The sequence below is a fragment of the Geomonas silvestris genome, assembly GCF_014193515.1.
Taxonomy (GTDB): domain Bacteria; phylum Desulfobacterota; class Desulfuromonadia; order Geobacterales; family Geobacteraceae; genus Geomonas; species Geomonas silvestris.
The window spans coordinates 1-56761 of the sequence record NZ_BLXX01000017.1; the positions used below are offsets into that span (position 1 = coordinate 1).

General features: G+C 60.5%; 49 protein-coding genes, 1 tRNA gene and 2 pseudogenes. 29 read left to right on the forward strand and 23 right to left on the reverse strand.

The window, feature by feature from the left end; translation table 11 throughout:
• Positions 1-240: 240 nt before the first annotated feature.
• Positions 241-846 (reverse strand): helix-turn-helix domain-containing protein, encoded by a 606-nt coding sequence (locus GMST_RS19690; protein WP_246399929.1) that lies wholly within the window; start codon positions 844-846, stop codon positions 241-243.
• 191 nt (positions 847-1037) lie between these two features.
• On the opposite strand from GMST_RS19690, the gene GMST_RS19695 reads away from it, so the two are divergent.
• From GMST_RS19695 to GMST_RS19720, 6 genes are all read left to right on the forward strand, one after another.
• Entirely contained in the window at positions 1038-1322 is a 285-nt protein-coding gene (locus tag GMST_RS19695; protein ID WP_183356422.1) for a DUF1759 domain-containing protein, read from the forward strand.
• 310 nt (positions 1323-1632) lie between these two features.
• Complete coding sequence (def, locus tag GMST_RS19700; protein ID WP_183356423.1) at positions 1633-2148, forward strand: peptide deformylase; 516 nt, start codon at positions 1633-1635, stop codon at positions 2146-2148.
• A complete protein-coding gene (gene fmt / locus GMST_RS19705) occupies positions 2148-3101 on the forward strand; it encodes a methionyl-tRNA formyltransferase (protein WP_183356424.1) in 954 nt (317 codons plus the stop codon). The genes def and fmt overlap by 1 nt, the downstream gene beginning before the upstream one ends.
• 52 nt (positions 3102-3153) lie before the next feature.
• Positions 3154-3873 (forward strand): DUF116 domain-containing protein, encoded by a 720-nt coding sequence (locus GMST_RS19710; RefSeq protein ID WP_183356467.1) that lies wholly within the window; start codon positions 3154-3156, stop codon positions 3871-3873.
• The gene (locus GMST_RS19715; RefSeq protein ID WP_183356425.1) at positions 3873-4838 is read left to right on the forward strand and encodes a polysaccharide deacetylase family protein; all 966 of its coding nucleotides are present in this window, start codon (positions 3873-3875) and stop codon (positions 4836-4838) included. The genes GMST_RS19710 and GMST_RS19715 overlap by 1 nt, the downstream gene beginning before the upstream one ends.
• Before the next feature lie 138 nt (positions 4839-4976).
• A complete protein-coding gene (locus GMST_RS19720) occupies positions 4977-5816 on the forward strand; it encodes an NlpC/P60 family protein (RefSeq protein WP_183356426.1) in 840 nt (279 codons plus the stop codon).
• Here the strand turns inward: GMST_RS19720 and GMST_RS19725 are convergent.
• The 3 genes from GMST_RS19725 to merA all read right to left on the reverse strand — a co-directional run bounded on the left by GMST_RS19725 (position 5806) and on the right by merA (position 9299).
• Positions 5806-6861: an HD-GYP domain-containing protein gene (locus GMST_RS19725; RefSeq protein ID WP_183356427.1), complete on the reverse strand. Its 1056-nt coding sequence runs from the start codon at positions 6859-6861 to the stop codon at positions 5806-5808. The two genes, GMST_RS19720 and GMST_RS19725, sit on opposite strands and share 11 nt — an antisense overlap.
• 161 nt (positions 6862-7022) lie before the next feature.
• Positions 7023-7688 (reverse strand): hypothetical protein, encoded by a 666-nt coding sequence (locus tag GMST_RS19730; protein ID WP_183356428.1) that lies wholly within the window; start codon positions 7686-7688, stop codon positions 7023-7025.
• A 204-nt stretch (positions 7689-7892) separates the two neighbouring features.
• A complete protein-coding gene (merA, locus tag GMST_RS19735) occupies positions 7893-9299 on the reverse strand; it encodes a mercury(II) reductase (RefSeq protein WP_183356429.1) in 1407 nt (468 codons plus the stop codon).
• Between the two features lie 604 nt (positions 9300-9903).
• On the opposite strand from merA, the gene glyQ reads away from it, so the two are divergent.
• From glyQ to GMST_RS19760, 5 genes are all read left to right on the forward strand, one after another.
• On the forward strand, positions 9904-10779 hold the full coding sequence (gene glyQ / locus GMST_RS19740; RefSeq protein WP_183356468.1) for a glycine--tRNA ligase subunit alpha: 876 nt from the start codon (positions 9904-9906) through the stop codon (positions 10777-10779).
• Positions 10779-12842, forward strand: a complete 2064-nt coding sequence (glyS, locus tag GMST_RS19745; protein ID WP_183356430.1) for a glycine--tRNA ligase subunit beta — start codon at positions 10779-10781, stop codon at positions 12840-12842. Before glyQ ends, glyS begins: the two co-directional genes overlap by 1 nt.
• Before the next feature lie 196 nt (positions 12843-13038).
• Complete coding sequence (gene ppdK / locus GMST_RS19750) at positions 13039-15696, forward strand: pyruvate, phosphate dikinase (protein WP_183356431.1); 2658 nt, start codon at positions 13039-13041, stop codon at positions 15694-15696.
• Between the two features lie 289 nt (positions 15697-15985).
• A complete protein-coding gene (locus tag GMST_RS19755) occupies positions 15986-16186 on the forward strand; it encodes a cold-shock protein (protein WP_183356432.1) in 201 nt (66 codons plus the stop codon).
• Between the two features lie 106 nt (positions 16187-16292).
• Positions 16293-16745 carry a YaaR family protein gene (locus tag GMST_RS19760; protein ID WP_183356433.1) on the forward strand — a complete coding sequence of 151 codons (453 nt, stop codon included), beginning with the start codon at positions 16293-16295 and terminating at the stop codon, positions 16743-16745.
• A 269-nt stretch (positions 16746-17014) separates the two neighbouring features.
• On the opposite strand, the gene GMST_RS19765 is transcribed toward GMST_RS19760, so the two are convergent.
• From GMST_RS19765 to GMST_RS19790, 6 genes are all read right to left on the reverse strand, one after another.
• Complete coding sequence (locus tag GMST_RS19765) at positions 17015-17671, reverse strand: fumarylacetoacetate hydrolase family protein (RefSeq protein ID WP_183356434.1); 657 nt, start codon at positions 17669-17671, stop codon at positions 17015-17017.
• A gap of 163 nt (positions 17672-17834) precedes the next feature.
• Positions 17835-18803, reverse strand: coding sequence for a tRNA modification radical SAM protein MnmL/YtqA (mnmL, locus tag GMST_RS19770; protein ID WP_183356435.1), 969 nt, complete (start codon positions 18801-18803; stop codon positions 17835-17837).
• 10 nt (positions 18804-18813) lie between these two features.
• Entirely contained in the window at positions 18814-19470 is a 657-nt protein-coding gene (gene thiE / locus GMST_RS19775; RefSeq protein ID WP_183356436.1) for a thiamine phosphate synthase, read from the reverse strand.
• Positions 19467-20249, reverse strand: a complete 783-nt coding sequence (locus tag GMST_RS19780) for a thiazole synthase (protein ID WP_183356437.1) — start codon at positions 20247-20249, stop codon at positions 19467-19469. Before GMST_RS19780 ends, thiE begins: the two co-directional genes overlap by 4 nt.
• A 55-nt stretch (positions 20250-20304) precedes the next feature.
• Complete coding sequence (gene thiS, locus GMST_RS19785) at positions 20305-20502, reverse strand: sulfur carrier protein ThiS (RefSeq protein ID WP_183356438.1); 198 nt, start codon at positions 20500-20502, stop codon at positions 20305-20307.
• A gap of 157 nt (positions 20503-20659) precedes the next feature.
• Positions 20660-22276, reverse strand: a complete 1617-nt coding sequence (locus GMST_RS19790; RefSeq protein ID WP_183356439.1) for a HAMP domain-containing sensor histidine kinase — start codon at positions 22274-22276, stop codon at positions 20660-20662.
• Positions 22277-22613: 337 nt separating this feature from the next.
• Here GMST_RS19790 and GMST_RS19795 point away from each other — a divergent pair, with 337 nt between their 5' ends.
• On the forward strand, positions 22614-23396 hold the full coding sequence (locus GMST_RS19795) for an IclR family transcriptional regulator (RefSeq protein WP_183356440.1): 783 nt from the start codon (positions 22614-22616) through the stop codon (positions 23394-23396).
• A gap of 91 nt (positions 23397-23487) precedes the next feature.
• On the opposite strand, the gene coaE is transcribed toward GMST_RS19795, so the two are convergent.
• Entirely contained in the window at positions 23488-24087 is a 600-nt protein-coding gene (gene coaE / locus GMST_RS19800) for a dephospho-CoA kinase (RefSeq protein ID WP_183356441.1), read from the reverse strand.
• Positions 24088-24123: 36 nt separating this feature from the next.
• Positions 24124-25764 (reverse strand): flagellar assembly protein A, encoded by a 1641-nt coding sequence (locus GMST_RS19805; RefSeq protein ID WP_183356442.1) that lies wholly within the window; start codon positions 25762-25764, stop codon positions 24124-24126.
• 379 nt (positions 25765-26143) lie between these two features.
• Between GMST_RS19805 and GMST_RS19810 the strand changes: the two genes are divergently transcribed.
• From GMST_RS19810 to GMST_RS19820, 3 genes are all read left to right on the forward strand, one after another.
• Positions 26144-28162 carry an FAD-dependent oxidoreductase gene (locus GMST_RS19810; protein ID WP_183356443.1) on the forward strand — a complete coding sequence of 673 codons (2019 nt, stop codon included), beginning with the start codon at positions 26144-26146 and terminating at the stop codon, positions 28160-28162.
• A gap of 57 nt (positions 28163-28219) precedes the next feature.
• On the forward strand, positions 28220-30703 hold the full coding sequence (locus GMST_RS19815; RefSeq protein ID WP_183356444.1) for a molybdopterin-dependent oxidoreductase: 2484 nt from the start codon (positions 28220-28222) through the stop codon (positions 30701-30703).
• Between the two features lie 223 nt (positions 30704-30926).
• A complete protein-coding gene (locus GMST_RS19820; protein ID WP_246399932.1) occupies positions 30927-31163 on the forward strand; it encodes a hypothetical protein in 237 nt (78 codons plus the stop codon).
• 269 nt (positions 31164-31432) lie between these two features.
• On the opposite strand, the gene rpsT is transcribed toward GMST_RS19820, so the two are convergent.
• The 4 genes from rpsT to GMST_RS19840 all read right to left on the reverse strand — a co-directional run bounded on the left by rpsT (position 31433) and on the right by GMST_RS19840 (position 35789).
• On the reverse strand, positions 31433-31696 hold the full coding sequence (gene rpsT / locus GMST_RS19825) for a 30S ribosomal protein S20 (RefSeq protein WP_183356445.1): 264 nt from the start codon (positions 31694-31696) through the stop codon (positions 31433-31435).
• A gap of 461 nt (positions 31697-32157) precedes the next feature.
• Positions 32158-33549, reverse strand: coding sequence for a multiheme c-type cytochrome (locus tag GMST_RS19830; protein ID WP_183356446.1), 1392 nt, complete (start codon positions 33547-33549; stop codon positions 32158-32160).
• Between the two features lie 148 nt (positions 33550-33697).
• Complete coding sequence (locus GMST_RS19835; RefSeq protein ID WP_183356447.1) at positions 33698-34024, reverse strand: hypothetical protein; 327 nt, start codon at positions 34022-34024, stop codon at positions 33698-33700.
• Between the two features lie 112 nt (positions 34025-34136).
• Positions 34137-35789, reverse strand: coding sequence for a DUF3373 domain-containing protein (locus GMST_RS19840; RefSeq protein ID WP_183356448.1), 1653 nt, complete (start codon positions 35787-35789; stop codon positions 34137-34139).
• A gap of 297 nt (positions 35790-36086) precedes the next feature.
• On the opposite strand from GMST_RS19840, the gene miaB reads away from it, so the two are divergent.
• The 8 genes from miaB to GMST_RS19880 all read left to right on the forward strand — a co-directional run bounded on the left by miaB (position 36087) and on the right by GMST_RS19880 (position 44559).
• Entirely contained in the window at positions 36087-37406 is a 1320-nt protein-coding gene (gene miaB / locus GMST_RS19845) for a tRNA (N6-isopentenyl adenosine(37)-C2)-methylthiotransferase MiaB (RefSeq protein ID WP_183356449.1), read from the forward strand.
• A gap of 175 nt (positions 37407-37581) precedes the next feature.
• Entirely contained in the window at positions 37582-38082 is a 501-nt protein-coding gene (locus GMST_RS19850; protein ID WP_183356450.1) for a bifunctional nuclease family protein, read from the forward strand.
• A 454-nt stretch (positions 38083-38536) separates the two neighbouring features.
• The gene (locus tag GMST_RS19855; protein WP_183356451.1) at positions 38537-39607 is read left to right on the forward strand and encodes a M42 family metallopeptidase; all 1071 of its coding nucleotides are present in this window, start codon (positions 38537-38539) and stop codon (positions 39605-39607) included.
• Positions 39608-40031: 424 nt separating this feature from the next.
• The gene (guaB, locus tag GMST_RS19860) at positions 40032-41501 is read left to right on the forward strand and encodes an IMP dehydrogenase (RefSeq protein WP_183356452.1); all 1470 of its coding nucleotides are present in this window, start codon (positions 40032-40034) and stop codon (positions 41499-41501) included.
• 221 nt (positions 41502-41722) lie between these two features.
• Positions 41723-43273 carry a glutamine-hydrolyzing GMP synthase gene (gene guaA, locus GMST_RS19865; RefSeq protein ID WP_183356453.1) on the forward strand — a complete coding sequence of 517 codons (1551 nt, stop codon included), beginning with the start codon at positions 41723-41725 and terminating at the stop codon, positions 43271-43273.
• 99 nt (positions 43274-43372) lie between these two features.
• Complete coding sequence (locus GMST_RS19870) at positions 43373-44062, forward strand: HAD family hydrolase (protein ID WP_183356454.1); 690 nt, start codon at positions 43373-43375, stop codon at positions 44060-44062.
• A 60-nt stretch (positions 44063-44122) separates the two neighbouring features.
• Positions 44123-44425: a flagellar biosynthesis anti-sigma factor FlgM gene (gene flgM, locus GMST_RS19875; RefSeq protein WP_183356455.1), complete on the forward strand. Its 303-nt coding sequence runs from the start codon at positions 44123-44125 to the stop codon at positions 44423-44425.
• A 59-nt stretch (positions 44426-44484) separates the two neighbouring features.
• Positions 44485-44559 (forward strand) — tRNA-Gly (locus GMST_RS19880).
• Positions 44560-44575: 16 nt separating this feature from the next.
• Here the strand turns inward: GMST_RS19880 and GMST_RS19885 are convergent.
• From GMST_RS19885 to GMST_RS19900, 4 genes are all read right to left on the reverse strand, one after another.
• A complete protein-coding gene (locus GMST_RS19885) occupies positions 44576-45874 on the reverse strand; it encodes an Arm DNA-binding domain-containing protein (protein WP_183356456.1) in 1299 nt (432 codons plus the stop codon).
• Positions 45875-45951: 77 nt separating this feature from the next.
• Entirely contained in the window at positions 45952-46287 is a 336-nt protein-coding gene (locus tag GMST_RS19890) for a helix-turn-helix domain-containing protein (protein WP_183356457.1), read from the reverse strand.
• Between the two features lie 147 nt (positions 46288-46434).
• A complete protein-coding gene (locus GMST_RS19895; protein WP_183356458.1) occupies positions 46435-47712 on the reverse strand; it encodes a plasmid replication initiation factor in 1278 nt (425 codons plus the stop codon).
• A 68-nt stretch (positions 47713-47780) separates the two neighbouring features.
• The gene (locus tag GMST_RS19900; protein ID WP_183356459.1) at positions 47781-48743 is read right to left on the reverse strand and encodes a hypothetical protein; all 963 of its coding nucleotides are present in this window, start codon (positions 48741-48743) and stop codon (positions 47781-47783) included.
• Between the two features lie 114 nt (positions 48744-48857).
• On the opposite strand from GMST_RS19900, the gene GMST_RS19905 reads away from it, so the two are divergent.
• From GMST_RS19905 to GMST_RS19920, 4 genes are all read left to right on the forward strand, one after another.
• Complete coding sequence (locus tag GMST_RS19905; RefSeq protein ID WP_183356460.1) at positions 48858-49151, forward strand: hypothetical protein; 294 nt, start codon at positions 48858-48860, stop codon at positions 49149-49151.
• A 64-nt stretch (positions 49152-49215) separates the two neighbouring features.
• Positions 49216-49716 carry a hypothetical protein gene (locus GMST_RS19910; RefSeq protein ID WP_183356461.1) on the forward strand — a complete coding sequence of 167 codons (501 nt, stop codon included), beginning with the start codon at positions 49216-49218 and terminating at the stop codon, positions 49714-49716.
• A gap of 721 nt (positions 49717-50437) precedes the next feature.
• Positions 50438-51991 carry an anti-phage dCTP deaminase gene (locus tag GMST_RS19915; RefSeq protein ID WP_183356462.1) on the forward strand — a complete coding sequence of 518 codons (1554 nt, stop codon included), beginning with the start codon at positions 50438-50440 and terminating at the stop codon, positions 51989-51991.
• Positions 51992-52474: 483 nt separating this feature from the next.
• Positions 52475-53263: a hypothetical protein gene (locus tag GMST_RS19920; protein ID WP_183356463.1), complete on the forward strand. Its 789-nt coding sequence runs from the start codon at positions 52475-52477 to the stop codon at positions 53261-53263.
• Positions 53264-53338: 75 nt separating this feature from the next.
• Here the strand turns inward: GMST_RS19920 and GMST_RS19925 are convergent, their stop codons facing one another.
• Together GMST_RS19925 and GMST_RS19930 are read right to left on the reverse strand one after the other, a co-directional pair.
• Positions 53339-54421 carry a tyrosine-type recombinase/integrase gene (locus GMST_RS19925; RefSeq protein ID WP_183356464.1) on the reverse strand — a complete coding sequence of 361 codons (1083 nt, stop codon included), beginning with the start codon at positions 54419-54421 and terminating at the stop codon, positions 53339-53341.
• Between the two features lie 218 nt (positions 54422-54639).
• Positions 54640-54954, reverse strand: a complete 315-nt coding sequence (locus GMST_RS19930; RefSeq protein WP_183356465.1) for a helix-turn-helix domain-containing protein — start codon at positions 54952-54954, stop codon at positions 54640-54642.
• Positions 54955-55310: 356 nt separating this feature from the next.
• On the opposite strand from GMST_RS19930, the gene GMST_RS19935 reads away from it, so the two are divergent.
• Together GMST_RS19935 and GMST_RS22330 are read left to right on the forward strand one after the other, a co-directional pair.
• On the forward strand, positions 55311-55613 hold the full coding sequence (locus tag GMST_RS19935; RefSeq protein ID WP_183356466.1) for a nucleotide pyrophosphohydrolase: 303 nt from the start codon (positions 55311-55313) through the stop codon (positions 55611-55613).
• Positions 55614-55871: 258 nt separating this feature from the next.
• Positions 55872-56531, forward strand: a pseudogene (locus tag GMST_RS22330) (DUF4011 domain-containing protein); the annotation flags it as partial.
• A gap of 106 nt (positions 56532-56637) precedes the next feature.
• Here GMST_RS22330 and GMST_RS19940 read toward each other — a convergent pair.
• Positions 56638-56761 (reverse strand): annotated as a pseudogene (locus GMST_RS19940) (IS1595 family transposase); the annotation flags it as partial.

The window sequence follows — 56761 nt, forward strand, 5'->3', positions numbered from 1 at the left end:
GTGAAAAGATCAAAAAGAGCCGTTGGCTTCAGCATTCAGCCAAGCCACTGGAAGGCCATCCTTCGAGAGGACGGGAAACCTACGCTTTCCCCTTGACATTACTCATCATGGATGTCCCCCCTTTTGCAAAGTGGGGGACGTGAGGGCGCTGGGATGTGCTAAAGGGGAACTTCATCCGCGCTTCACTTGGTATCCGAAATTTGGCGGAAGCGGGGAGGGTCGGCCCTGCTTTGGAGGTAACTAGATCAGCACCTTGCGCCAGACCTCTACCACGGTGCCGATGGTGCGGGTGCCCTCGTCGGGGCGAAACGGCGCGTAGGCCGGGTTGTCCGGAGCCAGGAAAACCTCGCCGTCCTTGAGCCGGAACCTTCTGAGGATCGGATCGCCCCAACGGTTGTTCACCAGGATGATGTCCCCGCTCTTTCTCTCCAACTCGGGATTGAAGATCACCAAGTCGCCGTCTTTTATGGTCGGTGCCATGAAGTCGCCATAGCAGACGATGGCATAGCATCCTGCCGGGAGGTTCGGAACCGAGATGAAATCCCCCCGGTGATTTCGGGGCAGCGGCAGCTCCTCCGGGATCACCTCGAGCAAGGGCGCCTGAGCTCCCGCAGGGGCGGCAGTCGCCGCCGCCTGGAAGGTGTCGCCGGCCCCCTGCATAAGCCAGTCGCGGTTGATGCCGAAGGTATGGGTGAGTGCGATCAGCAGGGTGTCCGACGGGACTTTGCGACCGGTTTCGATGCCGCTTAAGAAGCCCTGCACGATGCCCAGCGAACCGGCAAAATCCTTCTGGGTCAGACCCAAGGCGAGCCGCGCCTTGCGGATCCGCTCTCCCAAATCTGGCATGTATTCCTGAGATATCATGTTATCACCTGGAGATAAAATGGTATTGCTCTTGACATGATGCTGCGAACTGGTATAGTGCAGCAATATCGGGAAGCTGTCGTAAATATAACGCGACGTCAATGTAACAGCTTTATTCTTCTTGTGCAATAAAAAATTTCTGAGAGATAGCTACCGGAGAGAAGGGGGTGGGTATGGCAGGGACACATCACCGTCTGTATGAAATAACGCAGCAGGTGCAGGGGGACCCGCTGGGCAACGCACTGATGGACGAGGTGCTCACCACCTGCTTCGATTTCACCCTCGGCAACCGCCAGGCCCTGGAGCGACTGATGCGCGCCCTGACCCGCTTCAACCAGCACCTGGCAAGCTATGATGCCCCCATTGCCTCGGGTCTTTTCCAGGGAACGCCGCAGGAAGTCTCGCGCTGGGCCGAACAGTTGATGGACGAGATCCTGGAGCACGGCGCCCACTCCTGAACTATTATCCTAAGGCGCGCGGACGCCCGGTCCTCCGGATGCCGCGCGCCCCTTTCCCGCAGCCCCCTCCTCACTGCAGTACCTCCCGGCAGTCGTGGCTCCCCGTCTCAAGACGTATTCCCTGCCTCTGTCTCGCCTCGGTTGCATCTATCTCTCTCCCCGAGAAACTCGCCGGCAACTGCTCTTTTCCATGCCGCGGATCGCGACCGCCTTCCGGTGCGGGGTGGTCCCGGTTCATGAGTAATAGGATTGCTTTTTTCCCGACAAATTGTATATAGTGGCCCGATAGCCTTAACCAAAGGATGGAGCTATGGTACGAACCATTTTGACTTACCCGAACCCGGAGCTTAAGAAGCGTTCCAACCCGGTGACGGTCATTACCGACAAGACCCGCGAACTGGTACGCGACATGGCCGACACCATGTACGACGCCCCCGGTGTCGGGCTCGCCGCCCCCCAGATCGGGGTGCACCAGCGCATCGTCGTGATCGACGTCTCGGAGAAGAACGAGGCGCCCAACCTGATCGTCGCCATCAACCCGGAGATCGTGCACGGCGAAGGCGAGGAGTACGAGGAAGAGGGGTGCCTGTCGGTCCCCAAGTACTCCGCGAACGTACGCCGGCACGCCCGCGTGGTGGTGAAGGCTCTGAACCTCGAGGGTGAGGAACAGACCTTCAAGGCCGACGGCCTGCTCGCCATCGCCTTCCAGCACGAGATCGACCACCTGGACGGCATCCTCTTCATCGACCACCTCTCTCCGCTGAAACGCGGTATTTTTCGCAAGCGCTACCTGAGAGCCCAGGAAGACGCCCGGGAGCTTCATTGATGACAGGACTGCGCATCGTTTTCATGGGCACCCCCCAGTTCGCCTGCCCGACCCTGAAAACACTCATCGACCGCGGTGAAAACGTGGTGGCGGTGGTCACCCAGCCGGACCGCCCCAAGGGGCGCGGTCAGCAGACCCTGCCGCCGCCGGTCAAGGAACTCGCGGTAGCCCACGGCATCCCGGTACTGCAGCCGGTCAAGGTGCGCCACCCGGAGGCCATCGAGGAGATCCGGGCGCTCAAACCCGACCTGATCGTGGTGGTCGCCTTCGGGCAGATCCTCCCCAAGGCGCTTTTGGACATCCCCGGCAAGGGGTGCATCAACGTGCACGCCTCGCTGCTGCCGCGCTACCGCGGCGCTGCACCGCTTAACTGGTGCATCATCAACGGCGAGACCGAGAGCGGCGTCACCACCATGCTCATGGACGTGGGGCTCGACACCGGAGACATGCTCCTCAAGGCAGTCACCCCGATCGACCCGGACGAGGACACCTCGAGCCTGCATGACTGCCTCTCGGTGCTCGGCGCCGAGCTTCTGGCCCAGACCATCGACCTGGCCGCCAAGGACATGCTCGAGCCGGAGAAGCAGGACGACGCGCTCACCTGCTACGCTCCCATGATGAAGAAGGAAGACGGGCTGATCGACTGGACCCGGGAAGCCGCCGCCATCAAGAACCAGGTGCGCGGCATGACCCCCTGGCCGGGTGCCTTCAGCTACCTGGACGACAAACTCCTCAAGGTGTACCGGGTGCAAAGCGCCCAGGGCGCAGGCCGGCCCGGCGAGGTGCTCGCTGCGAGCCGCGACGGCATCGAGGTCGCCTGCGGTACCGGAAGTATCGTCATTTACGAATTGCAGCTGGAAGGCAAGAAACGTCTTCCGGCCGCCGAGTTCCTGGCCGGGTGCAAGCTCGAGCCGGGAACCCTGATTGGCAAGAAGGGGCTCCCCGTTGGTTAATAAGAAAGACAAAGCACAGCAGCCTCCCAAGAAGCGGCTCTTCGTCGCCCTGATGGGCTTCACCTGCTTCTTGGTCGTCGGCATCATCTACCTGAGCTGGTGGATCCCCACCAAGGGACTCGCCAACATCCACCCGGACCTGCCGCGCCTGATCGGCATGATCTTCGGCATCCTCTCCGGGGTGGCCCTGCTCGGTACCCTGCTCCTGGTGCTCACCACCGCCTTTGGCAAGGACATCCTCTTCACCAAGTTCATGCGCGGGGTGGTCATCAAGTTCCTCCTGCCGCTCATCGAGCTTTTGGGGCGCCTGTTCGGGCTCTCCAAGGACACCATCCGCCAGTCTTTCGTGGCGATGAACAACAGCCTGGTCGCCTCCCAGCGCCTCAAGATCAAGCCGGACCGGATCCTGATCCTGCTGCCGCACTGCCTGCAGCTTGCGGCCTGCGAGATCAAGGTGACCGGCGAGATCGACAAGTGCCTGCGCTGCGGCCGTTGCGACATCATGGGTCTTGCCGATCTGGCCCAGAAGTACTCGGTGGACATCTCGGTTGCCACCGGCGGCACCCTGGCGCGCAAGGTCATCGTCGAGAAGCGCCCCAAGCTGGTGCTGGCGGTCGCCTGCGAGCGCGACCTCACCTCCGGCATCAAGGACTGCTACCCGCTGCCGGTCATCGGCGTCTTGAACGACCGCCCCTTCGGCCCCTGCTTCAACACCAAGGTGGACGTGGAGAAGATCGACGAGGCGCTGCGCTCGGTACTGGTCAACTCGTAATGTTCCCGGTTCGCTCGGCGCTCGTCCCGCTCTGCAGCGCTCTCCTCGCCCTGGTCCTCCTCATCCCGCTTGTCTTGGCTCCGGCCCAGGCCCGCGCCGCGGCGGAGTCGCAGATCACCGAGTACCGGGTGGTGCGCTCCCTGGTGCGCGACACGGCGGGGCGGCAGCGCCTGGCGATTCGCAGCTTCCGCTGCGACGGGATCCCCCACCTGCTGGTAGTCGACCCGCTAAGCTTCGCCACCTTCGATCTCCCCGCGAGTGAGCTCTCCACCGAGGTCCCGGCCGCCGAAAATGCGCTTGCCGCGACCCCCTTCGGGCGCGCCCTTAAAAGCTCGACCGCCGCACCCTTTCCCCTGCAAAACGACGGCGCCACCCGGGCCGAGGCACCGCTTGGCGGGGTCTGCCTCACCGTCGACCTCTGCCCCTCGAAGCGTTCCTTCGAACGCGAGCTCTTCGACACGCTGGTTGACGGGGCCGCACCGGTTCCGGTGGCCGTCGCGGTGACCGGCGCCTGGCTTTTGAGCCATCCCGAGGAGCTCGCCTACCTGAAGCGCGAGTCCGCCGCCGGGAAGCTCGTCATCACCTGGATGAACCACTCCTTGCACCACCCCTACGACCCGCAGGCGCCGCTGGCCCGCACCTTCCTGCTCACCCCGGGCACCGACTTCGACGCCGAGGTGCTGGAGGTGGAGAAGCTCTTGCTGGCGCGCGGGTTGGTGCCGTCCCCTTTCTTCCGTTTTCCCGGGCTGGTTTCCGACGCCGCCACGGTAAAGCGCCTGCGCGAGCTCTCCTTGATCCCGATCGGCGCCGACGCCTGGCTCGCCAAGGGGGAGCACCCGAAAAAGGGGAGCTTCATCCTGGTGCACGGCAACGGCAACGAGCCCAAGGGGATCAAGCTCATCCTCCCCATGCTGCGCCGGGGCGAACTGAACCTGATGCCGCTTTCCGCAGCCTTCGGGGGATAGGGGTCGATCACTCGCCCCTAGAGCCGGCAGGTCCGCAACGTTTCGCCTGCCACCCTTTCCAGCTCCCATTGGCTCTCCCTCTCCCGGAGGGTGTGGTCTCCTCGCCAATGTCACCGTAGTCTCACAGGTACCACGCCTATGAAAAAGCTCCTGTTGCTCCTTATCTTCTCCCTCTTCCCCGTCACCTCGTATGCCGCTGCAGATCTCCCCAGCCACCTGGTGGCCCAGGTTCCCACGCCGGTACTGAACACCCTCGCGTTCTCCGCCTCCTTCTCGCACGGGCGGCTCGACCCCTGCCGCGGGGATCGCCCGATCGAATTCGTGGCGCTCCCGGGCACGCTCTTCACGGTGCAGGGGGTGAGCCATGACCACGGCGTCACCATCTACCGGGTCACCACCAAGGATTACCCCTATCCCTCCAAGACCGGCTACTTCGTGGACAGCAGATTTGTCCGCGCCGCCGACAGCTCGACGCCTGAGCGTGCCGCGAAACTCCCGGGACGTGCCGAGATCCAGGAGGGGCTCCTTGCCTCGCTCGGTAAGACCTACGTATGGGGAGGTAACGTCCGGGAAGGGGTGGACCTTGTGGAAAAACTCTATCCGCAGGGGGACCGGCTGGCGGGGGTGGACTGCTCGGGGCTGCTCTATCAGGCAACCGACGGCTTTACGCCGCGCAACACCTCGGCCCTGATCAGCTATGGAAACGCGCTGCCGGTTGCCGGGCTCACGGCCCGGGAGGTCGCCCGGAAACTGGAGCCGCTCGACCTCATCGTCTGGAAAGGACACGTGATGATCGTGCTCGACGGCGAGAGCATCATCCAGAGCACCATGGGATGCCCCGGTGTGGGCGGGGTGGGGATCTCCCCCACCGTCGAGACGCTGGAGAAGCTCATGAAAACGAGAAAACCCCGGGACAGCTATCCCCAGGGTTCGGCAGGCTCCAAGTCGTTCGTGGTGCGCAGGTGGTTCAGGCAGTAAAGCCGGGGGGGACGGTCTTGGCGCGGGAAAGGGAGATGGAGAGTTCCTTCTCGGCTGCCACCAGGTCGCTCTTGCCGGTGAGTTCCTCGGTCGTGGGGAGCGGCCCGTCCGGGACTACCGACAGGAAAACCTCGACGATCACGGGGTCCAGCGAGTTACCCGCGAGGGCGCGGACCATTTCGCGTGCCTCGGCGCAGGGGTAGCCTTTGCGGTAGGGGCGGTCCATGGTGAGCGCATCGTAGATGTCGGCCACCGAGACGATGCGCACCTCGAGCGGTATCGCCTCGCCGGCGAGCCCGGTCGGGTAGCCGGTGCCGTCGTAGCGCTCATGGTGATGGTGGATGATGTTGGTGGCCATGTCGGAGAGGTGCGCCTTCTCCGCCAGGTCGGCACCCCAGTAGGTGTGCATCTTCATGGTCTCGAACTCGACGTCGGTGAGCTGGTTCGAGCTGTTCAGGATGAACTCGGAGACCCCGATCTTGCCGCAGTCGTGCAGCCAGCTGCCGTATTTGATCTGGCGCTGGGCCTCCTTGGGGATCCCCATAGCCTCCGCGATCATCAGCGCGTACACCGCCACCCGGTCGCAGTGCCCCTTGGTGCTCGGGTCCTTCAGTTCGATGGTCTGGGCCAGCGAGCGCAGCACCGATTCGTCCTCGCGCCGCAGGGTCCGGTTCAGCCGGTAGCGCCGCAACCCCTCCTTCACTGCCCCCAGAATCTCCTCATCCTGCCAGGGTTTCAACAAGTAGCGGAACACCTCGGAACTGTTTATGGCGGCCAGCGCCGTGGGAAGGTCGATGTAGGCGGAGATGAGCACCTTCACCGTGTCCGGCGAGACGTTTCGCAGGTGGGTGAGGAAATCCAGCCCCGACATCCCCGGCATCTGGTTGTCCGAGACCACCACCGCAATCTCATACTGCTTGAAGAGTTCCAGCGCCTCCTCCGCGTTGCTCGCCGTCAGGATGCTGATTCCCCGGGAGAGGAACAGGTCCTTGGACATCTGGAGCGTGAGCCTGCTGTCGTCTACAAACAGTATTTCTGCTGCCATGATCTTCCCCTTGCAGTTTCTGCGAAGCGGGCGGCGTTCCTACGGAGAAACGCGGCCTGTCCGACGCTCGCCATACTATGGTCTCATGAATCAATTGTCAATCCAAAGATGGCTGGAAAGGGGGGCGGGAAAGATAATGAAAGGCTAAATCCTGCGCGTGTTTAGGATGTTTCCGTATTTTCTGAATGGCTCATTGAGACGGCCTCACGGCGGGCCAGCTCTTCCTGGAGCGCCTCCAGCTGGCGCGGAGCGACTCCCTTCGACTGCGCCAGTCGGCGTACCTCGGTGTCGGGGATGGCGGGGAGCAGCAGGGTGAACCAGATCGCCGGAGTCTTGCGGTTCCCCAGTGCGGCGAGGCGGATCTTCGGGCGCACGCCCCAGCGCTCGTGGCGCAGCATCGCGGAGATCGACTCGGCGCTGGCCTGGGGGGAGCGGAGGTGGGCGAGCAGGTTTCCCTCCGCAAGGCGCGGGTTGCTGAGGACCGCCTGTACCAGGCGCAGCTCGCCGTCGGCCAGCAGGGCCTCGAGAACCGTCGAGCTGCAGCGGCGGGCGAGGGTTATCTTGATTCCCAGCTCGGTGTCGGGGAGCCGCTTCTGGATCGCCTGCTGGGCGGCCGCCTTGTGGTCCGCGCTGGCCAAGGGGTGGCGCTGCACCTCGACCAGTTCCATGAGGTGGAGCTGGCCCAGCAGTTCCTGCACGAGGGGTGGCGGGGTGGCGGGGTGGGCGGCGAGGGCGATCTTCACGCGCCGGCTCGTTGCGGCCTGGGGTGAGTGGGCAATGCTGCGCAGCAGCGCCTCGGGGAGTTTCGCCCGGCGCAGCACGGCCAAGAGGTGCGCCTCGCGCAGCTCGGGGTTCTTCAGGGCGGCCCGGACCAGGTCGGTGTCCCCTTCGCGCAGGAGGGTGGCCAGCTCTTCCCCTTTGGCGGAAAGCGCCTGAAGCAGCGTCGCGGCCCGAGCGGAGTCGAGTGCAGCGGCACGTTCAGTAGTGCGGGGCTGGGGTGTGTCGATGGTGCTACCCTTCCTTTCTGCTTGCTACTCGGCGCAGCAGGAGAGCCGCTGGATGTCCTGGCGGAAGCTCTGCGCGCAGAGCTTGAGCCCCTCGCCCATGGAGGGGTAGACGTGCAGGGTCTCCGCGAGCTGGGCTACGGTCAGGTTGAAGCGGATGGCCAGCGCCGCCTCGTTGATGATATCGGCCCCGCGGTGCAGGCAGAGGTGCACCCCGAGGATACGACCGCTCCCCTTTTCGGCGACGATCTTGATGGCGCCGCGCAACTCGCCGGTTATGTGCGATTTCGGGATCGCCGAGGCCGGGATGGTGTGGCTGATCACCTCGAAGCCGGCCTTGCGCGCCGCCGCCTCGCCGTAGCCTACCATGGCCACTTCGGGGTCGGTGAAGATGGCCATGGGGATCGAGCCGTAATCTATCACGCAGCGGCAGCCGGTATCGAGCATGTTGTCCACCGCGGCGATCCCTTCGCGGGCGCCCACCGTGGCGATCTGCAGCCCCCCGGTGACGTCGCCGGCCGCCCAGATGCCGGGCGCGCTGGTGCGCATCTCGCCGTCCACCAGGATATAGCCGCGCGGGTCGGTCTCCACCCCCGCCTTCTCGAGCCCGATCCCCGCGGAGGCCGGGGCGGTACCTACCGCCACCAGGAGCTGTTCGGACTGGAACACCCGCGGCTCGCCGTTTACCTGGGTGTCCACGTAGGTCACGCCGTTTCGGTAGGCGACCGAGCAGACTGTGGCGTTCACCACGACCCCGATCCCTTCCGCCTCGAGCGCCCCGCGCAGCGCCTGGACCGGCTCCTCCTCCACCGCGGGAAGCAGCCGGTCGCCGTGCTCGATCACCGTCACCTCCACCCCTAGGCGGCGGAACATCTGGCCGAGTTCCAGGGCGATCACCCCGCCCCCCATGATGGTGAGGGACCTGGGTGGGGTCTTCATGAGGAGCGCACTCTTACTGGTGAGAAAGGGGGTGTCGTCGAGGCCGGGAATGGGCGGGATGCGCGGAGCGCCGCCGGTGGCGATCAGGATCCGGTCCCCCTTGAGGATCTGGTCACCGACCTCGATGGTGTCCGGTGCCAGGAAACGGGCGTTACCCTTGATAAGGCGCAGATTCGGGACGTTGTCCAGGACGTCCAGGTACTTGGTCTGGCGCAGTTCCTGGACCACGTCGAGCTTGTGGGCGTCGAGCCGCGGGAAGTCGAGGCCGGCCGCGTCGGTTCCCAGCCCGAGGGAGGCGCCCAGTTGGGCCAGGTGGCGAAAGAGCGCCGCGTGGATCAGCGTCTTGCTGGGGACGCATCCCCAGTTGATGCAGGTCCCTCCCAAGACACTCTTCTCGATCATGATCGGGCGCGCCCCTTGCGCTTGCGCCCTGAGCGCCGCGGCGAAGGCGGTCGATCCCGATCCGAGGATGATGATTTCAGGCCCCTCACTCATGGAAATGCCTCCCTAGACCAGTGTACCGTGAACTCCTTCATTGGTAAACCGGAGAAAGCCGCTCTCTTTGCTCTTGTCGGCGGCCGCTGCCGCGAAGCCGCAACTGGCGCTAGCCTACACTTGGTGCGGTGCGAGGAAGAGGCGAGGTGAGGCTGCGGTGGGAGGTTGAGGGTGGAGCCTTCACGAGGGGGTTCATTGGAAGCCCGGCTGTGTCAGGTGGCACCGCGTTCCCCCCTTTGCGAAGGGGGGCAGGGGGGATTCACCGCTGTGGCAAATACGGAGTTAATGGCAACCTGGGGCAAATCCCCTCTGTCTCCCCTTCGCAAAGGGGATGACCTGACGCCTGCTGCGTTGCCTGGTTTTGGGGGGAATGAGCCTTTAGGGAACGAGGCGACCACGTACCCCTTACCCTGCCAAAAATGCAGCCTCCTCAAACTTCCCGCCCCGGCTGTCAAACTGTGCGAGATATAACAAATTGGCGGCCGATAATCCTTGACACTCGCCGGAAATAATTGTACTTTTGCGAGCCTAACTCTCTGTACAGTCTGCCTTTCAGCCAGTTCGGGCACTGTGTGAAATCATCGGTTAATTTGGAGGCGGCGTGTTGACATTTCAGGAGCTGATTCTCTCCCTGCAGGGGTATTGGGCCAAGCAGGGGTGCGTGATCCAGCAACCCTACGATACGGAAAAGGGTGCCGGTACCTTCAACCCGGCCACTTTCCTGCGCGTGCTCGGTCCCGAGCCCTGGAACGTGGCCTACGTGGAGCCCTCCCGGCGCCCCACCGACGGCCGCTACGGCGAGAACCCGAACCGGCTGCAGCACTACTACCAGTTCCAGGTGATCATGAAGCCCTCGCCGGCGAACATCCTGGACCTCTACCTCGACTCCTTGAGGGCCTTCGGCATCGACCCCGGCAAGCACGACATCCGCTTCGTCGAGGACGACTGGGAGTCCCCGACCCTGGGCGCCTGGGGGCTTGGCTGGGAGGTCTGGCTGGACGGCATGGAGATCACCCAGTTCACCTACTTCCAGCAGGCCGGCGGCATCGACCTGAAGCCGGTCTCCTCCGAGATCACCTACGGCTGCGAGCGTATCGCCATGTACCTGCAGGGCGTGGATAACGTCTATGACCTCGAGTGGGTCAAGGGGATCAAGTACGGCGACATCCACCACGAAAGCGAGGTGGAGTTCTCCACCTACAACTTCGAGGAAGCCGACGTCGACATGCTTCTTAACCTCTTCAAGATGTACGAGAAGGAGTGCATCCGCCTGGCCGAGAAGGGGCTGGTCCTGCCGGCCTACGACTACGTCATGAAGTGCTCCCACACCTTCAACCTCTTGGACGCCCGCGGCGCCATCTCGGTCACCGAGCGCGCCTCCTACATCGGCAAGGTGCGCAACGTCGCCCGCCTGTGTGCCGAGGGATACCTGCAGATGCGCGAGCGGCTTGGCTTCCCGCTTTTGAAAGGAGGCCGCTAATGGCTAAGGACCTTTTCCTGGAGATTGGTTGCGAGGAGATTCCGGCGGGCTTCATCCCGAAGGCCATGGCCGATATGGAAACCATCATCCGGCGCGAGCTGGAAAGCGCCCGGCTCGAGTTCAGCGAGGTCGTCACCATGGGGACCCCGCGCCGCCTGGTGCTGGCGGTGAACGGCCTGGCCGAGCGCCAGCCCGACGCCGAGTTGACCGCCATGGGACCGGCCAAGAACGTGGCCTACGACGCCGACGGCAACCCGACCAAGGCGGCCCAGGGCTTCGCCCGCGGCCAGGGTGTCGACGTTAACGACCTGAAGCTCGTGATGACCGAGAAGGGCGAGTACATCGCCGCGGTGAAGAGCGAGATCGGCCGCGAGACTGCCGAGCTTTTGACCGAGATGCTGCCGCGCCTGGTCAACGCCATCCCGTTCAAGAAGTCGATGCGCTGGGGCGACCTCGAGGCCCGCTTCGCCCGCCCGGTGCACTGGATCGTTGCGCTCTTCGGCGGCTCCGTAGTCCCCTTTGGCTTCGGGAACATCGTCAGCGGCTCCCAGTCGCGCGGCCACCGCTTCATGGCCAACAGCACCTTCCCGGTGCGCGACCTGGCCCACTACCTGGAGGAGTGCGAGCGCCACTTCGTCATTCCCGACCCCGCCAAGCGCCAGGAGATCATCCGGGCCGAGATCGCCCGCGTGGCGAAACTGGCCGGCGGCAACGTGCTCCAGGACGAGGCGCTCCTGGAGCAGGTCTCCTTCCTGGTCGAGTACCCAAGCGCCGTGCACGGCACCTTCTCGCCGGACTTCCTGGCTGTTCCCCGCGAGGTGCTCATCACCTCGATGCGCGAGCACCAGCGCTACTTCTCGCTGGTGGACAACGCCGGCAAGCTCATGCCGGGCTTCATCACCATCAACAACACCCTGACCGAGGACCCGAACGTCGTGGTCAAGGGTAACGAGCGCGTGCTCCGTGCCCGCCTCTCCGACGCCCGCTTCTTCTTCGTGGAAGACCAGAAACAGACCCTGGAAAGCCGCGTCGAGCTCTTGAAGAGCGTGGTCTACCAGGCGAAGCTCGGCACCTCCTACGAGAAGATGGAGCGCTTCCGCACCCTTTCCGGTTTCCTCGCCGCCAAGTTCAACCCGGCCGTCACCGAGAAGGCCGCCCGCGCCGCAACGCTCTGCAAGGCCGACCTCGTTACCGGCATGGTGGGTGAGTTCCCCGAGGTCCAGGGGATCATGGGACGCGAGTACGCCCTGCACGATGGCGAGGACCGCGAGGTCGCGGCTGCCATCGCAGAGCACTACCTCCCGACCCAGGCAGGGGGCGAGCTGCCGGCCTCCGACATCGGCGCCTTCGTCTCTTTGGCCGACAAGATGGACACCATCTGCGGCTGCTTCAGCGTGGGGCTCATCCCCACCGGTTCCGCCGACCCCTACGCCCTGCGCCGCTCGGCCCTGGGGATCATCAACATCATCCTCGACAAGGGGTACCGGTTAAGCCTCGCCGAGTTCGTCGGCGCCGCCCTGGACCTTTTGGCCGGCAAGATGACCCGCAAGCGCGAGGAGGTCGAGCGCGACGTGCTCGAGTTCTTCAAGGTCCGCTTCGTGAACCTGATGGCCGACCGCTGCGCCTCCGACGCGGTGGACGCCGTGGTGGCGGTCGCCTGCGACGACCTGGTCGACGCCGCCGCCAAGATCGCGGCGCTGGCCGAGTTCCGCAACCGCGAGGACTTCGTGCCCCTGGCCGTCGCCTTCAAGCGCGTGGTGAACATCGTGAAGGAAGGGGTGGCTACCCCGGTTGCCGAAGCGCTCTTCCAGGACCCGGCCGAAGGGGCCCTCTACGGCGCCCTCACCGCGGTCTCCGGGAAGGTGAGCGGAGCCGTCGCCTCCGGCGCCTACACCCAGGCCCTGGCGGAAATCGCCACCCTGAAAGAGAGTGTCGACCTCTTCTTCGACAAGGTCATGGTCATGGCCGAGGACGAGAAGGTACGCCAGAACCGACTGGCACTGTTGACCGGCATCGCCCGGCTCTTCGCCCAGCTCGCAGACTTCTCGAGGCTATCGCCGTAATGAATCAGCCGGTTCGCACGCAGCGCGACTGTCTCAAGGTTCTAAGCGAACTGGCACAGAGGCTCGCGCTGCCTGCATGACGCTCACGTAAACCGCCGTCACCTTCATGGTCGACGGCGGTTTTGTCTTTTGCGAAAAGTAGAGTAAACTAATAAAGCTCACATTCTCGATGTACTAATCTTTAAGGGGGTCATACATGAAGTACGTGTACTTTTTCGGCGCGGGAAAAGCGGACGGCAATGCAAAGATGAAGGACCTGTTGGGTGGCAAGGGGGCCAATCTTGCTGAAATGACAAGCATCGGGCTGCCGGTTCCGGCCGGTTTCACCATCACCACCGAGGTCTGCACCGAGTACTACAAGAACCAGCAAAACTACCCCGCAGGGCTCAAGGAAGAGGTCGCCGCGAACCTGCGTGCGGTGGAAGATCTAATGGGAAAGAAATTCGGCGACGCGAAGAACCCCCTCTTGGTGTCGGTCCGCTCGGGTGCCCGCGCCTCCATGCCCGGCATGATGGACACCATTTTGAACCTCGGTTTGAATGACACCACGGTGCAGGGGATCATCGCCCAGTCCGGAGACGAGCGATTCGCCTACGACGCCTACCGCCGTTTCGTGCAGATGTACTCCGACGTCGTCATGGGGATGCACAAGGACGAGCTGGAGCAGCTTTTGGAGCGCAAGAAGGAAGCGCGCGGCGTACACCTGGACACCGAGCTGACCGCCGCGGACTGGAAGGAACTGGTCGGCGCCTTTAAAGAGAAGATCCAGGAGACCCTCGGGGTTCCCTTCCCGGAGGACCCGGAGGCGCAGCTTTGGGGTGCCATCGGCGCCGTGTTCGGTTCCTGGATGAACCAGCGCGCCATCACCTACCGCAAACTGAACAGCATTCCGGCCGAGTGGGGCACCGCAGTCAACGTGCAGTCCATGGTGTTCGGCAACATGGGTGACGACTGCGCCACCGGTGTCGCCTTCACCCGCGACCCCTCCACCGGCGAGAACTACTTCTACGGCGAGTACCTGGTGAACGCCCAGGGCGAGGACGTGGTGGCCGGTATCCGCACCCCGCAGCCGATCAACCGCGCCAAGCACAAGCCGGGCGACCTCCCCTCCATGGAGGAGGTGCTGCCGGACTGCTACCAGCAGCTGGTGGGGATCCGAGAGATCCTCGAGAAGCACTACCGCGACATGCAGGACATCGAGTTCACCATCGAGACCGGCAAGCTCTACATGCTGCAGACCCGCAACGGCAAGCGCACCGCGAAAGCCGCCATCAAGGTCGCCGTGGACATGGTGAGCGAGGGGCTCATCGACGAGAAGACCGCGGTGTTGCGCGTAGCGCCGAACCAGCTCGACCAGCTCCTGCACCCCTCGCTCGACCCCAAAGCGGATAAAAAGGTGATCGCCAAGGGGCTTCCGGCCTCCCCGGGGGCCGCCTCTGGCGCCGTGGTCTTTACCGCCGACGAGGCCGAGAGCCAGGCGAAGCTCGGTAACAAGGTGATCCTGGTGCGCGTCGAGACGAGCCCCGAGGACATCCACGGCATGCACGCCGCCCAGGGGATCCTGACCGCCCGCGGCGGCATGACCTCGCACGCGGCGGTCGTTGCCCGCGGCATGGGCAAGTGCTGCGTGGCCGGCTGCGGCGACATCAAGGTCGACTACGCCGGCGGCAAGTTCGCCGCGAAAGACGGCACCGTGATCAACAAGGGTGACGTGATCACCCTGGACGGCGGCACCGGCGAGGTGATGCTGGGCGCGGTCCCGACCGTCGCCGCCAGCGCCTCCGGCGACTTCGCCACCCTCATGGGGTGGGTCGACAAGTTCCGCCGTATGAAGGTCCGCGCCAACGCCGACACCCCGCACGACGCCCGCACCGCCCGCGAGTTCGGCGCCGAAGGTATCGGCCTGTGCCGCACCGAGCACATGTTCTTCGAGGCGACCCGAATCGCCGCGGTGCGCGAGATGATCCTCGCCGCCGACATCGACGGGCGCCGCAAGGCCCTGGCCAAGATCCTCCCCATGCAGAAAGGGGACTTCATCGGCCTGTTCCGCGAGATGAAGGGGCTGCCGGTCACCATCCGTCTCCTCGACCCGCCGCTGCACGAGTTCCTCCCCCAGGAGGACAAGGACATCGAAGAGCTCTCCCGCACCATGGGGGTCTCGGCCCAGACCCTGCGCCACAAGGTGGAGTTCCTGCACGAGTTCAACCCGATGCTCGGCCACCGCGGCTGCCGTCTCGGCGTCACCTTCCCGGAGATCTACGACATGCAGGTGCAGGCGATCATGGAAGCGGCCTGCGAGCTGGTGCGCGACGAGGGGTTCGAGATCGTCCCCGAGATCATGATCCCGCTCGTGTCGGTGACCAAGGAGCTTTCGCTCATGCGCGCCAACGCGGTGGCGGTCTGCGAAGACGTCATGGCGCGTTACAAGGTGAAGGTGAACTACCTGATCGGCACCATGATCGAGCTGCCGCGCGCCGCCATCACCGCGGACTCCATCGCCACCGAAGCCGACTTCTTCTCCTTCGGCACCAACGACCTGACCCAGACCACCTTCGGTCTCTCCCGCGACGACGCAGGGAAGTTCCTCCCGTTCTACGTGGAGAACAACATCATCGAGGAGGACCCCTTCGTCTCGCTGGACCAGGACGGCGTCGGCGCCCTGGTGAAGATGGGCTTCGAGAAAGGGCGCTCCACCCGCGCCTCCCTGAAGGTCGGCATCTGCGGCGAGCACGGCGGCGATCCCTCGTCCGTCATCTTCTGCGACTCGGTCGGGCTCGACTACGTCTCCTGCTCGCCGTTCCGCGTACCCATCGCGCGACTGGCCGCAGCCCACGCGACTTTGGGCGCGAAGTAGCGCAAGGTCAGGATCGCTCGTGCCAATCAAGCCCCCTCACCCCTTGCGAGAGAGGGACAGGGTGAGGGGGAACTGGCAGCTGCCGGCTTCACCCACCCCCATCCCCCTCCCGTCAAGGGAGGGGGGCTCCTTGCCAATTTCAAAACCGTACAAGAGCCCCTGGAGCCACTCTCCGGGGGCTCTTTCACTATTTCGGCTTGACACCTTCCCGGACGTTGTTGTAAACACGTGGTAACGCTAAAATGGGGCTTGAAGGCTCCACATGAAAAAATCAGATGGGGGAACGGTAATGGCTAACGGTGTGGTCAAGTGGTTCAATGACGCGAAGGGGTTTGGTTTCATCGAGCAGGAAAACGGCGTGGACGTGTTCGTTCACTTCTCGGCCATTCAGACCGAGGGCTTCAAGTCCCTCACCGAGGGCGATGCCGTCTCCTTCGAAGTGACCCAGGGAGCCAAGGGGCTGCAGGCCGCTAACGTGGTAAAGCTCTAAGTCATACAGCACGCACCAAAGGGGCCCCGGGGACTCGCTTCTTCGGGGCCTTTTTTTGCGGTCAAACCACCGCGATCGTTACCGACACCCATAGAGATAGACGGACATGCGCATCAACGAGAAGACAGATTCGTCGGCGATTGCCAAGAAAGGGAAGGGGGCCGCTGCCGCCAAGGCTGCGGGGAGCTCGTCCAAGCCGCTCTTTGCGGGCCGTCTGGAGCAGATCGCCAAGACGAGTACGGACTACCAGGGTGAGCTGCAGCGCCTCAAGGAGGAGATCGACGAGGCCGGCTCCAACCTCGAGAATCAGCCGACCATCGCCAACTTCAAGATCTTCCGGAATCTGTTGGGGACTCTGGCACGCAAGGTGACCTCCGAAGCCTACCGGATGGAGCTGTTGGCGGGTGGTCTCACCGGTCGTACCCACGAGGTGATCACCGTGATCGACAAGGAGGCCGATCTCCTCTACCACCTGATCATGCGCGAGCAGAAGGACCACATCCGCATCGTGGCGCAGATCGTCAAGATCAAGGGGCTGGTGGTGGATATCCAGCTCTAGGCGCTGCCGCCGGTTGATGCGTGAAAGGAAAGGGAGGCTCCCGTTATGGAGGCCTCCCTTTTTAATGGTGAGCTGGCGGTATAGGCCTTGGCGGTTTTTGACGCGGTAGGGGCGAATAATCATTCGCCCATCCTCTCCCAACGGGAGAGGCGGCCAAAGGCCGAAGTAGGGTGTCAGGTTGTATTGGCGTGTATTCCTGCCACGGTCCCCTCTCCCCCTGCGGGAGGGACAGGGTGAGGGGAAAGCTGCCATCTGCACGAGGCCCGCTCTTAGGCCACCGTCACCGTCAACCGTCCCACCTGTGCAATCTCCGCAACCAGCCTGTCGCCGCTCTTGATCGGCCCGACCCCCGCAGGGGTGCCGGTCAGGATGATGTCGCCCGGCTCCAGGGTGAAGATGCCGGAGAGGTAGCTTATCAGTTCGGGGATGCGGTGCATCATGAGCGCGGTGGAGCCGTTCTGGCGCAGCTCGCCGTTCACGCTGAGGGTGATCAGGACGTCCTGCGGGTTGCCGACCGCGGCGGCGGGGACGAACTCGGAGAGCGGGCAGGCGGTGTCGAACCCCTTGGCGATCTCCCAGGGGAGCCCCTTTTTCTTCTGCTCGGCCTGCACATCACGCAAGGTCAGGTCGATGGCCACGCCGAACCCGGCCAAGTGGGAAAGGGCTTCTCCCGCCGGGATGTGCTTGCCGCCGGTCCCAATGAGAAGCGCCAGTTCCGCCTCGTGGTGGCAGTCGCTGCTGTAGGAAGGAATCACGATCTGTTCCCCCTCGCCGATCACGCTCGAGGCAGGCTTCATGAAGATGACCGGACGCTCCGGCATCTCGTTCCCCAGCTCCTTGATGTGGTCCACGTAGTTCCTGCCGATGCAGAGGATCTTGCCGATGCGGATCTCTTCCGCGCTCCCCTTGAGCTTTGCGGTTTTCATGAGGTACCCTCCGGGAAAGATGATGTATGGTGTGGCGCTTGGTGGCTTTTGTCGTGAATCAGTGGGAACAGGCGTTCCGTGTTCCCGAAAGGTAGCGAGCGGCGTCACGTCCTCCCCTTTGCGAAGGGGAGACAGAGGGGATTTGCCCAAGTCAGCTGGCTGCTCAGCGTTTCTCGCCGTTAGCAACCCGCCGCTCGCCCGCCTCCAGCCGGCACCCCTGCCAGCTGCCGCGGCGCCTCAACTCGTTCACGATCCGGTACCACATCTGGTTGTTCTTCAGGTCCCAGTTGGGCGCTACCCTGATGGCGAGGGGCGCCGAGCCGTAGAGCCGCTGGACGGCCACCTGCGGTGGCAGCTCCTCGAGGAAGTCGCAGATGGTCCCTACGTACTCGTCGAGGGAAATGGGGCTGAAGGCGCCGCTGCGGTAGAGCTCAGCCAGGCGGGTCCCCTCGACCACGTGCAGCTGGTGCAGCTTCACGGAGTCGACGGGGAGCCCGGAGATGAGCCGGGCCGCCTTCAGGAACCCGGCCCGGGTCTCGCCGGGAAAGCCGTAGATGAGGTGGGTGCAGATCTCGATGCCGCGCCCGGAGAGGCGCTGGACGGTGTCCAGGTACTCCGCCAGGTTGTGGCCGCGGTTGATGTCGCTGAGGATCGCGTCGTCCATGGACTGCAGTCCCAGCTCGACGCAGATGTAGTAGTCGCGGGCGAGTTCGCTCAAGAGCTCGATCGCCTCGTCGGAGACGGAATCCGGCCGGGTGCCGATGGAGAGCCCGAGCACGTCCGGGTGGTCCAGGGCGCGCCGGTACAGGTCGGAGAGTTTCGCGACCGGGCCGTAGGTGTTGGTGAACTTCTGGAAGTAGATCAGGAACTTCGAGCTGCTCAGGCGGGTCTTGTGGTAGGCCATCCCCTCGGCCATCTGCGCCTCGATCGGGATGATCGCCTCGGTCCCCTTGGGGGAGAAGGAGCTGTTGTCGCAGTAGATGCACCCCCCCGTGCCGCGGCTGCCGTCCCGGTTCGGGCAGGTGAAGCCGCCGTCGACGTTCACCTTGGAGACGCGGCAACCGAAGCGCCGGCGCAGGTAGCTGCCGTAGGAGTTGATGCGTAACTCTTTGTGGATCAGTTCGTTTGGCATGTTCGGCATATCAGACGACGGCAGGCTCCAGGTGCGGCAAGAGGGAGAGCAGGGTGCGCGCCGCATCGCGCGGCTCGGGAGCCGACATGAGGGCGGAGATGAGCGCTATGCCGTGCACCCCGCAGCCGAGCACCTCGGTGCAGTTCTCGGGGGTGATCCCCCCCAGCGCGAAGACCGGGATCTGCAGCATCTCGGCCACGGTGCCCAGAAGGTCGTTACCTACCGGATCGCCGTAGGCGGCCTTGGACGGGGTGAAGTAGACCGGCCCGAAGGTGATGAAGTCGGCCCCCAGTTCCTGGGCGGTGATCGCCTGGACCTGGTTGTGGCAGGAGACCCCGATCAGCTTCTTCTCGCCCAAGAGCCGGCGCACCTTGTAGATGGGGAGCGAGCTCGCACCGATGTGCACACCGTCCGCGTCTACGGCAAGGGCCACGTCCACCCGGTCGTTGATGAAGAGCTTGGCGCCGTGGCGCGCGGTCACCCGCCTCAGCTCGTAGGCCGTCTCGTAGAGTTCCTTGCTGGTGAGATCTTTCTCCCTGAGCTGGACCGCGCGCACCCCTCCGCGCAGGGCCTCCTCGACCACGTACTCGAGCCCCCGCCCCAAGGTCTCTGCGCGGGAGGTGATCAGGTACAGGTTGAAGTCGATCCAGGGGGAGTCCTGTCTCACTTGATGAGCCCGGTGATGGGCGACGAGGCGCTGGCGTGCAGCTTCATCGGGATCCGGCCGGCGCGGTAGGCGAGGCGCCCGGCACGCACGGCGAGGTTCATCGCCTCGGCCATGGCGATCGGGTCCTGGGCCCCGGCGATCCCGGTGTTCATGAGGACGCCGTGGCAGCCGAGCTCCATGGCGATGGCGGCATCGGATGCGGTCCCCACGCCGGCGTCCACGATCACCGGCACCTTCACGGTGTCCAGGATGATCTGGATGTTGTAGGGGTTGCGGATCCCAAGGCCCGAACCGATCGGCGCTCCCAGCGGCATCACCGCCGCGCACCCGAGGTCCTCGAGGCGCTTGCAGATGATCGGGTCGTCGCTGGTATAGGGGAGTACGGTAAAGCCCTCCTTCACCAGCACTGCGGCCGCTTTCAAGAGCTCCTGGTTGTCCGGGAACAGGGTCTTCTCGTCGCCCAGCACCTCGAGCTTCACGAAGTCGGAGAGACCCGCCTCGCGGGCCAGTCGGCAGGTGCGGATGGCGTCGTCGGCCGTGTAGCAGCCGGCGGTGTTGGGGAGCAGGGTGTACTTCTTCAGGTCGATGTGGTCGAGCAGCGACTCCTTGTTGCGGTCCGAGATGTTCACCCGGCGCACCGCCACGGTGATGATCTCGGCCCCGGAGGCCTCGAGGGCGGCCACCATCTGCGGGTAGTCGGCGTACTTGCCGGTCCCCACCATGAGGCGGGAGTTGAATTCGCGTCCGGCGATAACCAGTTTGTCGGTAGTCTCAGGCATGTTCTCTTCTCCGGTTGCTAAAGTCTGCTTTCAGTGCTGCGCCGGCAGGCGGGGATCACCCCCCTCCCACGAATTGGACGATCTCCAGGGCATCGCCGTCCTTGAGGAGGGTCCCGGGGTAGTCGGCCTTGGGGAGGATCTCGCGGTTCAGTTCGACGGCTACCCGGCGCGGGTCGATCCCCAGGCTCTCCAGGTAGTTCTGCACCGAAAGCTGTTCGATGGCTGCGGCTTCGCCATTGACGGTAATGTTCACAGCTGCTCCGAATTCTGTATACGTTGTCTGGGATTGAAAAAGCCGGTGCTGGGGAGCAACCGGCGGCGGGGCGGGCACACCTGCCTCCCGGCAGGTACGGATGCCAGGGTGATGTGCCGTAAACTAGATGATTAGCGTGGTGCTGTCAATGCTTTTCTCAGGCGGTCTGCGGGGTTCCGGGGGCTTCGGGGCGCGCCGGGGCCGCCTCCAACTGCTCCTGTTGCAGCACCGGGAGATGGATGGTGAAGGTGGTTCCCGCCCCGACTTCGCTCTGTACCTCGATGCTGCCGCCGTGCTCCTGGATGATGCCGTAGGAGACCGACAGCCCGAGCCCGGTCCCCTTGTTCTCCTTGGTCGAGAAGAAGGGGTCGAACACCTTGTCGAGGTGTGCCTCGGGGATGCCGCAGCCGTTGTCGGTGATGCTGAAAAGGACCTCGTTGCGTGCGTAATCCACCCGGCTCCTGATGGCGAGCACCCCCTCGCCCTGCATCGCCTGCGCCGCGTTCAGGAAGATGTTGATGAAGACCTGCTCGATCTGGTTCGGGTCCAGTAACAGCTGCGGCACGTTCTCGCCGTACTCGCGGCGGATGGTGATGTCCTGGAACAGGATCTGGTGCTCGATGAGCGAGAGCGCGGTGTCGGAGATGGTGTTCACCGAGGTGAGCCCCTTTTGCGGCGTGGAGCAGCGCGAGAACTCCAAAAGCCCCTTCACGATGCTGGCGCAGCGCTTGGTCTCCCGGATCACCGTCTCGATGTCGTTTTTCAGGGTCTCGTCCAGAACCGGGTTGCTGTGGATCAGCGAGGAGAACACCAGGATCCCGGTCAAGGGGTTGTTGATCTCGTGCGCGATGCCGGCGACGACCTCGCCCAGGGAGGCGAGTTTCTCGCTTCTGATCAGCTGTGCCTGGATCTTGGTGAGCTCCTGGGTGCGCTCCTGGACCATCTGCTCCAGGTTCTTGCCCCATCCCTCGAGCTCGCTGCGCGCCTTCTTGAGGCTCAGGGTCATCGAGTTGAAGGACTGGGCGAGCTCCCCTAGTTCGTCGTTGGAAAAGGAGGGGACCGAGCCGTCCAACTCCCCGCGGGAGAGCATCTTGGTGTGCTCCAGGAGCTCCTTTACCGGGCGGTTCACCAGCTTCTGGGTGAAGAGGGTGAGCGACAGCGAGGTGAGGGTGATGAGGAGCAGCACCAGGGCGATGCTGCGGTTACGGTAGACGTCGATCAGGGTGTGCATCCGGTCCAGCGAGACCACCACGTCCAGGACCCCGAGCACCTTGAAGGTCTCCGGGTGGAAGTGGCAACTCGCCGTGAAACAGCTCTCCTCGTTGTAGATCGCGTTGGTGATCCCGAGGAATTCCTCGCCCTTGCTGTCGAAGAAGCGCCGGCTGCGGTTTTTGGAACTCGCGGTCAGCCTGAGCTCCTTCTCCCCGTGGCAGATCGCGCAGATCTCGGCCTGCTTGTTCAGCATGGTGCCGGTCTCGCTCTCCTGGGTAGAGTAGATGACCCGTCCAGTTTTGTTAATGAGCCGGATCCGTTCCACGCCGCGCTGGTTGCCGATTTCCGCGATGGTTTTATAGAACAGGGGGCGGTCGTCGCGCAACATCTGGTTGTGGGTGCTGCGGATGATGGTTTCGGTGATCTTGTCGGCCTCGGAGATGGCCTCCTGCAGCAGCAGGTCTTTGAAACTATTGAGGTTGAGGTAGGCGAAGAGCGCCATGGTGCAGAGCAGTACGGCGCCGGTGGCGATGGTGAGCTTGGAGATGAGGTTGAGACGCACGAGCCACTCCGCTGTTGCTGTTCCCCGATGTGCAGCCAAACCAAGCCGTTACTAAGGGAATGTGAATACAGAACTTAGGGCTTTTGGTGCTTGACTTATATAAAACGTTATTCTATAAGTTGTATGTGTTTTACTGCCTAAGTTGTGCTGCCACCATGTAGTACGGCGGTGCGGCTGTTTTATCAGTCTGAGTGGTGCTGAAAATGCTGCGGCGCTGTGTCAGGGAGTGTACTCACATTAAAAGAGATTATCAAGCAATAAATTTCCTTGACACTCGCTCACAAAAGTCCTACACAACGGGTTTGTAATCTTCTTCTACTGAGAACAGGTGCAGCCAATGGCAAAAAAAGAGAAATCAGAGTACATCATCCAGGCGGTTTCTCACGCCCTCGACCTCCTGGAACAGTTCCACGACGAGGTGGATGAATTGGGCGTGACGGAGTTGAGCAAAAGGCTCAAGCTCCACAAGAACAACGTGTTCAGGCTGCTGGCGACTCTCGAGTCCCGAAACTATATCGAGCAGAACAAGGTAACTGAAAACTACCGCCTGGGCCTTAAGACCCTGGAGCTCGGGCAGACCTTCATCAAGCAGATGGGGCTTTTGCGCCAGTCCCGGCCGGTGCTCGAGGCGCTGGTCAAGGAGTGCAACGAGACCACCTACGTGGCGATCCTCAAGGACTGCCACATCGTCTACCTGGACGTGGTAGAGACCGACCTCACGGTCCGCGTGGTACCCCGGGTGGGTGCGCGCCTTCCGGCGTACTGCACCGCGGCCGGCAAGATCCAGATGGCCTACATGACCGACGAGGAGCTGGAGAACTACCTCCCCGTCAAGGAGATGAAGCGTTACACGCCGCGCACCATCATCGACCGCGACGAGCTGAAAAAGCACCTCAAGGTGATCGCCGAGCAGGGGTACGCCATCGACGACGAGGAGATGGATGTCGGCGTTAAGTGTGTGGGCGCCCCGATTAGGGACTACACCCGCCGCATCATCGGCGCGGTGAGCATCTCGGGCCCCTCGATGCGCTTCACCGACGAGCGTCTCGAGAAGGAGTTGATTCCCCTGGTGATGCGCGCCGGCGAGGAGATCTCCCACAAACTCGGTTACCACAAGTAGCCGCAGGCGATTCGACTACGAAAAAAGCCCCACCGATACCGGCGGGGCTTTTCTTTTTCTTGATGGATGGATGCTGCCAGGGCCATGAGCCCTAGCCCCTAGCCCCTAGCTCGCTCCAGAGCCGCTCCACCTGGGTTGCGAGTTCCTCACGACTGCCGCAATTGTCGATCACCACCTGGCCCAGAAGCCGCTTCTCCTCCATGGGCATCTGCGAATCTATACGCTGCCGCGCCTCCTCGGCCCCCAGCCCGTCACGCGCCATGAGCCGTTTCAGCTGGTTCTCCCGGTCCAGGTAGACCACCCAGATCTCGTCGACTCGCGCGGCGCTCCCGGCCTCGATGAGCAGCGGTGCCACGTAGAAGAGCACGGGGGCACCTGTTTTCTGGTAGTGAGCGATTCTCTCTTCGGCGAGGGTGCGGATGGCAGGGTGGGTGATGGCTTCCAGGGTGCGGCGTGCGGCGGGGTCTGCGAAGACGATGGCTCCCAGGGCGGCGCGGTTCAGGGTCCCGTCCGGGTTCAGCACCTGGGCTCCGAACTGTGCGGCGATCTCTTTGAGGGCGGTTTGCCCGGGCTCGACCACCGCGCGGGCCAGGAGGTCGGCGTCCACAACCGGTGCTCCCAGCCGCTCCAGCATGTTCGCCACGCTGCTCTTCCCCGAGGCGATGCCGCCGGTAAGGCCGATGATTCTCATTGAAGTGCCCCCTGTGCCGGGCACCTCCGGTGCCCGTTACTTGCAGATGTATTCCACGCCTTCCTCACCCAGGGTGAAGGTCGGCGCCAAAAGGTCGTCCTCGATCTGCAGCGCGGCGCTGCCGATGCGCACCTGGACTCCGAGGAAGACGTCGCGTTCCACCTCGACCCGTGCCTGGGCGTTTATCTCCATCCGCTTTTGCAGCCGTTTTTTCTCTCCGGTCAGTTCGGTGACCTCCCCCTGGAGCTTGGCGAAGACCTTCTCCTTCAGTTGGAACAGCCCGGGCTCCATGGACCCCGGGTTCTCCCGCACGTAGGCAAGTGTCTTGGCGAGCTCATCGAGCCGGCCGTTTTTCTCCTCGAGGGTGTCCTTAACGAAGCTCAACTTCTGGTTCAGGGCGGGATCCACCCCCACCTCGACCACAGTGGGGACGCCGGCGTGCGAGCCGATCACGACTGCGTGCACCAGGGCGGCTGCACGGCACAGGCCGCCGATGATGTGCCCCTTGCGCCCTCCTGGCTCTCCCACACTGATGCAGCCGGCCGAGGTGAGCTCGCTCTGCATCACGAGCTGCTGCACCGCGATTTCGGTGCCGGCGTTGATGACGGCGTTCTCGGCGAACTGCACCGACACCCGGCCGCCGGCCTTGACCTGTGCCGCGCCGGCCAGCCCCTCGTTTTTGGCGAGGGAGAGCTTCGAGTGGCCGATCACCCCGCCCTTAACCTCGATGTCGCCGCCGGCCTCCAGGCGCGCCGCCTCGACGAGCCCTCCCACGGTGATCGATTCGGTGGCGGTGACCAGCATCCCCTCGGTGACGTCCCCCTCGACTTCCACCGATCCCTGAACCCTGATGTGGCCGGTGGAGAGATCGACCCGTTTGAGCCTCAGCACCGGATCGACACTGATGCCGCCCGGCACCAGCACCGGGAATCCGGCGCAACCGGCGATCAGCAGGTCCGGGTCGTTGATGTCGCAGGCGACGTTGCTCAGGTTGTCGGCCCAGGGGGAGTCGACGCCGTCGGTGGTGGAAAGCTCCACCCCCAGAAGGTTCATCCCGGGAATCCCCTTGGTCGCGGGGGTGCGGCGCATCAGGGGGGCGCCCAGGCTGACGCTGCTCAGGTCCCCGCGGTCGCGGTAGTCGGCGGTCTCCTTCTCGGAGAGCTCGGTTACCTCGCGCCCCTCGCGGACCAAGCTGACGAACTGGGTGTCCTCGCCGGGGATCGGCTGGATGCCTGCCGCCACCTGGTGTCGCTTGGCCTTGCCGGCCGCAACCGCCGCATCGATCTCTGCATCGAGGAGTCCGACCACCACGCCCTGGTCCGCGAGCGCCTTCAAGATGTCCTCGCGGGCGATCTGCCTTCCCCCCTGCGCCGCTGAGATGCTCACGGTAGCCGACATGTGGTCGTCGGAGACGCTTACCGAGAGCGTGGCGTCGCGCCGCTCGCCAAGCTGCAGGGTGAAGGCGATCGGGCTCACCTCGCTGCGGCGCACGAACTCGGTTATCGAGTCCTCAAGGAGGAAGAACTCTCCGTATCCTGCAAGCGCCACGGCCTGTCTGAGCGCGGCAGCGTCGAGCTGAACTTTTTGCACCGTCGGGGTAAAGGCGCCCAAGAGCTTGTCCCCTTCGGGACTGAGCTGAATCTGCAGGCCGCTCCCTTCAAGTTCACTGTTAACCATACCTCACCTGGCCTGTGCATCGGGAATTTCCACTGCTCGTAGCAACCTTATCGGCTGCAGGGGCCAAAAGATGAGAAAAAACAGCAGGGGAGGCTCATGCGCCACCTCTTTATGAGCCGGCCAGGCGGAATGGTAGGGCGAATCGACCGCAAAGACAACAGTTAATTGCGGCGTCATCGGCGCTGGGCGGGCGGGGCGCACCCTGTGCCGGGAGGTGGCCTAGAACGCCGATTATTCGTATGATTTTTCCCTTGATTAGCGTTAAGCGATGTGATAAAAACTGGATACTGTATACAATGTGTCAAAGTTAATTTGTGTAATTATTGTAAACAGTTAGCCAGTAACACGGCGCAATTTAAAAGGTATTTCGGAGGCCTACGTGGCAGAGGTCGTTTTTTCCAGCTGGGGCAGAGAGATAGTTGACAACCGCAAGGGTGGCGAGCCTAAGCAGGCGAGTTTCAGGCTTCCCGCGACCTACGACGGGGTGCGTCCCTTAAACGCCTTCATCGGTTGGGACGGCATCATCCTCTACAACAAGGATGTCGATATCCCCGCCATGGTAGCCGAGTACATGAAGAGGGTGCAGACCAAGTACGTCTGCGGCAAGTGCACCCCGGGGAAGAAGGGGACCCGGGTCATCATGGATGCCCTTTTGGCCGTCGTCGAGGGGCGCGGCAACGAGCAGATGCTCGACACCATCCTCGAGGTGGGCGACATCCTCGGCAACGCCAAGTGCACCCTCTGCCCGAGCTCCGCGGTACCGGTGGTCGACGCGGTGACCTATTTCCGGGACGCCTTCGTGAACTACATCCGCGGCGCGAAGAGCCTCGCCTCCGAGGCCCGCTATATAGAGAAGTACACCGCCCCCTGCATGGACAAGTGCCCGGCGCACATCGACATACCGCACTACATCGAGGCGATCAAGGACTACCGCTACGACGAGTCGCTTAAGGCGATCCGCGACTCCATGCCGCTCCCCTCGGTCTGCGGCCGGGTCTGCCCGCACCCCTGCGAGACCGCCTGCCGCAGGAAGCAGGTGGACGAGCCGATCAGCATCATGACCCTGAAACGGACCGCCTCGGATTACGAGTGGGCCCACGAGGCCGCCCCCCCCATGGTCCCCAAGCCGAGCAAGGAGAAGAAGGTCGCCGTGGTCGGCGCCGGCCCGGCCGGTCTCGCCGCCGCCTATTACCTGGCCCTCGAGGGGTACCCGGTCACCATCTACGAGGCGCTGCCGATAGGGGGAGGCATGGTCGCCGTCGGGATTCCCCCCTACCGCCAGCCGCGTAACCTCCTGCAGCGCGACATCGACATCATCCAGGCCCTCGGCGTGGAGATCGTCTACAACACCAAGGTGGGCAAGGACATAAGCCTCGACGAGCTGAGGCAGAAGTTCGCCGCCGTGTTCCTGGCTCCGGGCGCGCACCGCTCCAAGCCGATGGGGGTCGAGGGGGAAGACAAGGGGTACAAGGGCTTTCTTACCGGCGGCATCGACTTTTTGCGCAACGTCTACCTGGGGCTCCCCACCGGTATGGGGAAGAAGGTCTTCGTGGTCGGGGGGGGCAACACCGCCATCGACTGCGTCCGCGTGGCCCTGAGGGAAGGTGCCGAGGAGTCCGTGCTGGTCTACCGCCGCTCGAGAAAAGAGATGCCGGCGGACGTCTGGGAAGTGGACGGCGCCGACGACGAGGGGGTGCGCTTCGAGTTCCAGGTGCTCCCGACCCGGGTGGTCGCCAACGAGAACAACGAGGTCACCGGGGTTGAGCTGATCCGGATGGCCATGGGCGAGCCGGACGCCTCCGGGCGGCGCCGCCCCGAGCCGGTGCCGGGGAGCGAGTTCGTCATCGAGTGCGACACCATCATCCCGGCCATCGGCCAGGACGCCGACCTCTCCTTCATCCCGGCCGACGCGGGGATCGACACCACCAAGTGGAGCACCGTGGTCACCAACTACGTCCCCTTGAAAGGTCACGACGGCAAGGAGTTGAAGGACAACATGGGGAACCCGCTGTCGCGTAACCTGATCACCAACTGCGACGGGGTCTTCGCCGGCGGCGATGCCGAGATCGGCCCGCTCACCGTGGTCGCCTGCATCGGGAGCGGCCACCGCGCGGCCAAGGTGATCCAGCGCTACCTGGAAGGGGAGGGGGTGGACCTCACCGACGACGAGCGGATGGAAGATATCCTCACCTACCTGGGGGTCTACGACAAGAACGAGCATGTCGACTGGCTCGACTCGGCGGCCCGCGAGAAGCAGGACGAGATCCACGGCAGGGAGCGCGCCAGCTACAAGAACTACTGCGAGGTGGAGCTGGGCTTCACCGACAGCCAGGCGATCCGCGAGGCCGAGCGCTGCCTGCGCTGCTACCGGGTCGCCATGGTCGCCGTACCCGTCTAGCCGGCGCCTTGTCCGGCAACCGTTTCTACGAATTTCACTGAAGACTGGGGTTTTTATATGGTCAGCTTAACCATTGATGGCAAGAGCGTGCAGGTTGAAGCCGGCAGCACCATTCTGGATGCTGCGGCAACCGTAGGGATCAAGATCCCGACCCTCTGCTGGCTGCAGAAGGTCTCCCCCACCGGCGCCTGCCGCATCTGCGCGGTGGAGATCGAAGGGGTGGACCGCACCATGACCGCCTGCAACACGCCGGTCAAAGAGGGGATCGTGGTGTCCACGGACACCGAGAAGCTGAGGACCCTGCGCCGCAAGATCATGGAGCTCATGCTGGTGAACCACCCGCTGGACTGCCCGGTCTGCGACGCAGGCGGCGAGTGCGGCCTGCAGGACGCCTGCTACGAGCAAGGGGCGGCCCGGCAGGAGTTCTCGGCCCTCTTGGAGCGCCGCCCCATCCGCTACGACTGGCGCCTTTTGGAGAGCGATCCCAACCGCTGCATCCTCTGCGAGAAGTGCGTCAAGGTTGACCACGAGATCGTCGGCTGCGACGCCATTCACGTGGTCAACAAGGGTGAGGCGACCATCATCGACACCGTCGACGGCAAGCCCCTGGACTGCGAGTTCTGCGGCAACTGCATCGAGGCCTGCCCGACCGGGACGCTCATCTCGGCCCCCTTCAAGTTCAAGGGGCGCGTCTGGGACTTCTCGAAGGTGGCGAGCATCTGCGCCTTCTGCGGCGTCGGCTGCCAGATCGACTACCATGTGCGTAACGGCCGGGTAGGGCGGGTCACCAGCGACGACTCCACCTTCAACAACGGCAACCTCTGCATCAATGGCCGATTCGGCTACAGCTACCTGGCCAGCGCCGACCGCCTGGCCCGCCCGCAATTGCGCCAGGGCGGCGCCCTTGCGCCTGTCAGCTGGGACGCCGCACTCGATTACGCCGCGGAGAAGCTGAAGGCGATCGTGGCCCAAAACGGCCCGGCCGCGGTGGCGGGGATCGGATCCCCCAGGGTCACCAACGAGGAGAGCTTCCTGTTCCAGAAGTTCCTGCGCGAGGCGCTCGGGACCGGCAACATCGACTCCGAGGCGCGCCTTGGGTACGCACCGGCCCAGGCCCAGCTCCTGCGCCGCTTCGGCTTCTCGGGAGCCAGCGCCTGCATCGATCAGATCGACAACGCCCAGGCCATCCTGGTCTTCGGCTGCGACCTCAACGCCGAGGCGACCGGGGTCGAGTACCGGGTGATCAAGGCGGCGACCAAGCACGACGCCAAGCTGGTCCTCGCCAACATGCGCGAGGTGAAGCTCAGGAAGTTCTCCAACCAGCACCTGAAACACCTCCCCGGCCGCGAGCTCTTCCTGATCCAGGGGCTCATGAAGGCGCTCGTCGAGGTGGGGGCGCCGCTTCCCGCGGGGAGCGAGACGCTTAAGGCCGAGCTCGCGAAGCTCACCCTGGCCGAGCTCGCCACGGCAAGCGGGGTCACCGAGGAGCAGCTGCGGGTGGCCGGGAAGCTTCTGGCCGGCAAGGAGCGGGTCGCCATCATCTTCGGCGCCGACCTGATGCGCGCGGCCGACGCCGCCGCCAAGGTCACCGCACTTGCCGACCTGGCGGTCCTGACCGGCGCTGCGAGCGGCAACGGTGGCGGGATCTTCCCGATCGACGCAAAGAACAACACGGTAGGCCTCCTCGACATGGGGGGCGCTCCGGATCTCCTCCCGGGGCAGCAGCCGGCCGCCTCCGCGGGGAAAGACCTCTGGGGCATCGTGGAGGGGATCGAGCAGGGGAGCATCAAGGCGCTCTACCTTTTGGGGAGCGATCTCGCCGCCCTGCCGGAGAACGCCCGGATCAGGAAGGCCCTTGCCAAGCTCGAGCTCCTCATCGTGCAGGACATCTTCGAGGGCGAATCGCTCAGCTTCGCGCACGTGGTCTTACCGGCCGCGGCAGCGGCGGAGAAGTCCGGTTCCTTCACCTCCACCGACAATCGCGTGCAGGTGCTTTTAAAGGCGGTGAACGCGCCCGGCGAAGCGAAGACGGATCTGGAGATCATCGCGGCGCTCTACCAGCGCCTGGCCGGCACGCAGCAGCCCAGCCGAGCCGAGGAGTTGGCCGAGGAGATCGCCCGCTCCGCCAAAGGGTACCTGGCCCAGGGAGGGCAGGTGGTGAAGCAGTCGGCGACCCTGCGTTCGGCGGCCATCGCACCGCTGGCCAAGGCTAGTGCCGGCGAGCTGCCCAAATACCAGCTGCTGGTCGGCCCCATCGGCTACCACAACGGCACCTCCAGCACCCGTTCGGAGAACAACCTCATGGTCTCCCCCTCGGGGTACCTCGAGCTGCACCCGGCCGACGCCGCCGCCCTCGGTGTTGCCGACGGTGCCGTGGTTAAGGTGAGTTCGGCCCACGGTGCGCTCACCGCACGCGCGAAGGTGAGCGCAAAGCTCCAGCCGGGGCTCATCTTCGCTCCGGTGCACTTCAGGGAGCTCAACGCGAACGCCCTGCTCAAGGGGAGCTGCAACCTGGTCGAAGTAAAGGTGGAGCGGGGATAATCTCGAGGGGTACCTGCGCTACGAGAAAAGGGGCCCCGGCACGTGCGCGGGGCCTTTTTGTTAGGAAGGGGCTTAAGGCTTGGTGGGGGGGCGCACCACCCTCGGATTCCGTAGGGCGATTCCTTCGGTATTTTCCTATTTCATTAGGTGATGGATGTGGTAGAGTCACAAGCGCTGTGGCGCGCTCCGCAGTGCTTGAGACGACAAACCCGAGGCGGTGACTATGGACGACGATAAATTGAAGTACATGGCTTCCACGGTGGCGCAGAATGCCGACATTGCCGAGAAACTGGACAAGGTGCTGGCTGGCCCCAACGACCGCGCCTACGTCATGTGCAGCTACACGGATTGCAAACTGAGCAGCAAGGGGCGCTGCACCATCTTCACAATACTCGACGTGCCGCGCATGAAAACCGGTCAACCCTGCGACCGCTACGAGTCTGCAGTCAAGATGGGGTAAGACGAGCCGGGGACGCGGTACAAATAGGTAGTGCGCAGTAAAAAGAAAAGCCCTGCCGGGAGAACCGGTGGGGCTTTTCTTTTGTGGGGCAGAGGCCTCGAGCGCTGGTGTTTCGTGATCTCGTCAAGGCTCTCCGTCGCCGCTCCACAAACGACAAAAGCCCCTGTTAAAAACAGAGGCCTTGGTCGGGTTGCTGTACGGTTATTGTGCGGCGCTGCGGGGACTGCCGCCCTGAGGCAGGAGTTCCACGTTGCGTCGCCGAACCGGGATTAGCCCAGGGTGTTGACCAGTTTGGTCAGACGCGAAACGTTGCGGGAAGCATTCGAGGAGTGGATGATCCCCTTGGTAGCAGCGCCGTCGATGACGGGAATCGCTACGGCCAGAGCCGCCTGGGCAGCCGCCTGGTCCTTGCTGGCGACAGCTTCGCGAACGCGCTTGATGAAGGTGCGCAGAGTGGAACGCTCGTGCTTGTTACGCTCGGTCCTTTTCGCGGTCTGCTTGATCCTTTTGATTGCCGATTTATGGTTTGCCAAACTGCACCTCCGGTGTATTTAAAGTAGAGCTGTGAGATTTTTGGAAAGTTAAACTTATAGCACCGTGGTAAGTCTGGTGTCAAGCGGAAATCCATCGGACGCGGAAAAAGTGTGAACCTTCGCAGGAAGCTGCCCACCTTAGCACGACTTCTCCACCATTTCCAGTACTTTCTCCGGCTCAGTCATGTTCCGCGGCACCCTCCACGGCAACTCCCCGGGATTCGCTGTTTCGTGGGAGACCGGAAGTCCCTCGTCCCCCGGGAGAAGGGCAGCCCGGCCGCCGCTGCCAAGCTGCTCTGGCTGCTGTGACGCTGAGGGCGTCGCCGCGAAGTCGTGCACCCTTTCCTTGGGAACAGGCGGCGCGTCCTTTGTGCGGCCTCGATAAAAAAACCTCGCCCTCCGTCCCGACCGCTGAACGGGAACAGCAGCCGGGGGAGGGGCCGGAGGGCGAGGGTGAAACGCTACCACTCCTCTTTCTGCTTCTCGACCAGCTTTTTAAGGTACAGCTCCGGGGTGGTCAGTTTGACGATCTCGGCGTCGCTGTACCCCAGGTCCTTGAAGTTCAGCACCCCGTTGGGGGCGTGACAGTTGGCGCAGGAGAGCGACTTGCTCTTCGTCACCAGGTGGTTGCTGCCGAAGTAGATGGTCTGCCAGCCGGGGACGGCGTTCTTGGCGACCTGCTCCGGGTCCTTCATCCCCAGGGTGCGTGCTGCCGAGGCCACGCCGGCGCGGGTGTCCCCGTTTGCCATCGGGGGAGCGAAGTCCATGGAGAGGAGGTTGCCTGTTTTCGCCTCGAAGTACGCCTTACCCTGGAAGATCTTGAAGGGGGTGATCCTGCTCTTGCCGTCCTGGCGGCTCCCCTTGGGGCCGATGAAGTGCGGCGTGTTCTTCACCGTGCCGTTGTACCAGGCGTAGACCGGCGTGGTCTCGTTCGCCTCCTTCTTCAGGGTGGTCGGCTCGTAGAACTTGTCGCTTCCCTGCTCCCAGACCGTGAAGTCCTTGGCGAAGGCCCCGCCGGTGCGCGGGATGTGACAGGTCTGGCAGGCGATGCGCGCGGTGTGCCGGTTCAGGTCCGCGTCCTTGTGCGGTTTCGCGCCATGGCAGGAGGTGTCGGCACAGCTCACCAGCAGGCCGTCGGTCGCCCAGTTGTTGGGATCCAGGCCGGTCGGCATCCGGTGGTTCTTGGCCTTATGGCAGTCGACGCAGACCATCCCCTTGGCGGCATGGGCATCGGTCTCCTTGGTGAACGAGAAGCCCCTTTTCACCACCACCCCGCCGCCGGCCGCCTCGTGGCAGACCATGCAGTTCTTCACGGTCGGCTTGGAGATGGCGAGCGCCGCCTTGGTGCTGCGGTCCTGCCCCATGACCACGCGCCCCTCGGCGTCCTTGTACGGTTTGCGCTGCCTGAAGTCGTAGTCGCTCGAGTGGCAGACCAGGCAGTCCACCGCTTTCTGCGCCTCGGGCCCGGTGCTCGCTACGTCGCTTAAGTGGTTACCCGGGTGGCAGGTGTTGCAGCCGGAGAACTTGGTCTTGCCGGTCTCCGGGCTTTTGGGGATCTCCTTCAGGTTGTTGACGATGTCGTTGCCGTTGCACATCACGTAGATGCGGTTTTTCATGCCGTACTCTTTGTTGGGGTCGAGCCCCTCGACATTGCTCACCTTGGAGGCGTGCTTCCAGTGAACCGTCTCCAGGAACGCTGCGGCCGTCCCCGGGTGGCACTCCTCGCACGACTCCGGGCCGTGGTAGCCATTTTTCTCCAGCGCTTCCTTGCCGGGATGTTCCGCTCCCCGCGCCGGCAGCGCCGCCAGTCCAAGCGCTAACAAAACTGCTGCAACCGATACTGAACTCTTCATCTGCCTTTCTCTCCCTCGGGCTGCTGATGCCCGGACCCGGGCTCCGCCGCAAATCGATTGGTTGTTGAATTCATATTATTGAATGTTTGTGCGCCAAAAAAACGCTGCAGTTCCGGGGGAGCTACAGCGTGACGGGGGCGCTGGCCGGCTAGCAACCGGCGGTCTTGCGGAAGAACTTCGACACGTTCTTGCCGTCGATCACCTCGTACTTGCAGCGGATCTCGTCCCCTTCCTGGATCCGGTGGTCCTTGAACTTGTCCAGGGTCAGGTCGTCGTTCACCGTGATCACCACCAGGTTCTCGGTCTTGTTGTCCTTCAAGGTGGCGGTGGCGGTCTTGGCGTCCTTGCCGGCGATCTCGATCTTGGTGATCACCCCCACCATCTTGATCTCCTCTGCCTGGGCCGTGCCGCTGAAACCGATGACGGAAACCGCGAGAAGTGCCAGTACTGCTACCAGTGCCAATGCGTTTTTCATGGTCGAACTCTCCTTTGTGCGGTGCGCTGGAGGGAAGGGTATCACCCCGGCGCCGGGCTGCAACGCTGCTGTGACGGCGGGAGGTGATCCTCCCGCCGTCGGCCGGCCTCTTTTAGAATTTCACCTCGAAGGTGAAGTAGATGTCCTGTGCGTTTTTAAGCGGGGTGAGCAGCATCATGTCGCCAGGCTGCACGTCGGCGACCTTCACCGGTGCGCCGACCCAGTTGTTGCTCCCGGTGTACTCGAAGTCGTAGTACTGGTACCCCACCTTGACGAAGGCCTTGGAGAGGTGCGAGGAGATCGGTTTCAGGTTCAGTTCCTGGATCAGGTAGGTCTCGTAGACGTTGCCGCGGGTCCCCAGCTTGGAGGTCCAGATGTCGTCGGCCGCCGGGGCGAAGGTGATCCAGTTTTTGGAGCCGTGGTTGTACTCGACGCCGAGCTTCGTGTTGGTCGGCTCGTAGTCGTAGCGCGCGCCCAGGTAGCCGGCCCAGCCGGTCTTGCTGGAGGGTGCCTCGGGGCGGAAGAAGCTGCCGGTCATCAGGCCCTGGAACCCGGCGTTGGCCGAGACGTTGTCGTTGGGGTGGGTGACGCTCATCCCCAGGTTGGCGAAGAAGTTCAGCTTGCCGGGGCCTATGTTCTTGAAGGTGCTGGTGGTCCCCACGCCGTACCAGTCGATGTCGCCAAGTTCCACCGAGGGCGAGGTGTTGCCGAATGCGGTATCGCGCATGGTCGGGAAGTCGAAGATGCCGAAGCCGCGGTTCCACTGCAGCCAGACCCTGAGCGGGTCGGTGTCGATCGGGATCACGGCGACCCCCAGCATATCTGTGTCGTTCAGGGAGTTGCTCGGGGTCTCAAAGCCGCTCTCGAAGCCGCGGCCGTAGCAGATTTTTGCGTAGGCGCCGGGGAGCGCATCGATGTCCGGAGCCCAGCCGATGGTCATGCCGTCGAAGGCGTAGTCGACCAGCAGTGCCGGGGTGCCGCCGTTACCCGGGCGCTCGGTGTTCTGGCGCAGCTGCGAGGGGTCGCCGTTGGTGGAGGGACGGCGCCCGACCGAGAACCAGATCGGCTGGTCAGCGATGTTGGACCAAGTGGCATAGGCTCGGTCCACGTTCAGAAGGCTCGTCGAGGGGACGTGCCCCAGGGTGCCGTCGAAGACGCCGACGCGGTCGGCGAAGAAGGGGGTGTCACCGTTGTTGGTCACCGCCGAAGGGTCCTGGGATCCGAAGGTCTTGTAGGCCAGAAGCCGGATGTTGACCGTCACGTCCTTGGTCGCCTTGGCGTGCAGGTCGACCCCAAGCCGGTTGGTGTAGATCGAGTCGTTGTTCGGCTTGTAGGCCGGCACCTGCTGCGCGAAGTTCAGCAGCTGGCCGGCCATGGCCTGGTTCGCGCCCAGGAATGCGTTGGCGCCCTGGTAGGTGCGGACCTGCCTCATCTGGTTCGAGAAGGTGGAGAAGGCGGCGACCTGCGGGCCGAAGTTGACCGGGTCGGTAAGAAACCCGTTGTTCATGAAGGCTTGCGCGTTGGCAAAGGTCTTGTTGACGTCGGTGTAGGCCTTGGTCTCGCCTTTCAGCGAGTCGAAGCGAAAGCGGTAGTCCCCGCCGATGGTGAGCCACTTGCTGAGGGTCTTCTCCTCCAGCCGCTCGACCTTGCGGGTCAGGTCGTTGATCTTTTGCTGCATGGCCTGCTCGTCCGCCCAGGCGCCGGCTGGCAGGCCTAGGGCCAGCAGCAGCGCAACCGCTGTCGTATTACTCCGAGATACTTTCATGTTCCCCCCTGTGCGTAGGTATCGGCACCCCGTTGGCCCAGGGAGCCGTGATCCGGCCGCTGCAGTCGGCTCGGACGTTAACATTTCATGACATAACCCGCGCGAACTTTATGCCTGAACGCAACACCTGTCAATATGTTTTTTTATATATATGACCGTAAGGATTATGGGATAGTGTTTGATTTGTATCACCACAGTGATGACCCGGTGATACAGAGATTCCGCCCTGGGTTTTAGCTGTTGACGTAACGGCGCCGATATGCATACTATTCAGCAATTTAAAGTCAGGAAAAACAGGTGGATATGCAGAAGAAACTCTATCTGGAGACCTTCGGGTGCCAGATGAACGTCAGTGATTCAGAGAAGATAGTGGGGCTCATGCAGGGGATCGGCTATGTCGAGACCAAGGACTCGGCGCAGGCCGACCTGATCCTTTTGAACACCTGCAGCATCCGGGCGAAGGCCGAGCAGAAGGTGTACGGCCACCTCGGGAAGTTCAAGTCGCTCAAGGAGTCGAGGCCCGGGCTGATCATCGGGGTAGGGGGGTGCGTAGCGCAGCAGGAGGGCGAGAAGCTCCTGAAGCGCGCTCCCTTTGTGAACCTGGTCTTCGGGACGCACAACCTGCACCAGTTGCAGGACATGGTGCGCGGCGCCGAGGAGGGGCGGCGCAGTTCGGCGACCGACTTCATCGACGACGAGGCCCGCTTCGACCTTTTTCTCCCGCACGGGCGCGAAGGGAGCGTCTCGCGTTTCGTGACCGTCATGCAGGGGTGCGACAACTTCTGCGCCTACTGCATCGTGCCGCACGTGCGTGGCCGCGAGATCAGCCGCAGCGCCGCGAAGATCGTGGACGAGGTGCGGCAGCTCACCGCTTCCGGCGTCACCGAGGTCACGCTTTTGGGGCAGAACGTCAACTCGTACGCCGCGAAGAACCCGGGTGAGCCCGATTTCGCCGACCTGCTGAGGCTGGTGGCGGAGATCGACGGGGTTAAGCGGCTGCGCTTCACCACCTCGCATCCCAAAGACATGTCCCAGCGTCTCATCGACTGCTTCGCAGAGATCCCCAAGCTGGCGCCTCACATCCACCTGCCGGCCCAGTCCGGAAGCGACAGGGTGCTCAAGGCGATGAACCGCGGTTACACGGCCGGGCAGTACCTCGCCAAGGTGTCCGCGCTCAAGAAGGCCTGCCCGGAAATCCAGTTCACCGGCGACATGATCGTCGGCTTCCCCGGCGAAACCGAGGCGGATTTCCAGGCGACCCTGGACCTCATGCAGGAAGTTACCTACGCCGATCTTTTCTCCTTCATCTACTCGGCCCGTCCCGGCACCGCCGCGGCCGACCTGCCCGACGCCACCGACCCCGCCGAGAAGCAGGCCCGCCTCGAGCGCCTCCAGGCCCTGCAGAAAAAGGTGACCCTCGAGCGCAACCAGAGCCTGGTGGGGACCGTGCAAGAAGTGCTTGTTGAGGGGCCGAGCAGCTCGGGCGAGTGTCTGTTCGGCCGCACCGGCGGCAACCGTGCGACCCTCCTGGACGGTGACGAAGCCCTGGCCGGAGAGCTCGTTAAGGTGAAGGTCGTGGAAGGGCTGCAGACCCTCCTCAAGGCGGAGCCGCTCTAGCCGGTCGGGCGGTTCTCTTGGTTTTTTCCAGTATGTTGAGCCTCGTTGTGGCCACTATGTTCTTCAGAATTCCTTGCGCCGTCTGAGGCATTCGAGTCCGCGAGGCTCGTTGCAGCGTCTCTCGATGCAGGTTGTGCGCAAGGGCTGCTGAAGCGTCGAAGGGGAGGTAGCAGGTATGTACATCGAGATGAAAGTCTTCGGGTTCGCGCTCGATTCCATCGCACAGCTTCCGATGATCCTTCTCAAAGATGCCGACGAGAAGCACACCATCCCCGTCTGGATCGGCACCTCCGAGTCGGTGAGTTTTGCAGCGGAATTCCTCGGGCGCGAGATGGCGTTCAGAAACGGGCGCAAGGATCTCTTGGGCTCCCTCATGGAGCGGTTGGGGATGCACATCGAGCGCATCGTCATCGAGAGCCTGACGGACGGCGTGTTCACCGCGTCGGTGCGCCTGGCCGCGGCCGGTGGCGAAGAGGTGCGCATCGAGGTGCATGTGAGCGAGGCCATGCTCCTCTCGCTCAGGTACCGGATGCCGGTCCAGGTGGGCAGCGAACTGCTCGCCCAGGCCTCCACCCTCGACATGAGCGACGACATCGCCGAAGAGACCAACGCCCGACGTTTCATCGACTTCCTCGACCAGCTCGATCCCACCACCTTGGGCAAGTACCCGATGTAAAATGCTGGGAGTGGTCCCCACTGTGCGCGGAAGGGGGCTGGCTCTCCAGATGCGAGAAGGGGACTGGCGCCGCAGGTGCCTGTCCCCTTAGTGAAACTCTGCCCTCTTGATGAAACCATCCCTCCACCGAGCTAAAACCGATCCCGAACAACCGGCGATGATTGCGTTCAGCTTTCCGAAGTCCCAGTAGTCCCTGTAGTCCCTGTAGCCCAGGACCCAAGGATACGTCCCCTGCCCAGCCTCTGCAGCCGGCGTCACGTCCCCCACTTTGCAAAAGGGGGGACAGAGGGGATTCGCCCTGCGTCTCTCACTTCGACCCTCCTCTGCGAAGACGATCCACCCCGCCCGGGCGACTTTTTAATGACAACCCTCCCTTTTGCATTCACATCTCTTTCCGATTACCGTAAAATCAAGCCATGCTTTGACCAGAAAACCGACTGCTCAGGAGTGTCCTATGCGTGAAGCATCATTCGAGTTTTTGAAAAAGTTAGTGGAAGCGCCCAGCCCTTCCGGTTACGAAGCGCCGGCGCAGCGCGTCTTCCGCTCCTATATCGACGGGTTCGCCCAAGTGACGACCGACGTCATGGGGAACGTCTACGGCTTCATCCAGGGGACGGGGGAAGAGCGCCTCAAGGTGATGCTGGTGGGCCATTCCGATGAGATCGGCCTCCAGGTGCGTTACCTTGACGACCACGGTTTCCTCTACTTCTCTGCCATCGGAGGCGTCGATCCGCACATCACCCCGGGCCTTCGGGTGCGGGTGCACACCGAAAGCGGAGCGATCAACGGCGTGGTCGGCAAGAAGCCGATCCACCTCATCGAGCCCAAAGAGCGCGACAGCGTGATCAAGCTCGACGCCCAGTACATCGACATCGGTGCGACCAGCAAACAGGAGGCCGCGGCCCTGGTCCGCGTGGGCGATGCCATCACCTTCGCCGATTCCCTCGAGCGCCTGCAGGGAGACCGCTGCACCTCGCGCGGTTTCGACGACAAGGCTGGCAGCTTCGTGGTGGCCGAGGTGCTGCGCAAGGTCTCCGAACTGCCGCACCCCTTGGCCGTCGATCTCTACGGCGTCTCCTCCGTCCAGGAGGAAGTGGGCCTGCGGGGCGGCACCACCTCCTGTTACAACGTGCGTCCCGACGTGGGGATCTGCGTCGAGGTCGATTTCGCCACCGACCAGCCCGACGTCGACAAGAAGCACAACGGCGAGGTGGGGCTTGGCAAGGGGCCCATCCTGCCGCGTGGTCCCAACATCAACCACGCCCTCTTCGACATCCTGTCCCGGACCGCCGGCGAGGAGAGCATCCCGGTCCAGTACACCGGCATAGCCCGGGCCACCGGAACCGACGCCAACGTGATGCAGATCTCGCGGGGCGGGGTAGCCACCGCCCTCGTCAAGCTCCCCCTGCGCTACATGCACACCCCCGTCGAGACCCTCTCCCTCGCCGACCTGGAAGCCGCCGCCGACCTCATCGTTGCGGCCCTCGCGCGCATGGGAAATAGGGACAGCTTCAAGCCGGTGTAGAGGCAGGGACTGTGGGGGCTGGGGCTAGAAGCAGGGACCAGGGACTAACAGCAGAAGGGGGACGGGCATCGTCAGGTGCCTGTCCCCCTTAGCCGGTTTGAGGAGAGGCTAGATCTCGGCGCCCTCCCGCCTGCACCTGACTCTCCCTCGCACTCCGGGTGAGGGCAGGGGTGAGGGGGCCGGCAGCTGCACTCCGGTCGCCCTTATCAATAAGCACCACCGTCGGCCATAAAAGGTATACGCCGCCCCGTGCCAAAGCGTAGACGCCGCAACGCCCCATCCTCCTTCGCCTCTGCGCGACGTGCCGATCCGTTAGCTCGTACAAACCTCAACACTTAAGCCGATTTAAGTTGACTTGGTCTGCGCGCTGTACTAGATTTTTCGGTTAATATCCCGTGCCGCACCCAAGATAAAGGAGTCCCCAATGTTAGAAAGTAACCTCCCCGAAGGCCTTACCTTTGACGATGTACTGCTCCTCCCGGCCCACTCTCTCATCCTGCCTCGCGACGTCGAACTGACCACACGGCTCACCGCAAACATCCAGCTGAACATCCCGCTGGTGAGTGCAGCGATGGACACGGTGACTGAGTCGAGAGCGGCAATCTGCATGGCACGGGAAGGGGGACTCGGCTTCATCCACAAAAACTTCAGCATCGCCGAGCAGGCGATGGAGGTCGACAAGGTCAAGAAAAGCGAATCGGGAATGATCGTCGACCCGATCACCATGCAGCCCAACCAGAAGATCCGCGAGGCCCTCGACATGATGGCCAAGTACCGCATCTCCGGCGTCCCCATCACCAAGCCCAACGGCAAACTGGTCGGCATCCTCACCAACCGCGACCTGCGCTTCGAAACCAACCTCGACCTCCCCATCTCCGCCCGCATGACCAAGAGGAACCTGGTGACCGTTTCGGTGGGGACCACCCTGGAGCAGGCCAAGGAGCATCTGAAGAACACCCGGGTCGAGAAGCTTCTGGTGGTGGACGAGGAGAAGAACCTCAAGGGTCTCATCACCATCAAGGACATCGAGAAGGTGAAGAAGTACCCCAACGCCTGCAAGGACTCGCTGGGCCGCCTGAGAGTCGGCGCCGCGGTCGGCCCGACCCCGGATGTCGACGCCCGCATCGACGCGCTCGTCAAGGCCGGCGTCGACGTCGTGGTCATCGATACCGCCCACGGCCACTCCCAGGGCGTACTCGATGCCATCGCGCGCATCAAGGCGACCTTCCCGAACCTCGAGCTGATCGCCGGCAACATCGCCACCGCGGCCGCCGCCGAGGCGCTCATCAAGACCGGCGTAAATGCCATCAAGGTCGGCATCGGACCGGGCTCCATCTGCACCACCCGCGTGGTCGCCGGCATCGGGGTGCCGCAGATCACCGCCATCGCCGAGTGCTCCCGCGTCGCCAAGAAGTACGGCATCCCGCTCATCGCCGACGGTGGCATCAAGTACTCGGGCGACCTCACCAAGGCCGTTGCCGCCGGCGCAGACGTCGTCATGATCGGCTCGCTCTTCGCGGGGACCGAGGAGAGCCCGGGCGACACCATCCTCTACCAGGGGCGCGCCTACAAGAGCTACCGCGGCATGGGCTCCATCGGCGCCATGAAGCAGGGGAGCAAGGACCGCTACTTCCAGGGCGACGTGGACAGCGACGTGAAGCTCGTCCCCGAGGGGATCGAGGGGATGGTTCCGCTGCGTGGACCGCTCTCCGCCAACGTGCACCAGCTCATGGGCGGCTTAAGGGCCGGCATGGGGTACACCGGCTGCAAGACCGTGAAGGAGCTCCAGGAGAACGGGCGTTTCGTGCGCATCACCGGCGCGGGCCTCAAGGAGTCCCACGTCCACGACGTCACCATCACCCAGGAAGCCCCGAACTACCGGGTGGAAAAATAACAAGGTAACAAGGCATCTACCACAGAGGACACGGAGGAAGAGGCGAGGTACACAGAGGAAGGCTTTAAGGGGTAACCCACCGGTCTTTGCTTTACCCTGTGTTCCTCCCGTCTTTCCTCGGTGTCCTCTGTGATTACGCTTCTGATTTTTTAGATTGGCAAAGCCTGCCCCGGCCTCACGCTGTGGTTAGGCTTTTAACGTTTTTCCAAAAGGAATTATCTATGACAATCGACATCCATTCCGAGAAGGTCCTGATCCTCGACTTCGGCTCCCAGGTGACCCAGCTCATCGCCCGGCGCGTGCGCGAGCAGAGCGTCTACTGCGAGATCCACCCCTACAACATGGCGCTCGAGAAGATCAAGGCCTTCGGGCCCAAGGGGATCATCCTCTCCGGCGGCCCCTCCTCGGTCTACGACAAGGACGCGCCGCACTCGGACCTCGGGATCTACGACCTGGGGATCCCCGTCCTCGGCATCTGCTACGGGATGCAGCTCATGACCCAGCAGCTCGGGGGGCGCGTCGAGCGCTGCGACAAGCGCGAGTTCGGCCGCGCCACCCTCGTCCTCGACGGCAAGAGCGAGATCTTCGCCGGCTTCGAGGGGGGTGCCGAGGTCTGGATGTCCCACGGCGACCGGATCGAGGAGATGCCCAAGGGGTTCAGCCTCATGGCCCACACCGAGGGGTGCCCGGTGGCTGCCATGAAGGACGAGAAGCGCAACTTCTTCGGCGTGCAGTTCCACCCCGAGGTGGTGCACACCCCGCGCGGCGACGAGATGATCGGCAACTTCCTGTTCAACATCTGCGGGAGCAAGCCGACCTGGACCATGGCCAACTTCATCGAGACCGAGATCGCCACGATCCGCGAGAAGGTGGGGACCGGCAAGGTGCTCTGCGCCCTCTCCGGCGGCGTGGACTCCGCGGTCGTCGCGGTCCTGATCCACAAGGCGATCGGCGACCAGCTGCACTGCGTCTTCGTGAACAACGGGCTTTTGCGCAAGGGCGAGGCCGAGAAGGTGGTGAACCTCTTCACCAAGCACTTCAAGATCAACCTGCAGCACGTCGAGGCCACCGACCGCTTCCTCGACAAGCTGACCGGCATCTCCGATCCCGAGCAAAAGCGCAAGATCATCGGCAACGAGTTCATCTACCTCTTCGAGGAGGAGGCGAAGAAGCTCGGCCAGGTCGACTACCTGGCGCAGGGGACCCTCTACCCGGACGTGATCGAGTCGGTCTCCACCAAGGGGCCCTCCGCGGTCATCAAGAGCCACCACAACGTGGGCGGGCTCCCCGAGAAGATGAACCTGAAGCTCCTCGAGCCGGTGCGCGAACTGTTCAAGGACGAGGTCAGGCTCCTGGGCAAGGAACTCGGCATGCCCGACGAGATGGTCTACCGTCAGCCCTTCCCGGGCCCGGGTCTCGCCATCCGCTGCATCGGCGAGCTCTCCCCCGAGAAACTCGACATCCTGCGCGAGGCCGACGCCATCGTCATCGACGAGATCCGCAAGGCCGGGCTATATCGCGACATCTGGCAGTCATTTGCCGTACTCTTGCCGGTGAAGACCGTAGGCGTCATGGGCGACGCCCGCACCTACGAGTACACCTGCGTACTGCGCGCGGTGAACTCCCTGGACGGCATGACCGCCGACTGGGTCAAGCTCCCCTACGAGCTACTCGGCAGTATTTCCTCGAGAATCATCAACGAGGTGAAGGGCGTGAACCGCGTGGCCTACGACATCAGCCAGAAGCCGCCGGCAACCATCGAGTGGGAATAGGCGATTGCTCCCTTGGCGGGGTTCAATAATTGCACAGAAACTCGCGGTAACCGTCCCCCGGGGCGGTTGCCGCGTTTTCGCGTATAGGGGGGATTCCGCGTGTCCGAGACCTTCGGCCCGATAAAACTGATCATCTTCGATCTGGACGGAACGCTCATCCATTCGCTCCCCGACATCGCCGACGCGGTGAACCACGTGCGGCGGGACTTCGGCAAGGGGGCGCTCGACCTCGACGAGGTGCGGCTTTTGGTGGGGAAGGGGGCCCGCTCCCTCATCGAGCGCGCCCTGCCCGATGCGGGGTCCCGCGAGATCGACGAGGCGCTCGAGCGCTACCTGGGCTACAACCTGGCCCACATCGTCGACAAGACCCGTCCCTATCCGGGCGTTGCCGAGACCCTCGAGGAGCTCTCCCGGCGCGGCTTTCCGCTGGTGGTACTCTCCAACAAGAACGTGGCGCTCTGCCGCGAGGTTTTGAGCGAGCTCGGCCTGGCGGGTCTGCTCCCCGCCGTGTACGGAGCCGACTCCTTCCCGTTTCGCAAGCCCTCCCCCGAGCCGGTGCTGGCCCTCCTCAAGGAGTATCGGGTTGCGGCCGGCGAGGCGGTACTCGTGGGGGACAGCATAAACGACATGGCGGCGGGGCAGGGGGCCGGCGTGTATACCGTTGGCTGCAGCTACGGCTACGGCAATCCCGAGGAGTTGGCGGGGGCCGATTTCCAAGTCCATGATTTTGCGTCACTGCTGGATCTCCCCCTTTTCTTACAAAACAATTCAGCAATGAAAAAAGGCTAAAGTATCTCAGAGAGTTACCGATATATAGTCCTATACCAACGTTCGGGAGTAAAAAACGCAATGAAAATAGATGATCTGAATCAGAAATCGGGGCTTGCCTACGTGGCGAGCGGGCGGGCTGACAAGGCTGAGCCGGTGGACGCTTCCGTTGAAGCGGCGGGCAAGCCGCAGTCCGGGACAGACAAGGTCGAGCTTTCCAGCTACATCCCGGTTGTCCCGAGCTCAGAGCGTCAGCCGGGATTTCGGGCCGACCGGGTAGCCGAGCTCAGGGCACAGGTTGCCAGCGGCAGCTACCAGGTGCCGGCGACCGCCATCGCCGAGAAGATGATCGCCAAGTTCGCCGGCAGCGGGGCGAGCCACTAGACAGCAGAAAAAATATTGACAGGCGCACACGAAGTGCGGTATTAATGTCGCTCTACTAAGCGGGAATAACTCAGTGGTAGAGTGTCAGCTTCCCAAGCTGAAGGTCGCGGGTTCGAATCCCGTTTCCCGCTCCAAACAAAATCAGCAGGTTCAAGCGGTTAGCGTGAGCCTTTCAAGACTGTCCCCGGTTCTGTCCCTAAACGGAATCGGGGATTTACTTTTTGGAATAACGAAGTCCCGCCCCAGGTAGTCGAAGATCCTCTCTTCGTCCTCTTCCAGCCCCTCCACGTAGTTCCCGTAGACTTCATAGACCATCTGCTTCGATGCATGCCCCATGAGTTTGACGAGCCTGAGCGGATTGATGCCGACCAGGAGGCTCCAGGCTGCGAAGGAGTGCCGCGCCGAGTAAGAGGTGACGTAGGTAATCCCGGCAGCGTCCACCCCTTTCTTCCAGATCTTGCAGAAGCGGGAGCTGTTGAAGCGTGCACCGTCCTCCATCGTGAAGACATAGGGAGAATCGGAGCGGTTGAGGATTGCGTCGAGCCTTTGCCGGATTGCCCCTGTGATGAAGATTTGGCGCTTCCTGAAGGCGGTTTTCAGGCTCTTCTTGTCCTGGCCCAATACAAAAGAGCTGGAGACGTTCACGTAGTCTCCTGAGATATCCTCTTTTCTCAGGCCCCCCATCTCGGAAGGGATCATCCCCGTCAGGATCATGAACTCTGCTATGGGCCGGTAATACTCTTCCAGGTGGTCCAGGAAGCGGAGCCATTCACCAAAGCGAATGACGACATGCTCTTTCTTCTCGGTCTTTGACAGCCTCTTTTTCAGGTTGTCGAAGGGACTCTTCAGCACCCACCGGTAATGATCGCAGGCATCGTTCCAGATCGCCCTAAACGGCATAAGGATATTCATTTTCCTGGCCGTTGAGAGTGGTTTCCCTTTGTTCTCCCCCCGTGTACAGAGAAGGGAGTCGGTAAATTTGAAAACCGTGGTGCTGGTGATCTGGTAGAAAGAGACGTTTCGGAAGTGGGGGAGGATCTTCGTCTCTATCGCTTCGCGGTAGTCGTTCCGCTTGGTCGGCGAGCTGAAGGAGGGATATATCGTCTCCATCCATTCCTTCGCATACTGGCCGAAAAGCACCTGATGAGGTTCGGGCCGGTACTCTCGCCCCTCCAACTGGGTGAAGTGTGCCTTCTCCTGCTCAGTTGCTCCGGGGAATGCCTCGGCAAACTTGAAGGTGCCGTCTTCGATCCGCTCCGCGATCCTGCTCAGGAAGCCGCGAACCTTTCTTTCATTGGCCGGTGTGTCGTCGAGATCGGTGGTTCGGGTGATCCGCTGCCCGAAATAGTAGAAATCGACGTAGAGCTTTTTCGAGCCTTTGCGCCGCTTGACGGCTCCGGTTTGCTTCACAGGTGTTTCCATCGCAAGATTGCCTTTTTTAATCTTCATGTTATGTCCTCATGGCGTTACCCTCCCCTCAGTGTGTCTAAGTCCGTCGCGGAGAATACCGGCATTTCATCTCATAATCAATAGTCGAGGTTGATGGCCGGGACTGCGCCCCGGCCGAAAGTCAGAGGCGGGCTGTTGACCGAGGCTTCGCCTCGCTGAGAATCTTGCTCGCTTCGTGGCACTGGCACCGGAGCTGCTAGGCCATTATCCTCTGTGGTCGGCCTCTGCTGGCTGTTGAGAAAAAGCCCCTCACGCCAGCAGAGCCGGAGGATTCGGCCTAGTCGGAAGTAATGGACACCCTCCCGCAAAACCCCTTTCTTCAGCCAGCCGAAGACAGTGGCCCGTGATACCTGCATCCGTGCTGCAAACTGTTCAATGGTAAGAACTTCCGATGCCTGGGTGTCAGTTGCCATCGTAGGACCTCCTTAAAAGCACTGATGCCCAGGCAGATCTTTCGGCTTCCAGGTCATCCAATCGGCCATCATTCATGATTTCTGCTAGCCGGTCCTGGAAGTAGTCGAGTTCGGCGTTGTCTCTGAAGGGGAACATGGCGGGGGATTTCATAAACTCCCCCCAGTGCTCTCGATTACCTGGCCGAGCTTGATGGACCGTTTGATAAATTCGCTATCGAAGTCTCGGCTTCGCCAATGCTCATAAAGGGCTTTGCCCAAGGAGAGGATTGCGTCCTTATAGTCCCTGGTCTTCATCCTGACGGCAAAGGCCGGGAGACAACCGGCAATGTGCGAGATGTAGAACAATGCCGAGGCGTGGGAGTTGGAGCTTAGGTCGCGGCCAATGCGTTCGGCCTTCCCTAAACGCTCTGCACAGCTCTGAATCTCATTCCACCAGGGATGAATGGTACGGCGATCCTGACGGTCATTGTCTAGTAAACGTAGCGAGAACCATTCTCCTGTCAGATAGACCCAGATGCCGCCCGCGCGCTGCCAGAGGTCTTCAAATCCATTGACCTTGAATTGTTTCAGTGCCGGTCTGCGAAGTTGGAATTCCACCCGCCAGACGTCTTCAAGGTCATTGGCTCCCCACAGATCGGCGAACCAGAGTTTTTCCCCCTTCTTGAGCACTTCTTTCCCTTTGTTGTAGATTCTCAGGCGGATAGGAGCGGCAGGGGAGCCGAAGTAGCAGGTTTCCAGGATGCCGCCCTTAAGGATTGGTCTTACGTCCCGACTGCGACAGACTGCATGGGTTTCAAGGAAGGGAAGGGTGAGGCCGGGAGAAAGCTTGAAGTCGGCGCAGATATCAAGGCGGCTGGGGAGGATATCGTCAATCTTGCCGCCGAAGTAATTCAGATCCTGGGTGACGAGGTTCAGGGCATGAGCGAAGCTCTTTCGCCACATGGTTTCGGCATTGACAGAAAGGTAGACGTTGGGAGCCTTACCGTATTTCTCACCCTTGGCAATGTAGAGGTGAAACTCAGGAAACTGTAGATGGAAGGTGTAGTTATCGCCCTTGCCGTTGGGATAGACCAGGAAGTTTCGGCCTGGGGTGGTTTCATCGACTACTTCCCCGGTCTGTTGTGCGTTCTCTTTGAGGGTGTAAAGGGTTTTGAGAACAACGGGCCAGTCTTTGCCCCAAGCGACGAATAAGCCGATGTCGAGGGAATCAAACCCACACAGGAGATACTGGAAATTGTCGTGGTTTGGTATTAGCGCATGGCGTGTTACAGGTTCCGCCATGCATGAAGGGAACTCCGGCGTCGCGGCAAGGTTACCGGCAGAGCCGGCAATCCCTACCGTGCCGCCGGCCTCGCCTGGAACGCTAAAGGTGTCACCTGTTTCGGCGATTGATGCAAGGTCGATGGGGCTTTGTTTCATTTTCACGGAACCTCCTAAGGGTAAAGTTGCCCTCAGGGTTCCACGATGGTGGGGAAAGTACCCGGACAGTACTTCTACTTTTTCTTGTCCGGCAGGAACATGTGCAGCCAGAAAGCACGATCCCTGTTGATTGCCTTGGCAAATGCTTCTGGGCTGTCGGCAAGATCGGTATCGATAGGGGACGCGCCCGAATCATTTGCGACGGCATCGAAGAGAGCACGGATTTCTGGTTCCGTAAGAGGTTTCTTGATGAGACTGGAAATGCCTGAAATTAACCCGGCTATAGCATATTTCATTTTCTTGCGGGTGATTCTTGCCTTTGGGCGCTTCAGTGGGGCTTCCAGAAGGTTTTGGTATGCGGCAGCTTTATTGTTGAAGCGAAGAGCCTGAATTCTTTTTCCAATTGACTGATCATGCAGCATAAGAGGGTCAAGACGGAGGAGTTTCTCAAGGGCGTCCAGATCACCCTGTCGCGCCTTACGATATACGTTGGTTGGATGTTCCCGATAAAGGAGCCAACAGGGAATGAGCACAAATATGAAAAAGCTACTTTCCATCTCCATGTCTGTGAATAGCTGCAAGGCTGCTTTCTTTATCTGCGGATCAACGGGTGTTTCGAAGAAATCTTCTTCAATTTCCTGAAAGGATGCAGAAAGGGTTGATTGCAAATGAGGAAGTAGCTCTTTTAGGTCTTCGGGGCTCGGAACAAATTCAGACGGTTTGAGCTTGCCTCTTCTGAAGAAGCGAACCTCTTGAAGGATTGTTTCACCTAGTTCAACGCCTTCCCCCCCGAACTTTGAAAAATCAGAGAAAAGAGCTCGTGTGAACCTATTAATCTTACTATGGGAACGATACATAGCGAACCAAGCTGGCAGCGGTGGCATCGGGTATTGATGGTCAAATATTCGCCGTTCCCTAATGTGACGGAATGCCAGATGCATGTCCCTGGCACTCACAGCGAGTTGGGGAGCAATAAGTGCTATAAGAAATGGCTTACCTTCTGCCCACTTTCGTATTGCCAGCAAGTCTTTATTCATGTATCATTCTCAATGTTTAAAATCGTGGTGCAGCAAGATTATCAGATTTCGGTTATTGATTGAAGAGCGTATTTGTTTTCTAGTGTCGGGTGAACCAGAAAATTGGAGGCGAATGTGCTGACCACCATCATTACCTCACTCGTTACTGCCCTGATTACGTGTTATCTTCAAGAACGTAAGATCAGAGCGGAACTTCGCACTGAGTTTAAGGCGGAGGAGGTCGCTAAGACACTTCTTAAAAGTGAAAAATGGCTAAAGAGAAGCTTTGAGGAAATCAAGAAACGACTAGGCGGATTTGAGGATAATGAGCTTCGCAAAATTCTTGTTCGTGCAGGCGCTGTGAAGTTTGATACCTCGGAAGGTAAAGAACTTTGGGGGTTAATTTCTCGGAACAAAAATGACTTGTAAAGTCGAAGTTGGGGGGCAGGACTGAGTCGTCTGGGAAGGAAGCTCACCCACTGAGGGGAGTGTCATGACACTATATGATGATTTCAAGAATCACAAGATCTTTAAGCGACTTTCTGAACAGCAGATATACGCTATTTTGGAAGAGGAACTTCAGCAGGGGATCAAGAGTCCTGGCTTGTGGGCAAAAGCGCTTGAGAAGAGCGGCGGGGAGGAGAAAAAAGCCCTGTCTCTCTATATAAGCCTTCGATATCAAGCCATTCTGGATGAGATGAGCATGCTTGCAATGATGAATGCGTCATCTCGTAAATTAGATCCTCCTCAAGGTCCTGCAGAGCCTCCTCCTGTATCGGTCCAAACAGTCACGACAACTACAACCTCTGGTCATGAATTTGATGGTGTTATGCTTTTCATGCTGTTCATTTTAGGCGCTGTGATTGTCGGATTACCTATTTATTTTATGTTTCCATCATTTTTTTCTCTTTTAGGCCCAACGGGCAATTCAGTACATTATATTGGAGTGCTAATTCTCATAGGTGTAGGGTATTTACTAGCTAAGAAGCTCTAACGCCTATAGCTATTCAATTAGACATGAATCTAAGTGCGAGGGTGTGCAGCAACCGACGCCACGCAGGTTAATCGAAACTCCGTAGTGATCTTTCCGGGAGCAAATCTGTCCCCTAACTGTTGCTTTTCTAGCTGATTTGATTTTATTCAACTGTACTGCACTGGACTTTTGACACACTGAAGGTTGGGGTGGTTAACGTAAGATGTCTGAATTGTTATAACTATGACTTAGGGCTTCTAATTTGTGGAGCCTTCGAATCCCGTTTCCCGCTCCAAATAAATCAAAGGGTTAGCCGATTTAGGCTAGCCCTTTTTTGCTGTCCTACACCCCAAATGTTCTAAAATTGTTCTAAACACCCTTTTCCACTCTATATCTCCTCCAGTTGCCTTTGGCTCACCACATATCCGTTGATAACTGCTGGCGGTCACTCAGGCCCTTTCCAGACATCAAGATAATCGCTGCTGGTGGGGTGGGCGAACGGCCGTTTTCCCGGCTGATATCATGCGCTCCCCCTTCCCATCGCAGAAGGCGCCCTACCCAACCCGGCTGCTACGGACGCATGGGCGACCTCAAGTTCCATAGTGGTGACGCTGGGTGTATGGCGAGGCGGATGAAGCACGGGAATGGCAGGGGGGCAGATGTAGGAAGCCCTTGCATTTCCTATTAGACTGTGTAAATATAAAGACATTTAATGCAGATTCTGCCCGCCGGAGGGGACTGAATGTCGGACAAGCATCTTCATAAGTTGAGGGATTCTGAAATTTTTATTGGTCTTGTTGGCGCAGTTGGCACCGACCTTGAGCTGGTTAGTTGTATCCTAGAAGAAGAGTTGCGAAAGTTCAATTATGGATCTGAACGTGTGGTAATCAGCCAGTTAATCTCTGATCTTCCTAGGTGGCATGCGGAAGTTGCTTCTTTTGCAGATGCTGGTGATAGAATTGAAAAATTAATGGATTTGGGAGACACCATAAGGGAGGAAGTTAATGGTGGTGAAGCTCTTGCAATGCTGTCTATCGCAAATATTCAAGAGATTAGATATAAGCTAAAGGAAAAGCCAGAAGTTCCGATTCAAAGACAGGCTTACATAATAAAATCGTGCAAAACAGTTGAAGAGGTAAGTTTTTTTCGCAAGGTATATGGCAAGAGTTTTTTACTCATATCAGTGTATGCTCCGAGAAGTGAGAGACTCGATGTTCTAGCTCAAAAAATAGCTGATTCAAAATCTTCAGATGATGCTGAACAATTTAAGAGTCAAGCTGAAGATTTGATAGAAAAAGATCTAAAAACTAAAGGTAAAAAATTTGGACAAGATGTCCAAAACACTTTCCCTCTTGGCGACTTTTTCTTGCGAATGGCTGAAAAGGAAAAAATGAGGGGTAATTTGTCCAGGCTGTTAGAACTTTGGTTTGGATATCCATTTCACACGCCAGTGAAAGATGAGCACGCCATGTTTTTAGCCAACGCAGCCTCGTTACGAAGCTCTGACCTATCGAGGCAGGTGGGCGCAGTTATTGTAAACCCAGAAGGCGACCTTCTGGCGATGGGGTGTAACGACGTGCCTAAACCAGGAGGTGGTCTGCCGTGGCCAGGGGAAACTCAAGACTTTAGGGATTTCCAGCTTGGTGTTGACCCGAGCGTTACGATGAAAGAAAGGATGATTAATGAAATCCTTGAGAAACTAAAAAATGCTGGATGGTTTAATGCAGAGATCGCAAAGAAGACATCCACGGAACTGCTGGAGGACGCTATATATTCAGACTCCGCTGTTCTAGATAAGGCAAGAATTTCGAGCATTTTGGAGTTTGGCAGGGTGGTGCACGCTGAAATGAATGCGATAACGGATGCCGCAAAGCGCGGGGTCGAGTTAAAGGGGAGTTCGTTGTACTGCACGACCTTCCCATGTCACATGTGTGCTCGCCACGTTATTTCGTCGGGAATTCGAGAGGTTGTGTTTATTGAGCCTTACCCAAAAAGCCGAACTGAAAAGTTGTATAAGCACATCATCAAGGTTGATGGCGGAGACCATACCCCTCATGTCGTAAACTTCAAACCGTTTGAGGGAGTATCCCCAAACCGTTACATCGACTTTTTCTCTATGGAGGGAAAGAAACGAAAGGACAAGCACGGGAAAATTTACGAATGGGAGAAATCGAAGAGCTTCCCTCAAGTTGACATGATTTCACCAGCTTACGTTCAAATTGAAACGTTGGTGTTAAATCAAATTAACGCTAATTTATACCATTTTGGTTTAGAATCTGATATAAAGTGCGAATAGTGGAATGTGATGGCCTTGAGGGCGCAATAACACCGGAGGGTAAAGAAATGACTTACGATACTGGGTGGCTTAAAAGGCGCGTGTCCGCTGCGGCAACCGAATATGATAAATGGTCACCTTCACTTAAGGAGGCCATGAAGTTGACCCCTAATAACCCGAGCAATGAAAAGCCTATAGCATCCACACCTAAGGCGCAAACAGTAGACCTTAAGTAAAACAAATGCTTATCGAATTGGCAAAGACCACCTACACCACGGTTGTGTAGGTGGTCTTTATGTTTTCTTACATTTCTCGGGAAGTCGCGCACTTGACCATCGACCGCTACCGTGCCAAATACGGGAAGAACCTGGACATCCGGTCTCTGCTGGTGCGTGCCACTAAGGTCCATCAAGCGCCAGCTGCTGGAACGACTTCCCCTAGCCGGCTAACCCTTTTTTTGCTGTTCTCGTAGCCGATTGTTTTTAAATTGTTCTAGGAGGGATCTTGGACAAAATGCTCGAAGCCAAGCTGCAGCAGATTAAGGATTATGTCCAGAGTGAAGGCATCACGGTCCGTATCGAAAGAGACTCGGGCCTATCCTTGGGTAACCCAGGGATATATAAAGATGGCCTTATCAAAATTTTTGATCGGCTGCCGCTAGAGCTGGTACCTGAAGCCGAGGCACATGAGTTGTGCCACGCAATCCTTGAATATAGAGGTGCTTTAGGCTTAGGCATTAACAACGCTTTCGGTGGTGTGAGTTTTTCTGGGAAACCTTCTGCAGCCGTTGTCGAAAATTTTGTAAAGCAAATGGCTGAACTTGACTTCGGAGGAGAGTGTGACTTCGACGAGGAAGAGGAAGAAAAAAAGGATGATTATAGCGACTTGTCCGCAAAAATAAGCAATGCAATCCACCACAAGGTCATGATGCCTCTTCTGTATAATGATTTCGGCATCGTACCGCATGCGTACTATGCTTTGATGCAAATGTGGCTGGATAAAACAGAAATTGAAATTGTCAACCATGATCATGGCCAGATTGTAAATTACACAAATGGCGTTTTCCTTTACGATATCTCTAATGTTTTACCTTCAGAGTCAGAAAAAATATCTAATATTGCAAAATTAAATCCAGACGCAGAGAAAGCTTATCTGGCATCCAAAGCTTATCTTGACAGAATTGATGTCTCTGTCAGCCTTACTGATCAGTTCAAAGTCGTCAGTGAGTTTTTGAGGGTTTTGGACATAGAGCCAGAAAGGTTCGTCATATATAATTTTTACCACCGTGAATAGCAGTCCCCAAAAAAGATGAGTAGGACCGCTTGACCCCACTCATCCGTGAACACAGTTTTCTGCTTAAATGCGGTGTCATTCTTTTGGGGACTCGGCATTGGTTGACTCCAAGGTGCTAGGCGACATCAAGGCGGCCGCCAACGCCCCCACCGCGTTGCTGAGATGGTTCGGTGCCAGGTGGCTGTACCGCATGGTCATCTTCAGATCCTTGTGCCCGAGCAGGCGAGACACCGTTGCGATATCCACCCCGGACATGACTAGGTGACTGGCAAATGTGTGGCGGAGGGTGTGGAACACCACGTCGCCCTTGAGCTTAGCTTTTTTCACTGCCGTCGGAAAAGACCGTTTAAGGTCTAACAGCCGGTCGCCGGTCTTAAAGTTGAAGAACACGTAGTCAATCCCTTCCTCGCGTGGGAGTCCATCGAGCAATTGGCGCAGGGGTGCGTTGATCGGGGTCATCCGCATTTCCTTGTTCTTCGGCTCGTGGATGGAGATGAATCCATGCTCCAGATCGACGTTTTGCCACTTTAGCCGAAGAATCTCCGATTTCCGGCAGCCGGTATTCACTGCGAAGATAATGATCGGCTTGAGATGAAGCTGTTGCCGATCCGTGCCGCAGGCCTCCAGGAGTCTTTCTATCTCTTCCCGCGACAGAAACCGGTCGCGCTTCAAACTCTCCTTGAACATCTTGACCTTGTGAACCTCCTTCATGGTCGACTCGCTGGCCATCTTCCAGTCCACCGCCTTGGTGAACATGTGCTTAATGCAGCAAATACGACGGTTAACAGTTGCCTCGGACAACTCGCTGGCGAGAAGCTTCGCCTGGTAGCTCTCGAGGAACGCCAGGGTGAAGTGCTTTAACGGGAGGTTGCCGAACTCGTCCTCAGCCATCTTTATTATGCTCTTCTTGTTTCGGTAGCCTCGCTGGTACTGGGAGAACTCCCTGTAACGCTCGGCCAGCTCCCGGAAGGTGTGGTTTTTGACCTGTACGACCTCGGGTTGGTTTCCTTTCTGAATCTCATTCTTTCTATGGATCAAAAGGGCCTCTGCGTCTCGGAATCGTTTGCTCCGGCTCGACTCTTTTTTCTGTCTGCCATCAAGGCCGGTGTAGTGGATCCACCAGATATTGCCTCGTTTGTATATGCCGGGTTTGCTCATCGTGTTACCCCCCCCTCTGATATGGTCTTAATGGCGCTTGCATGCAGCCCCAGCAGATGCTAAAAAGGGGGTGCGTCGCATGACCGAAACAGAGCCATACGCAGCATCCCCTTCCTCAAGTTCGGCCAATCCTCTTAGAACATTTTCTAGAACACCACTCTTTAACTAGCTGCTATCTCAGCAGTTTTAGGTAGGCCTTCAGACCTACAGACTGACGGTCACGCGGCCCTTTGCAGCTTGTCCTTCTGGTACAGAGCGCCCACTGCCGGGGTTGCTTGCTCTTTGATCCACTTGTCAATATGGGACTTATGGAACCGCGGATAACGACCAGCATGGAAATGCGGGATCGCCTTGTACTGGACCTGTTTGTAAACCCAGGACTTGTCCACCTTCAGGTAGGCGGCCAACCCCATCACATCGAAGATCTCCTCCTGTGTTTTGGCAACAGGGGCTACAGGCATGACCGTGGATAGGCGTGCGGCCACCGCATCAGCTATCGCCTGGATGTCAGCCGGTTCAAGTACAGTTCTCATGGGTCCCTCGTAAGTGGCGTATTGATTTTCTGTCCCCGATACTATTCAAGCCGATCAAATATTGGAAACCCCCTGCTACGGGTTAGGTAAGCAGGGGGGGATTTTATTGTGGCCAGAACATGGGCCAGTTCAGCGGCAATCACCACCCGACCAAGACGTCTGGCAACTCCCAGGGACGCCAAGGTGAGGGGCGGCAAGACCCGCCAGCCTCTGTCTAAATAGGCTACCAATCCAGGGCTCGTCGGGAATGAAGTAACTGCGACCGCCGGCGTCATTGAGTATCTGAAGCAGGACAAAAACTGCCCCATCAATTTCAACTTGCTCGTAGCACATGCCATCGAAATCAGTCAGATCGATTGCTGCCACCCCAGTTTCACGGCCCCAAGGACCTCGCCATCGGCGTCATCACCGAAGCCTCCGAACTCCTGGAGCACTTCCGCTTCCTCTCCGAGGACGAAGCCCTCACGCTCCTAAGGAATCCCGCGCGCAAAGAGCAGATCGAGGACGAGCTAGCCGACGTCCTCTTCTTCCTGCTCCGCTTCACCCAGCGCTTCGACATCGACATGAGCAAGGCAGTAACCCGCAAGCTGGCCAAGATTGAGGAGAAGTATCCCTTGGAGAAGAGCCGAGGGAGCAATCGCAAGTATACCGAGCTGTAAGTGCCTTACCGCCCTCCCACTTGCCGGAAAGATGCCCGAGGGCAGGCATGAATGACTAAGAGATATGTTTTGTCTTTCATTCTTTCAGGCCGGCCCCAGGACTTCTCCCCATCCATTCAGACCTCTACGACATGTCACCCCTCCTCCCCTTTAAATATGAAAGCGTGTACATTGAAAACATGAATATCCATTTACAATGTTGCAGGAATGTTGCAATATTCGCTTTTCGTGAGCAGGAACAACAGGAGTGACGCACTAATGCCACACACCGAAGAACAGCCTGTCTACCAGACTGAAGAAATATCAAATGATCTTTTCAGCGGAAATCTCTCGATTGAACAGGCGTTGCAACGTCTACGGACCAGATTATTAGATCTGTCCACGCGTAACCGCCTCCTCAGTTTTCGCCACCCTAAGGGGCGTTCACTTCAGTTCGTTGACCAACCGAACCTCAATCTCGTCTTCACTCGCCTATTAGATGGTAAGGACATTCTGCTCAAGTGGATCCCGGACCCTCCGCCCCTGCTGTACACCAACAAGCGTCCTGACCCCAAAAGCCATGCCGAGTCCCTCGGTGTCGACGTCGAAACCCGCTTTTCCCCCGAATCGTGCCGCTCCTCTGCCAATAAACATACTCCCAGGCTCCAGGCCCTTTATTACCCCGCGGACCTTGACAAGATGTGTCGCAAAATTCGCTCGGAGGCGCGCACCATAATTGAGGAGACGGGTACCAACATGCTGTACCTGGTGTTCGGTTTCCTAGAGTTCTACGAGCGCGATGATGTTGAAAAACCGGCCTTGTCGCCCCTGATCGCCGTGCCCGTAACCCTCGAAAGGGTGAAAATCGATCCGGATACCCGCACCTACATCTATGCCCTCTCCTATTCCGGAGAGGATGTTCACGAAAACCAGACATTGAGGGAAAAGCTCAGCCAGGATTTTGCTCTGCAACTTCCAGAATTGGAGGAAGATGACGAACCGGGGGATTATTTCAAGAAGATTGAAAAGGCAATAGAAAACCTGATTAGCGCCAATCTTCCGCTGTCCGCAACCACGCCTCAGGGCGACGACCAGTGCAAACAGTCGCAGCGATCAGGCGAGGCAGCATAGCGGCAAGATCAAAGCGGCGGTTAAATCGGTACTGATAC

Coding starts and splice junctions, on each gene's coding strand:
- def (WP_183356423.1), top strand. CDS start 1,633: ATGGTACGAACCATTTTGACTTACCCGAACCCGGAGCTTAAGAAGCGT.
- GMST_RS19830 (WP_183356446.1), bottom strand. CDS start 33,549: ATGAAGAGTTCAGTATCGGTTGCAGCAGTTTTGTTAGCGCTTGGACTG.
- GMST_RS19805 (WP_183356442.1), bottom strand. CDS start 25,764: ATGGTTAACAGTGAACTTGAAGGGAGCGGCCTGCAGATTCAGCTCAGT.
- coaE (WP_183356441.1), bottom strand. CDS start 24,087: ATGAGAATCATCGGCCTTACCGGCGGCATCGCCTCGGGGAAGAGCAGC.
- GMST_RS19695 (WP_183356422.1), top strand. CDS start 1,038: ATGGCAGGGACACATCACCGTCTGTATGAAATAACGCAGCAGGTGCAG.
- fmt (WP_183356424.1), top strand. CDS start 2,148: ATGACAGGACTGCGCATCGTTTTCATGGGCACCCCCCAGTTCGCCTGC.
- GMST_RS19755 (WP_183356432.1), top strand. CDS start 15,986: ATGGCTAACGGTGTGGTCAAGTGGTTCAATGACGCGAAGGGGTTTGGT.
- flgM (WP_183356455.1), top strand. CDS start 44,123: ATGAAAATAGATGATCTGAATCAGAAATCGGGGCTTGCCTACGTGGCG.
- GMST_RS19835 (WP_183356447.1), bottom strand. CDS start 34,024: ATGAAAAACGCATTGGCACTGGTAGCAGTACTGGCACTTCTCGCGGTT.
- GMST_RS19765 (WP_183356434.1), bottom strand. CDS start 17,671: ATGAAAACCGCAAAGCTCAAGGGGAGCGCGGAAGAGATCCGCATCGGC.
- GMST_RS19710 (WP_183356467.1), top strand. CDS start 3,154: ATGGGCTTCACCTGCTTCTTGGTCGTCGGCATCATCTACCTGAGCTGG.
- mnmL (WP_183356435.1), bottom strand. CDS start 18,803: ATGCCAAACGAACTGATCCACAAAGAGTTACGCATCAACTCCTACGGC.
- GMST_RS19885 (WP_183356456.1), bottom strand. CDS start 45,874: ATGAAGATTAAAAAAGGCAATCTTGCGATGGAAACACCTGTGAAGCAA.
- GMST_RS19925 (WP_183356464.1), bottom strand. CDS start 54,421: ATGAGCAAACCCGGCATATACAAACGAGGCAATATCTGGTGGATCCAC.
- guaA (WP_183356453.1), top strand. CDS start 41,723: ATGACAATCGACATCCATTCCGAGAAGGTCCTGATCCTCGACTTCGGC.
- GMST_RS19890 (WP_183356457.1), bottom strand. CDS start 46,287: ATGGCAACTGACACCCAGGCATCGGAAGTTCTTACCATTGAACAGTTT.
- GMST_RS19840 (WP_183356448.1), bottom strand. CDS start 35,789: ATGAAAGTATCTCGGAGTAATACGACAGCGGTTGCGCTGCTGCTGGCC.
- GMST_RS19910 (WP_183356461.1), top strand. CDS start 49,216: ATGACACTATATGATGATTTCAAGAATCACAAGATCTTTAAGCGACTT.
- glyS (WP_183356430.1), top strand. CDS start 10,779: ATGGCTAAGGACCTTTTCCTGGAGATTGGTTGCGAGGAGATTCCGGCG.
- GMST_RS19855 (WP_183356451.1), top strand. CDS start 38,537: ATGCGTGAAGCATCATTCGAGTTTTTGAAAAAGTTAGTGGAAGCGCCC.
- GMST_RS19690 (WP_246399929.1), bottom strand. CDS start 846: ATGCCAGATTTGGGAGAGCGGATCCGCAAGGCGCGGCTCGCCTTGGGT.
- GMST_RS19795 (WP_183356440.1), top strand. CDS start 22,614: ATGGCAAAAAAAGAGAAATCAGAGTACATCATCCAGGCGGTTTCTCAC.
- GMST_RS19715 (WP_183356425.1), top strand. CDS start 3,873: ATGTTCCCGGTTCGCTCGGCGCTCGTCCCGCTCTGCAGCGCTCTCCTC.
- GMST_RS19900 (WP_183356459.1), bottom strand. CDS start 48,743: ATGAATAAAGACTTGCTGGCAATACGAAAGTGGGCAGAAGGTAAGCCA.
- guaB (WP_183356452.1), top strand. CDS start 40,032: ATGTTAGAAAGTAACCTCCCCGAAGGCCTTACCTTTGACGATGTACTG.
- GMST_RS19720 (WP_183356426.1), top strand. CDS start 4,977: ATGAAAAAGCTCCTGTTGCTCCTTATCTTCTCCCTCTTCCCCGTCACC.
- GMST_RS19815 (WP_183356444.1), top strand. CDS start 28,220: ATGGTCAGCTTAACCATTGATGGCAAGAGCGTGCAGGTTGAAGCCGGC.
- GMST_RS19930 (WP_183356465.1), bottom strand. CDS start 54,954: ATGAGAACTGTACTTGAACCGGCTGACATCCAGGCGATAGCTGATGCG.
- GMST_RS19915 (WP_183356462.1), top strand. CDS start 50,438: ATGTCGGACAAGCATCTTCATAAGTTGAGGGATTCTGAAATTTTTATT.
- GMST_RS19850 (WP_183356450.1), top strand. CDS start 37,582: ATGTACATCGAGATGAAAGTCTTCGGGTTCGCGCTCGATTCCATCGCA.
- GMST_RS19725 (WP_183356427.1), bottom strand. CDS start 6,861: ATGGCAGCAGAAATACTGTTTGTAGACGACAGCAGGCTCACGCTCCAG.
- merA (WP_183356429.1), bottom strand. CDS start 9,299: ATGAGTGAGGGGCCTGAAATCATCATCCTCGGATCGGGATCGACCGCC.
- GMST_RS19780 (WP_183356437.1), bottom strand. CDS start 20,249: ATGCCTGAGACTACCGACAAACTGGTTATCGCCGGACGCGAATTCAAC.
- ppdK (WP_183356431.1), top strand. CDS start 13,039: ATGAAGTACGTGTACTTTTTCGGCGCGGGAAAAGCGGACGGCAATGCA.
- GMST_RS19760 (WP_183356433.1), top strand. CDS start 16,293: ATGCGCATCAACGAGAAGACAGATTCGTCGGCGATTGCCAAGAAAGGG.
- GMST_RS19820 (WP_246399932.1), top strand. CDS start 30,927: ATGGACGACGATAAATTGAAGTACATGGCTTCCACGGTGGCGCAGAAT.